The organism is Mucilaginibacter sp. (genome assembly GCF_964263795.1).
GTDB lineage: Bacteria > Bacteroidota > Bacteroidia > Sphingobacteriales > Sphingobacteriaceae > Mucilaginibacter.
Map to the genome: position 1 here is coordinate 1 of NZ_CAXVWK010000083.1, position 54891 is coordinate 54891.

Below are 54891 nucleotides of genomic sequence, written 5' to 3' on the forward strand. Positions count from 1 at the left end.
AATTGAAAAGAACTTGTCGAATTTATTTTTAGTTAAACAATACTCTTTCTCGTTATACTTCAAATAGCTATACGATTTAGAAAATAAATAAAACTGAAGGTAAATAAAACATGTTGTCACCAATATTAGTAAATCTATAAAAAGCATCTACAGCTAAATTTTTAATCTATGAAAACAGAACTCGACTTAACAAAAGGCGGAGCAAACATGGCCAGAAGGTCATTCCTGCGCTACGCCGGCACCGGGGCGGCAGCTATTGCCGTGATGGGAGCAGCATCTTGTAAAAAGGACCACACCGTAATTGTGGACGGTGCAGTAGATATCGGTAATGGCGACCTTGGTATCTTAAACTATGCTTACGCTTTAGAGCAATTAGAAGCTGCCTTTTATTTACAGGTAGTTGCTACGCCTTACAGTGGCATTTCTGCAGCAGAAACTGCATACCTTACAGACATTCGTGATCACGAAGTGTTACACCGCGACTTTTTTAAAGCGGCGTTAGGCACAAACGCTATCCAGAGTTTAACACCAGACTTTAGCACCATCAATTTTGGTGATAGAACAAGCGTATTGAATGCGGCTAAATTATTGGAAGATACCGGCGTTCAAGCTTATGACGGTGCGGGCTATTTAATTAAAGACGCTAACTACTTGCTTATAGCCGGTAAAATTGTGTCTGTTGAAGCAAGGCACGCAGCTTTGATAGGTAACCTGCTTGGAATAGGCAACTATGCCTCTACAGATCAGGTTGACCCATCTACAGGTTTAAACAAAGCAGCATCTATTGCCGAAGTATTAAGCGGTGCTAACAAGTTCCTGAAAACTAAAGTTACTGCACCAAGTTACAATTATCAACCATAATCATCTATCGCCATGAACATATTTAATATAATTGAAGAAATTGAGAAAGTTGATCCGGAAATACACGATAGGTTAAACCCCCGCCGTGCCGCTATCAAAAATATAACCAGCTTTGGCTCTAAAGTAGCCGTTGCTGCATTGCCTTTTGCTTTGGGTACCATGTTTAAAAAGGCCTACGGCCAAACCTCAACATCTGTTGTTGACGTTTTAAATTTCGCTTTAACATTAGAGCACCTGGAAGCAGGCTTTTATAACTTGGGTAACACCAGAGGTACATTTAACGCCTACAAATCTTACTTAACCCCTATTATTAATGATGAGAATCATCACGTTACGTTTTTACAGGGTGTTATTAAATCTTTAGGTGGTACCCCGGTAGCCCCGCCAACTGCAGATTATACTGGTGGTAACAATAAAGGCAATGGTCCGTTTAAAGATGTATTTACAAATGTGAATACTTATTTAGCCGTGGCCCAGGTGTTTGAAGATACCGGCGTACGTGCTTACAAAGGTCAGGCAGGTAACCTATTAGGTAACCAGGTGGTATTAACCGCTGCATTATCTATCCACGCTGCAGAAGCGCGCCATGCATCAGCATTACGTTATTTGCGTAATTCTATTGCAACAGGTGTAACTGCTGCACCAACTATTAAGCCTTACGTTGTTAGTACAACAACTTTAGGTAATGATACCGGTGTTGCAGCAGTTAATGGTAACTACGCAGGTGAAGAAAACGTAACCCAGGGTGGCGTTAACCTGGTAACTGCCTTAGGCGTTTCTCCAGCTGTTGCTACAGCTTCGTTTGATGAAGCTTTAACTAAAGACCAGGTACTAGCTTTGCTGGTTGGTTCTTTTATCGTTCAATAGTTACAAACAACTACACATAAAAAAGGCGATCCTGATTCAGGATCGCCTTTTTTGTTAAGCAGAATATTGAACCTACTATGTTTTATCTCCACTGGACATTCAAGCGGAGCTAGATATCCTTAAGGCCTTACAGGGCGCGGTGGCTGCTGTTGTTGCCTTTGCTGTTCCTGCTGTTGTTGCCTTTGCTGTTCCTGCTGTTGTTGCCTTTGCTGTTCCTGCTGCTGGCGTTGCTGTTGCTGTTGAGCCTGCTGCTGGCGCTGTTGGTCTTGCGCTTGCTGCTGTTGTTGAGCTTGTTGTTGCCTTTGTTGATCCATTTGCTGACGTTGCTGCTGCTGAGCCTGTTGTTGCTGCTGCACTTGCTGTTGGCGTTGTTGATCGGCCTGTTGCTGCCGTTGCTGGTCGCGCATTTGCTGCGCTTGTTGCCTTTGCTGCTCACGTGCCTGCCGCTGCTGTTCAATGGCTTGCTGGTTCATTTGCTGGGCACCTATCTGTTGTTGTTGCTGCTCACGTGCCTGGCGTTGCTGCTCACGCTGCTGCTGCATTTGTTGGCGCTGCTGATCGTTGACCTGTCCTTGTTGCTGTTGTTGGCGTGCCTGGCGTTGCTGCTCGCGTTGTTGCTGCATTTGCTGGCGTTGCTCATCAGTCATCTGGCCTTGTTGTTGCTGTTGGCGTGCCTGGCGTTGCTGCTCGCGTTGTTGCTGTATTTGCTGGCGCTGCTCGTCGGTCATTTGACCTTGTTGTTGCTGCTGGCGTGCCTGGCGTTGCTGCTCGCGCTGTTGCTGCATTTGCTGGCGTTGCTCGTCGGTCATTTGACCTTGTTGTTGCTGCTGGCGTGCCTGGCGTGCCTGGCGTTGCTGCTGCATTTGCTGGCGCTGCTCATCGGTCATTTGACCTTGTTGTTGCTGCTGGCGTGCCTGGCGTTGCTGTTGCCGTTGGTCTGCGGAGTTTATATCAGCCGGGCTGGTTACACGTCCATTATTATTAAATTCCGGGCGGGTAGGGCGGTTGTTATTTTGTGATGGGTTAGCTACGCCGACTCTATTAACGCGCACATAATTGCTGTTTGGATTGTTAGAACGTGCTTCGTTAGCCAAACGCGACGCGTTCTCCCTGTTATATCCTCCGCGGCGATTGTCGCCACCACCGATACGCTGATCGGGGTTTTGGCGCCTGTAAGCTGCACCATCTATTATCCTGGCAGGGCGCGAATCGTTACCACGGCGTACTCCGGGGCGATAAATGTTAATATTGTTGTTATTTACTGTTATAGCACCCGGGCGGTTCACATTGTTTATATTGTAAACGCGTACGGGCCTTTTACTATACCGTTCAATATCGGCACGGCCGGGGCCGGCAATATAAGTGTGGTTGTTACGCACATAGGTATTACGTATTATAGTGGTACGGCTATATATATTACGGACACGGGTTACCGGCACACAATAGTTATAGATATTAGGCTGGTTAATATAGGCGTAAGGAGCAAAAGACCAATATATGTCTGGTGCAGCGTAATCATACCCAAATGATGCATCAACGGTTACCTGCGGCTCCAGCGGCGCCCAGCCATAATAGCCATCGCCGTTTCTCCAACTTACCCAGGCAGGGGCCCATTCGTTTCCCGGCACCCATTCCCATCCATAATAATTATCATAATGCCACCGGCCGTAGTGGAATGCAGCCCAACCCCATTCATAATCTGAGGCCCAGGTGTTACCATACTCGGTAAGTACCCAATGGCCATTGGTTACGTAAGGCCTAAAGTCACCGTCTACATCGGGTACCCAAACGTTGCCGTAGGTCGGGTCGTTTACCCAGGTACCATAATCAGAAAGTTCGTCGTAAAATTCCTGGTCAGATATATATTGCCCTTCCTGCTGGGCGGCTACTCTGGATGGGGCGCATGACAGTGTCACTACAGCTATTAAAGCAAAGCCCCAGAGTTTTTGTATTAATTTCATAGGTGGTTTATATCGGTATCTATTATAGACAGTGCTAACAGCAAATCGTTTAAACAATTAACTATAAAATACTTTATATTGTAGAGCAATAAACAAACCGGCATAAAATTTAGCAGATGGGTATACCGCTGCCTGATTTTTTTGAATAATTTTGATCGTTATTTTAATCTACAATTATGAGCACTGTAAACATCCCGCGCCTTGATCTAAACACTTACATTAACGGCTCGGCCGACGAACGTAAAGCTTTCTCTGACAGCATTGGCCAGGCATTTAATGAAACCGGTTTTGTAACTATTACCAATCATGGATTAAGTAAGGATTTGATAGATGATCTTTACCTGCAGGTAAAAAAGCTTTTTGCTTTACCACAGGATGTTAAAGACAAGTATGAAATACCCGACCTGGCCGGGCAACGCGGCTATACCGGTAAAAATAAGGAAACAGCTAAAGGTTTTAAGGTACCAGATTTAAAGGAATTTTGGCAAATAGGCCAAACTGTTACCGGCGATGTGCCTGAAAAAGATGCGTACCCTGAAAATATTGCGGTTGACGAATTGCCGGAATTTAACACCACAACTTTAGAGGTTTACAAAAAATTAGAAGCAGCCGGCAAGTACCTACTGCGCGCCATTGCGGTTTACCTGGGGTTGAATGAAAATTATTTTGATGATAAGGTGGAGAACGGCAATTCCATTCTGCGCACTTTACACTACTTTCCGATAACTGACCCGGATGCGTTACCTGATGATGCAGTACGCGCAGGGGCGCACGAGGATATTAATTTAATAACGTTATTGATAGGCGCCAGCGCCGATGGTTTGGAACTACTCACACGCGATAATACCTGGTTCCCGGTGACTGCCTTTGGTGAAGATCTGGTAGTTAATGTTGGCGATATGCTGCAGCGTTTAACCAATAACAAGTTAAAATCCACAACGCATAGGGTAATTAACCCGCCGCGCGAGCAAATGAAGAACTCCCGCTTTTCTGTACCGTTTTTCTTGCACCCAAAATCCGATATGGACCTTACCAGCTTGCCATCGACCATTGACGACAGCCACCCCAAGCTTTATACAGACATTACCGCAGGTGAATATTTGGATGAACGTTTAAGAGAGATAGGACTAAAGAAATAAACAAACAACAAAGCCGGCCATGAGCCGGCTTTGTTGTTATAAGTGATCTTAATATTTTATCCTAATCTAAAACTACCTTTTGATGCTGATAAGGAATCTCAATATCAGAGAACCCTTTTTCCTTTAATTTTTCGGCAAAGTGTTGTTGAACTTCATACTCGCCGTGTACCAGGAAAAGTTTTTTAACCAGTTTAGGATCCTGGCAGGCTAAGAAGTGTAGCAGGTCTTCGTAATCGCCATGGGCACTCATGCTTTTAATAGACTGTACCTCGGCATTTACCTGGTACTGGTCACCAAAAATATGAACTTCCTTTTCTCCGCGGGCAAGGCGGCCGCCTAACGAATTGGGTTCGGCGTAGCCTACCATCAGAATGGTGTTTTTTTGTTGGCCAACATTGTTTTTGATATGATGTTTAACGCGTCCGGCTTCGGCCATTCCTGATGAAGAAATGATTACGCAAGGCCTTACATCATCGTTTAGTGCAATCGATTCGGCAGTAGACTGTACAAATTTTAATCCCTTAAAACCAAACGGATCAGCATCAATTTTAAGGACCTCTTTTACGTCCTTATTATAAACTTCGGGATGGTCCCTAAGCACCTGGGTTGCCTTTTCAGATAACGGGCTATCTACATAATAAGGTACATCAGGTAATATGCCTTTAAGTTCGAGTGAATTTAATGCGTAAAGCAATTCTTGTGTGCGGCCAACGCTAAATGCCGGAATGATCACCTTGCCCATTTTTACCTCGCAGGTATTTTTGATGATGTCTAACAAAGCGTCTTGAATAGGGCCTATATCTTTATGCAGCGAATCCCCATAAGTAGATTCCAGTAATATGTAATCGGCCTGTGGGAAAGTTTGCGGGTTTTTTAACAACAAGTCGCCGTAACGGCCTACATCACCGCTAAACGTGATATAGGTGCTCTTACCATTTTCATCCGCACGGATATGTACAGCAGCACTTCCAAGTACGTGGCCTGCATCCGTAAATTTGAACTTAAGGGTTGGGGTGATATGATATTCCTGGTTATAATCAACAATCCTAAAAAGGCTTAAAGCGGAAATGGCATCTTCTTCGCTATAAAGTGCCTCCAACTGCGGCTGGCCTTTTTTTGCGCGGTGTTTATTATCATATTCAAGGTCCTGTGTTTGTATCTTCGCAGAATCCATGAGTAAGATCCGTGCAAGGTCCATAGTAGGCGCGGTACAAAAGATCTGCCCTTCAAAACCCTCTTTAACTAATCTGGGGATTAACCCGCAATGATCTATATGTGCGTGGGAAAGAATAAGATAGTCGAGTTTTTTAGGATTAAAGCCAAAATGTTCGTTCATGTCTTCGGTTTGTTCGCCTAATCCCTGGAACATTCCGCAATCTAATAAAACGCTGGTGCCATCCTGCATCCGCAGCAGGTGTTTGCTGCCGGTAACGTTTCGTGCAGCGCCGTGAAAAGTTATTTCCATTTAGTAATTGGTTGTGAAGAAGAACCAAATAGACAAATAAAAGTTTAATTAAAAAATAAACTAAACATTTAGTTGTTAATGTCGTTTACAACTTATAACTTAGTTAAACATTTTAAATAATTCATTCCCCTTATGGAAATTAAAGAATTAACACGCGCAGAAGAGCAAATTATGCAGGTGCTTTGGCAGTTGCAAAAGGGCTTTGTAAAAGATGTGTTGGATGTACTGCCCGAACCTAAGCCGGCCTACAACACGGTATCAACCATTATCAGGATACTGGAAACTAAAGGCTTTGTTGGCCATAGTGCCTTCGGTAAAAGTCATGAGTATCACCCTATTATCAGCAAAGAGCAGTATAAGAATTTTGCCGCAGACAAATTACTGACCGGCTACTTCGATAATTCGGTGAACCGGATGCTATCCTTTTTCGTGAAGAAAGAAAAGATAAACCTGAAAGAGGCCGACGACATTATGAAACTGATTGAAAAACTTAAAGATAAATAGTTATGATCTGGTGGAATTATCTGTTGCTTGTGAACATTTACCTGGTATTGTTTTTCGGGTTCTATGCTTTATTGCTCCGCCGGGAAACCTTTTTTCAGCTTAACCGCATCTATTTGGTGGGAAGCGCGCTGCTATCGTTTATTATTCCCCTAATACAAGCGCAGTGGGTTAAGGAACTTTTCATTACCCGACAGGTGCAGGAAACCATTTACAGTGCCACCACACCAGATATGTTAGTGGCGTTTGCGCCATTAAAAGATAACCCGGTTACCGTTGGCGAAATCATTACACTGTTATATGCCGCCGGAATTGTAATGCTGTCCATAAGGCTTGTATGGCAGCTGTTCGAGGTGAAGAAGTTGATCAGCCAACCTTCTAAAGGAGCCTACTCGTTTTTTAAGTCGGTAAAAATACAGGATGATGTTGCTACTAATGAAGTAATAACCCGTCATGAAGAAGTACACGTCAGGCAATGGCATTCTGCAGATGTTTTGATCATCGAAGCTATAATGATTGTTAATTGGTTTAACCCGGTTGTTTACCTGTACCGCTTTGCAGTTAAACATATTCATGAATTTATTGCCGACAGGCAGGCTTTGGCGGCCGGCACCGATAAAGCAGATTACGCCCTGCTACTGCTTAGCCAAACCTTTAATTCGCCTGTGCATAGTTTGGTTAACCCGTTTTTTAATCACAGTTTATTAAAACAGCGTATTATGATGTTACAAAAAAATAAATCGCAGCGTATAAAGCTGGCGAAGTATGGTTTATCGGCACCATTGTTTATATTAATGCTGATATTATCCTCGGCAACAATAAGCAATAGCAAAGCTGTAATCACAATTAACTACCATGCTGAAGAGGTATTTCTAAAACCGGCTGCATCAGTAGTCGCTGCTCACAAAATTGTGGAAGAAAATTTATCGCGGGAGACCACCAACATAAAAACAACGGTGGTTACTTTGCCGCCTTTGGTTAATGCGGTAAATGTTAATGATACCGGGAGTTACCAAAAGCAGGTATTTACTGCTGTTGAGCATGCACCGACTTTTGTTGGTGGCGATAAAGCTTTAGGAGAGTTCCTTGCAAAAAACATTCATTACCCTAAAGAAGCCAGGGAAAAAAATATCCAGGGCCGTGTTATTGCCACTTTTGTTGTGGAGCCTAACGGAGCACTGACAAATGTGCAAGTGCTGCGCGGTATAGGATACGGTGCTGATGAAGAAACCATAAGGGTACTAAAAATGTCGCCCAAATGGAAACCTGGCGTACAAAACCGTCGCAAAGTAAGAGTGCAATACAGCATACCGGTAAAGTTCAGCCTTTCAACTGATGATGTAGCCGTCATTAAACCGCAAGGTAAGAATCCGCCGCCACCTCCTGCACCTGCTGTAGTGCAATCCAGCGGTAAAAAAAATACGGTATTAAGCGCCTTTGAGCAATCACCACAATTCCCGGGAGGTGATCATGAATTTGTTATGTATTTAGCCAAAAACATTCGTTACCCTAAAAAGGCCCGTGAAAATAACACCCAAGGAAGAGTGATTGTGTCATTTATAGTAGAAACCGATGGCTCACTTACCAATTTGAAAGTTGTAAGAGGTGTTGGTGATGGTACAGATGAAGAAGCAGTAAGAGTATTAAAGGCCTCGCCAAAATGGATAGCCGGCACTCAAAATGGACAAAAGGTACGTGTAAATTATGTGGTGCCGATCAATTTTGCTTTAGCAAGGGATAACAAAATGGGAGCGATAAAATCGCAGCAAAGTGACAATATTAAACAACAAGTTACACAAAATAGTATAATAAAGGAGTCTTCGGCAAGCAATGATCTTGCTATTAACAACCCGCTTTATATTGTCGACGGCAAAGAAATTAGTGATTTAAGCACTATCAGTCCAAATGACATCAAAAGTGTATCGGTATTAAAGGACCGTAACAGTGTGGAAAAGTACGGCGCTAAAGGAATTAACGGCGTAGTAATTGTCGACCTTAAAAAATCTAAAGTCAAATAATGAGTCAAAGTAATTGCAAAAAAAGCCCTGACTAGAATCTATCTAGTCGGGGCTTTGTTAATTTATGATTCTTCAGCTTTTAATTCGGCGTCCTGACGCTCGCGCAGGTTGCGCATGACTTTCGTAAACCCGCGATGCTGCTCCTCCTCGTCAAATAACGGAAAAACCAACCCGCTGCCCCAAAAACGCGTACCATCTTTGCAAACATGGTAGCGCTCGTCAATCGCTCTACCGTTCTCTATAGCGTTAACCAATTCTTTCTCCGGTTCTCCGGTAGCCACATCCTCCTGAGTAAAAAAAATGCTGGCGTTTTGGCCAATTACTTCACTATCCTTATAGCCTAGCACATGCTCTGCCCCTGTGTTCCAACTGTTTACGTCGCCGTTTTTATCGGTGGTAAAAACTGCATAATCTTCCAGGCTATCCAACACCTGCCTGAAAAAGTCCTCGCTCATTCTAAAGTAGCTGTCATCGAAAATATCTTCACTTGTAATGGTTTCATTACGTGTTTCATATTCTACAACTATTGTTGTATCGCTAACCTTGTTACAGGCCAGAAGCATGGGTTCCCGCGTAATTTTGTAGTAAGTATCATAGCCTGCCGGCAAATTAGCCAGATCAGGTTTTTCCCTTACCGGCTTCAATACTATGGTTACATCCAAAGTGGCGTCTGCATCAGTATCTGCTAACATGAAAGTGTAACCCTTTTCTATCAAATCGCCAAGGAGTTGCGGCGTAAACGGGATTTGCATGCGTGAGGCAATTGTTTGGTTATATAAAGCAGCCCGTAAGGGCCGCTTTATGAATAAATTAAACGGCGGTTGGCCTGCGTATTACACCAAGTAAAAAAGCAATTACTGCAATTACAAGTAGGATATGTATAAGGCTGCCAACTGCTGTGAAAAATACGCCGATAGCCCAACCAATAATAAGTATTACGGCAATTATATAAAGTAGTGAGTTCATGATAAATATTTTAGTGTTTTTATAGATAGATATATAATATTCGAACAGCCAAAAAAGTTTTAGCAAATTAATCCATGTTGGCAAATTAAGAAACCGTGAACCACATATACCATCAAAGTATCATGCTTCTATCAGTAAATTGTTAAATAAAAAAGCCCCCATTCTGTAAAGAACGGAGGCTTAAAAATTTGCGCTTTTCTTATTGCAATTTTAACCATTTTGCCCTTACAGTTAATTGCTGCGGAGTAGTGTTTGGCAATTCCTCGATCTTGTTTTTCTGACGTGGATTGCGAAGTAAGGCAACAGGGATAATCATCGCCTGGCCATCGCGGCTTATGGTTACCTTGATCTGGTCGCCAACTTTTTTACCATTCATAATAGTAGTTGCATCCGTAACCGGTGTGCCGTCTATCGAAACAATTTCATCGCCAACATTTATCCCCTGTACCCACGCAGCGCTATTGCGTAAAACAGAAGTAACAATTTTTTTAGGACCGTTGTTGCTGATGGTGGCACCAATGGTAGGGTCGTTGCTTGCGGCGGCATCATCTGTAAGTTTATAGCCGGCATAGCCAAGATATTTATCATAGTCGATAGCTGCTAAACCATTGATATACTTCGCATAAAAATCATCCAGTTTTTTTCCGGCGAATTTTTCAAATCCAGCCTTAAATTCTGCATCGGTATAACCGCGTTTCAAGCCTTTGTAATAAGTGTTATACATGTATTTCATCACATCATCTAAAGATGACTTTCCATTGGTAGAATTGATGATCTCCAGATCAAGCAGCATACCGATTACGGCACCTTTATCATAATAGGAGATACCGGTGTTTACCGAATTTTCATTAGGGCGGTAAGATTTGATCCAGGCATCAAAACTTGATTCGGCCAGTGGCTGTACTTTAGTACCCGGGGTATTTTCAACAGTATTGATATCGGCTGCCATATCCGCTAAAAAGCCCTCGGCAGGGGTAAGGTCAGCATGGCGAAGTATCAAATTTTGATAATAAGCGGTAAAGCCTTCTGCTATCCAAAGGTTAGTAGTGTAGTTCTCGTTCTCATAATCAAACGGACCTAACACGATAGGACGCAGTCGTTTCACATTCCACAGGTGAAAATGCTCATGAGCCACCAAACCTAAAAACCCACGGTAGCCGCGTTCATTAGCATAGGCATCGCGCGAGGCGCCTAAAACTGTAGAGCTTAAATGTTCTAACCCGCCACCGTTACGAAGCTTGTTGTGTACAATAAAGGTGTAATGTTTGTTAGGGTTCTCGCCAAATACAGCAGCTTCTGCTTCAATAATTTTGGCCATATCAACTTTCAGGCGCTCTTTGTCATAATTGCCGCCACCATACATGGCCACTTCATAATGTACACCCTTAACGTTAAAGTCAAACACATCCTGCGTGCCAACTTCAATAGGCGAATCGTATAGAATGTCGAAGTTAGGCGCGGTTAGGGTAAATGTGTCACCACCCACTTTTTCTAAACTGGTTGATACTTTGTTCCAGTCTTTGTACGGCACTATCTTAATGGTCGACGGGCTATTAAGCATGCCTTTGGGCCATAAGAATACGCCTGATGTTGACAGGAAAGCGTGCGATGCATCGATAAAGCTGGTACGTACCGATAGTTCGAATGCATATAATTTATATTTAACAGTAACGCTGTTAACGCCTATGGTGTTAATCTTCCAGGTGTTTTTATTTAGTTTAGGTGCAGCTACTGCTTTACCGTTTGCCGTAGCCGTAAGCGATTCGATATTTTTAGCAAACTCTCTAACCAGGTATGATCCGGGAGTCCACACCGGCATTTTAAGTTCAAGCGAAGGCTGGGCAAGGCCACTAACAGTCATTTCAATTTCTGCATAATGCGCCTGTGCCTCGGGAAAGGTTACCGTGTACGATATTTTTGCAGGGGCAGCCGCGCTGCCGGGAGTAGCGTTCATAAATAACAGAATTAAATTAGCCAGTACGATGAGTTGAAATTTTTTCATGCGGCAAGTTATAAATTTTTATGTTTTTTAATATGTTGGTTAAAAACACCAGTGTTGTAAAATGGTTGATACATGCAATCAATTTTAACCGTAAGGGGTTAGTTTTGCGGGTATTACCGTAATGCTTCATCAGCCCCCGATGCATTAAAGCGGCAATATAAGCTGGCTTACAGGCGGAGACGCGACAGATAATTTGCTTAACCGCTTGTGTCTGCAGGGTATCGTAACTGTAAATTATATGCAGGCAAATATTTAATTTAGGAACCTGAACCAATACACGAACCACCATACTAATGAAAACCAAATACATTATATATACTTTACTTGCCTTGCTTATAGCGTTTTTGCTGTACAATAAATTTTTTAGCAAAAAGGCCAAACAAAACAGTGCTGCAACTGCCGGTAAGGGTAAGAAAAAGAATGGCCCGGTATCTGTAAATATAATGGTGGTGAAAGATACGTCTGTACGTAACCAGATAGACATCACCGGGTCGATAGACGCTAATGAACGGGTTAACCTGATCAGCCAGACAGCCGGTAACATTACAGGGATATTTTTCACAGAAGGAAGTAAGGTTGCCAAGGGGCAGCTGTTGGTAAAGGTTTATAACCAGGACCTGCAATCGTCTTTACAGCAGGTGCAGGCCCAAATGGTACTGGCGCGCGACATCAATAACCGCAACAAGATATTATTGGAAAAAGAAGCGGTAAGTAAAGAAGAATATGAAACATCGCAATCGTCATTAGCCGCAATGCAGGCGCAGGCAGGTGTTATTCGTGCACAGATTGCCCGTACCGAGATCCGCGCACCGTTTTCGGGTACTATCGGTTTGCGCAATGTAAGCCCGGGTGGTTATTTATCCCCATCAACTTCAATTGCCACGTTAGTAAATATCGATCCTGCAAAACTTACCTTTTCGGTACCGGAACGCTACCTGCCGATCATTGATAAGGGGAGCAAAGTTACCTTTACTGTTGAAAGCTCTCGCGATAACTTTAATGCTACTGTTTACGCGATAGAACCGGCTTTAGATGCCAATTCACGAACTATTACAGTGCGCGCGAAAGCACCAAACCCTAAGGGGGTTTTAACTGCCGGTGCGTTCGCCAAAATTAATCTAACACTGGATCAGATCCCGAAAACGATCATGGTACCAACCGAATGTGTAATCCCTGATTTGAAAAGCAGTAAAGTTTACATTTATAAAAATGGCGTAGCGGTTGCTAAAAATGTTAAAACAGATCTGCGTACTGATACTAAGATACAAATTGTTGATGGGCTTAAAGCCGGCGACAGTGTTGTTGTATCAGGTTTGATTCAAATTCGCCCTAAATCGCCATTAAAGATTCTTAAAGTTATTAAATAGCAGCATGAGTTTATCGTCGGTAAGTATAAAGAGGCCTGTGCTGGCAACAGTGTTATCTGTTGTAATTGTTGTCTTTGGTATAATTGGATACAAGTTTTTAGGTGTTAGGGACTTTCCATCAGTCGATCCGCCAATTATTTCTGTATCTACCAGTTATTCGGGTGCTAACTCAGATGTAATTGAATCGCAGATAACTGAGCCTTTGGAGAAAGCGATAAATGGTGTCCCGGGAATCCGTAACATATCGTCAACCAGTTCGGTAGGATCAAGTAACATCACAGTTGAATTTGATTTGGATGCCGATCTGGAAACCGCCGCGAATGACGTACGCGATAAGGTATCACAGGCACAGCGCCAGTTACCGCAGGATATCAACGCACCACCAGTAGTTACCAAAGCTGATGCCAGCGCCGACCAGATCATCACCGTTTTGGTAAGCAGTAATACCCGTAACATTACCCAGGTAGATGATTACGCCGAAAACGTATTGCTGGAGGGCCTGCAAACCATACCGGGGGTAAGTACCATCAACGTGCAAGGGCAACGCCAGTACGCCATGCGCCTTTGGATAGATCCTAATAAACTTTCGTCGTTAGGTTTAACGGCTACTGATATTGGTGCCGCACTGGCCCGCGAGAATGTGGAGTTGCCGGCCGGTAAAATTGAAGGTAACAATACCGAAATTACCATCCGCGCCTTAGGAAAATTAACTACCGAAAAAGACTTTAATAACCTTATTATCCGTGCAGACAGCAACCGGGTGATTAGACTGAATGATATTGGCTACGCCGTTTTAGGATCTGCAAATGAGCAGACCGCGCTAAAAGAATCTGGCATACCGATGGTAGGCCTGGCCATAGTGCCGCAACCCGGTGCCAACTATGTGCAGATAGCCAAAGATTTTTACGCCCGTTTAGAGCAGATCAAAAAAGACCTGCCGCCAGACATTACCGTTAAAGTTGCTTTGGATAACACTCGTTTCATCAATAACTCCATCACCGAGGTAAAGGAAACACTGCTTATATCCTTTGTGCTGGTGGTGATCATCATTTATCTCTTCTTCCGTGACTGGCTTATCGCTTTCCGTCCGCTGATAGATATCCCGGTATCGCTGATAGGTGCTTTCTTTATCATGTACGTGTTCGGGTTTTCTATCAACATCCTAACCCTGCTGGGCATTGTGCTCGCAACCGGTTTGGTGGTAGATGATGGTATTGTGGTTACAGAGAATATCTATAAAAAGGTAGAGGCCGGTATGGCTATCCGTAAAGCAGCATTTGAAGGTTCGGCCGAGATCTTCTTCGCGGTAGTTTCTACTTCTGTTACGCTGGCCGCTGTATTTTTGCCTATCATCTTTTTGCAGGGCTTTACCGGCAGGCTGTTTCGTGAGTTTGCGGTCGTCGTCGCCGGCGCTGTATTGATCTCTGCTTTCGTTTCGCTTTCGTTAACACCCATGCTTAACGTTAAGCTGATCCGCAAGAACCAAAAGAAATCGAAATTCTATGAAATGACCGAACCTTTCTTTGTAAACATGACCAATGGTTACAGCGAAACGCTGATTAATTTCATGAAAAAGAAGTGGGTTTCATTTGTAATATTAGCCGCTTCGCTGGTAGTAACCGGCATCCTTGTTAAGGTTACCCCATCTGAACTGGCCCCCCTTGATGACCGTAGTTTGCTGCGTTACACCGTAACCGGGTCTGAGGGTGCTACCTATGAGTACATGACCAATTATATGGATAAGGTTGCCGGCCTGATAGCCGATTCGATACCCGAAGCGAGTGTCAACCTCGAGATCGTCTCCCCGTCATTTGGTGGCGGTGGATCTGCTAATTCGGGCTTTGGCCGCGTTGGTTTGGTAGCGCCGGATGAGCGCGGGCGTACCCAGCAGGAACTTGCCGACTGGCTAAATAAAAAACTAACCAAAATGCCAGATGCACGTGCCATTGTAGTGCAGGAGCAAACCATAAGCGGTGGTGGTAGTGGTGCACGTACCTCATTACCTGTGCAGTTTGTAATTCAAAACCAGGATTTTGAGAAGATACGGAAAGTATTGCCGGAGTTTTTTGCCGAGGTCTCAAAAAGCCCTGTATTCCAGGGATCGGATGTTAACCTTAAGTTTACCAAGCCCGAATTAAGGGTTACTACTGACCGTGACCGCGCCCGTGACCTGGGTGTATCGGTTGATGATATAGCCCAAACACTGCAGCTTTATTATAGTGCGGGCCGATTGGATTACTTCCTGATCAATGGTAAGCAATACCAGGTCATAGCCCAGGTAGACCGCGCCAATCGCGATCAGCCGCTCGATCTGAAATCTGTTTACGTGCGCAGCACCCGCGGCAACCTGGTACAGTTGGATAACGTGGTAAAAGTTGCCGAAAGTGCCAGTCCTCCGTCTATTTATCACTTTAACAGATATAAGTCTGCCACAGTACAGGCTGGCCTTGCGCCCGGCCAAACTGTTGGGGATGGTATCAAAGAGATGGAGCGGATAAAAGCTACCTTGTTAGATGATACCTTCAGTACGGCATTGAGCGGCCCGTCCCGTGATTACGCCGAAGGTTCATCAAACATATTATTTGCCTTTGCCTTTGCCTTGCTGCTCATCTACCTGGTGCTTGCAGCACAATTTGAAAGTTTTGTGGATCCGTTTATTGTGATGTTAACTGTTCCGCTCGCTATATCCGGGGCATTTATATCGCTGTGGTTGTTTGACCAGACGCTGAACATTTTCTCTGAGATCGGTATCATTACGCTGATAGGGTTGGTTACCAAGAACGGGATCCTAATTGTAGAATTTGCCAACCAGCGAATGGAGCACGGTATCAGCAAATATGAAGCTGTTGTAGAGGCTGCTACAGCACGTTTACGCCCCATCCTGATGACCAGTTTAGCCGTTGTATTGGGCTCGGTACCTATTGCCCTTGCATTAGGTGCAGGTGCTAAAAGCCGTGTATCGTTAGGTATCGTAATCATTGGCGGCATGTTATTCTCTTTGGTGTTAACACTTTATGTGATCCCAACCATGTACATGGTATTTGCATCTAAAACCCGCCGCGATCCTGATCATGAGCCGGAAGAAGAAGCTCAAACTAAATCGCCTTTGTTAATTGAAAAACTTTAAGCAATATGAAATTTAATAAAATACTTTGCTTGATTTTTTGCGCCGCAGCTTTAACAACGGGTGTACGTGCGCAGAACGCGCCTTTGCTCACTTTAAAAGATGCTGTAGAAATAGCACTGGCTAATAATTATAACATTAAGCTGTCTCAAAATAATAAAACTATTGCCGGCAATAATGTGACTATAGGTAATGCAGGGTTTTTGCCCGTTGTTACCGGCGATGCCGCCACCACAAACGGAATACAAACTACCCGGCAAACCCGTACCGATGGTACGGTAAATAATATTAATAACGCCCATAACTCTAACAATAACTACGGCGTTAACCTTAACTGGACCATATTTGACGGCTTTAATATGTTTGCCAATTATGATCAGCTAAAGCAGCTTGATAAATTAGGCGCAATCCGTTTGCAGGATACCATTCAAACAACGGTTGCTAACGTAATCAACACGTATTATAACCTGATCAGCCAAAACCAACAGATCAAAGCCCTGGTTGGAGCTATCGAGATCTCGCGCACGCAATTGCGCTACTCAAACGATAAGTTTAACGTAGGCCGGGTATCTAAACTGGATGTTTACAACGCGCAGGTGGCGTTAAACACCGATACAGCATCGTTGATCACACAAGTCCAGCAGTTCCGTACTACCAAGATCCAGCTTAATCAACTACTGGTTCGCGATCTTCAGACAGATTTTTCCGTCGGCGATACAATTATGATAGATGACAAACTGATCCTGGGCGATATACTTGGTAAGGCACAATCGCAAAACCCGGATATTTTGGCTGCGCAAATTAACCGCCGCCTTGCCGAGATCAATCTTAGGCAGATAAAATCTACCCGTTACCCTCAAATAGGGGTAACATCTGGCTATGTGTTTACTAATAGCAGCACTCCTGCCGGCTTTACGTTGCGCCAAAATAACAAAGGGTTTAATTACGGGCTAACAGCTACTATTAATATTTTCGACGGGTTAAACCAATGGCGGCGCGAGCGCAATGCAAAACTGCAGATCAATAACGCTGAACTGCAGGCCAAACAAACCCGCCTAAATGTGGAAGCCGATATCAATAATTTTTACGTGGCTTACCTTGCCGGGCTCGATCTGATCAGGTTTAGCCAGTCGAATGTAGAGCTTACCCGCAAAACACTGGCAATATCATTAGAAAAGTATAAGATAGGTAATATCACACCTTTAGAGATCCGTACGGCGCAGCGTGATTATCTTAACGCGCAATCTGTTTTCTTTTCGGCGCAATACCAATCTAAAATGGCAGAGGTTACGTTAAAACAAATAACTAACAGTATAAATATTCAATAAGAATATTTAATATTGTTAATATTTTAAAAAATGCCTGTTCGCTACAAAACCTGCTTGCTGATAGATGACAATTACATAGATAATTTTGTCACGCGCAAGATTTTGGAAAGTGGCAAATTTGCAGAGGATATTGTAGTGCACCAATCGCCTACAGATGCTATTGAAGCCCTGCGCGATGGCAGCGTAAAACCTGATGTGATATTTTTGGATATTCGCATGCCGCAGATGACCGGCTTTGAGTTTTTGCTGGAGTTTGAGACTATTGAATGGGAAGGTAAAGAGAAAGTGAAAATATTTATGCTTTCATCATCACTTGACCCTACCGATATGAGTAATTCACTTAATAATAAATACGTTGCACAGTTTGTGCATAAACCCCTCACGCACGAAGCGCTTGAGGAACTTTGTACATGATTTTAGTAGCAGATAGCGGATCATCCAAAACAGACTGGCTGCTTGAGATAGCAGGCGAAGAACCCAAAGCATTCAGGTGCGTAGGGTTAAACCCATACTTCCTTACCGAGAAAGAGATCGTTAAAATTTTACAGGAACAGATCCCCGAGCTGATAGCTTATGCCGGACAGATAGATGAGATCTACTTCTTTGGTGCGGGATGCTCAAGCCCGGACAGGCATGAGATCATTTCTAACGCGCTCAGCACATTTTTTACCCGGTCATATATCAGTGTGGACAGCGATCTTTTGGCTTCGGCATATGCCACTTGCGGGCGCGAAAAAGGTTTTTGCTGTATATTAGGCACCGGCTCAAATATATCTTTTTTTGACGGTGAAGATATTCACGACGGGCAACACGGGCTTGGCTATGTATTAGGAGATAAAGGGGCTGGTACCGCAATCGGTAAGATTCTGGTCACTGATTTTTTATATGGGCGGATGCCGTTAGATATCAGTATGAAGTTTAATAATGCTTATCAACTGAATAAGGAGATCGTTATTAAAAATGTGTACCAGATGCCCAGGGCAAATTCATACCTGGCGTCATTCTCCAAATTTTTAAGCGATATCAGGCAAACTGACTATGCCCAACACCTGCTTAGAGTGATATTTCAGGAGTTTATAGATACTAATGTAAAATCCTATCCTCAGTTTAACAAATTCAAGTGCCACTTTGTAGGATCTGTCGCATACGTTTTCTCCGCCGAACTGAACACTATTTGTAAAGAAAACGATGTGCATGTAGGCAAGATCATCCGCCAGCCTATTAACGATCTGCTGGAGTTTATGATCAAACGTAATCAATAACTTTATTTCTTACGCCTTTTTATAACCAGGAACACAATGCCGAAAATAGCTAAGGCACTGCCGGTTTTAGGCAAATAATCGCCGTGGGCGGAGTAAAAGGTAACTTCGGTATTAAGATTAATATCCTGCTTCAGCGCCGCTCTTACCCACCATTTACTTTGTTGCACCACATCGCCCCGTTGATTAATGAATGCCGAAATGCCGGTGTTAGCCGATCGGCATACCCATCTGCGTGTCTCGATAGCCCGCAGTTTGGCATAATCCATATGCTGATCCTTACCGGAGGTGTTTTCCCACCAGCCATCATTGGTTATAATAGCAATAAACTGTGCACCGTTATCGACAGCCTTTGCTACCCAGCCCCCCCAAAGTGAGTCGTAGCAAATTACAGGCGCAGCGCCTATTCCGCTTTGCGAATAAAACACTCCCGGCTGGTCCTGAACGGTGTAAGCCCCGGTTGCACCCCCTAAATGCTCAAATACGGGTTTCAGGAAGAATAACGCATTACCGAATGGCAAAGATTCTGCCCCCGGCACCAGCCGCGATTTATGGTAAAACTGCACTTTCTGCGAGTTTTCGATATTAATTGCTGAGCTATAGTGATCCCAGAAGCCCCCATTTGGCATTGGAGAAGCCGTCTTATTTACGCGGGTATTATAAGTACGGTAGGTTTCGCCGCCCGTTATAACATTTCCGTTTTTGTATTTATTTAAAAACTGTTTCACCTGCGCGTAATGAGTACTGGTAAGGATATGGTCTTCATCAATAAAATCATCAATCGCGGTTTCCGGCCAGATAAAGAATTCTGTGTTGGTTTGGCCAATCGAATCTGACAAAGTGGTAAGGGTTTTAATCTGCTGGTATACCGGGATAATACCTTTGTCGTAAGGGTCTACATTCGGTTGAACCACTACCACGTTGGATGGGTTGACCACCTCTTTATAATTATAATAGCGGTATAAAGAAAAACCAAGCGGCAAAACAAATATAAGCAGGACAGCGGCTATCAATTTAATACGCGATTTGCTGTTTTGTGTTTCTCGCAATCCTATATATAACAAAAACAGAAGGATGTTGATAACCCACACCCAAATAGTGCCGCCGTATACGCCGGTATATTCATACCATTGGATCCACTGATGTGATACCGCGAACCCGTTACCCAGCGTCATCCAGGGGAAGTTAAGGTCCCAGCTTTGGTGCAAGTATTCATAACCTAGCCAAAAGCAAACCAGTGCAACAAGGCTCAGTGCACGGTTGGTAATTAACCGCATCCGATAATATAACCAGCAAGCTGTAGCCATTAACAGCGGGCCGAGCGCGTAAGGTATCAGCGTGATAGGGGCCGCTACAACAGGGCCAATGGTTTTCAAAGAATTATAAACCCAGTAGATGCAGAGTACATTCCACACAAAGAAGCCAATGAAGGTAGTGTTAAAGATCTTTTTACCCTTTCCGCCGGTTGTCGACCCGATGATGTTTTCCATTGCCAGCAGCATAGGTACAAAACCTAAAAAAAGTAAAAAGGTAGTATACGGCGTTGGTGGCCAAGCAATCCAAAGCACCAGGCCGGATAAGATAGATAAGGGAATATTTTTTTTCATTTTGTATTGTAAAACTTACTACGTCATTCCGAGGAACGATTGATTGTCATTGCGAGCGATAGCGCGGCAATCTCGTAGCCAATGCATTAACGTTTGGTTTCAATCATACCAACCATCGCTCAAATCATTCCAAGCTGGATTTTCGTTTATTACTAAATTTATCTTTTTTTGCCGTGAACCCGCTTAACTGTTTTTCACGATCAATGGCATCCTGTATCCATTGAAATTGCTCAAAATATACCAATTTATTACAATCGTATTTTGCAGAAAACCCTTTATACGTTTTTTGTTTATGTTGTAAAATGCGCCCTGATAAATCACTTGTAACTCCTATAAAATACAGTGTTGACTTTATTGGTAATGATATAAATAGCAAATTCATTTATCTGCATAATGTTTAATTTGCATAAGAGGAGATTGCCACGCTATCGCTCGCAATGACATATTTACTTTGACAAAACTTAGTCCTCATCATCATCCGCATACTTCCGCTTTTTTTTATCACCTTCGGCAGGGGGGGCACCGGCTACGCACATTACAAACTCACCTTTTAAGGGGTGCGTCTCAAAATACGCCTTTACCTCGGTTACAGTACCGCGCACGGTTTCTTCAAACATCTTAGTCAGCTCACGCGATACAGATAACTGCCTGTCGGCACCAAAATAAATAGCCATTTCATCCAGCGTTTTCAATAAACGGTGTGGCGATTCATAAAGTATCAGCGTACGTTCTTCTGTAGCCAACTGTTTGTAACGGGTTTGCCGGCCTTTTTTAAGCGGTAAAAAGCCTTCAAAACAAAATTTATCTGTGGGGAAACCGGAGTTAACCAATGCGGGCACAAAAGCTGTTGCGCCCGGCAGGCACTCCACCGCGATATTAAATTTTAACGCCTTACGTACCAGGAAAAAACCCGGATCAGATATGGCAGGCGTACCCGCGTCAGAGATCAATGCAATGTTTTGGCCCATCAGTAAAAACTTGATGATCTCGTTGCTGCTTTGGTGCTCATTATGCTGATGGTGTGCAAAAACCTTATTCTGAATTTCGAAATGCTTTAGCATCGGTGCAGATGTACGTGTGTCCTCAGCAAGTATCAGGTCGGCCTCTTTCAAGATCCGTATCGCTCTAAAGGTCATATCTTCCAGGTTACCAATGGGTGTGGGTACCAAATATAGTTTGCCGGGCGTAGTTGGGTTCATGGTTTTGGTAGATAGTAAATGGATGATAACCGATAGTAATGCACATTTGCTGCAGCTAAATATCTACCTACTATCGGGTATGGTCTATCTACTTATTTATATCTTTGCCTAAAAATTATAATAATGCTGCAAGTTAGTTATATCCGTGATAACAGGGAACAGGTTTTAGAACGTTTGGCTGTAAAAAATTTTAAACAGCCGGAATTGGTGGATGAGGTAATTGGACTGGACGAAAAACGCCGCCAGACTCAAAACCAACTGGATACTGTATCATCGCAAGCTAACGCCGCTGCCAAACAGATTGGCGAGCTAATGCGCACCGGAAAAAAGGACGAGGCTGAAGCTATTAAAGGTAATACCGGCAAATGGAAAGAAGAAGGTAAGCAGTTGGCTGAGCAATTAGCTGCGCTGGAAGAAGAGCTGCAGGAAAAGCTTGTGCTGTTGCCCAATCTGCCGCACTCATCAGTACCCAAAGGTTTAACACCGGAGGACAATGAAGTGGTGCTGGAGAACGGCAGCATTCCGGAGTTGCCGACCAATGCGCTACCGCATTGGGAACTGGCTGCTAAGTACAATTTGATAGATTTTGAACTGGGTGTTAAAATAACCGGTGCAGGTTTTCCTGTGTATAAAAACAAAGGCGCCAAACTACAGCGTGCGCTTATTAATTTCTTTATTGATGAAGCAGAAAAAGCGGGTTACAGCGAAGTAAGCGTTCCCCTGATGGTGAACGAAGCCTCAGGTTTTGGCACCAGCCAGCTGCCGGATAAAGAAGGCCAGATGTATTATGTAGGAATAGACAACCTTTACCTAATCCCCACTGCCGAAGTGCCGATTACCAACCTTTATCGCGACGTGATTTTAAAGGCTAATGAACTTCCGGTTAAAAATTGCGGGCATACGCCTTGTTTCCGCCGCGAGGCAGGCTCTTATGGCGCGCACGTACGTGGTTTAAACCGTTTGCACCAGTTTGATAAGGTCGAAATTGTACAGGTAGTGCACCCGGATAACTCTTACGAGGTGTTAGAGGGCATGAGCGCGCATGTACAAAGCTTGCTGCAAAAGCTTGGTTTGCCATACCGTGTGTTACGTCTTTGCGGCGGCGACATGGGTTTTGGCAGTGCCCTTACCTATGATATGGAAACCTGGAGCGCTGCGCAGGGCCGCTGGTTAGAAGTATCATCCGTATCCAACTTTGAGACCTTCCAGAGTAACCGCTTAAAATTGCGTTTCCGTAATGCCGAGGGTAAAACACAATTAGCTCACACGCTTAATGGCAGTGCATTGGCTTTACCACGAATAGTAGCTACGCTGTTAGAAAATAATCAAACGGATAAAGGTATTAAGGTACCGGAGTGTTTAGTGCCCTATACTAAGTTTGAGTGGATTGATTAGTGTAAGAATCATAACCGCTTGTCATCTTAAAAGGTAGTGAGAAATCCACTTACTTTGCTTAGCTGAAAATTGCATATTGAAAAAGATTTCTCCTCGCTGTCGTTCGTTCGAAATGACATTTGCACTTTTTAGTTATAAGCGTCTGACCACCAGCAAGTAGCTTAGAAAGACACACAATCATATTTCTGGATATAAATAACAAGAGCGGCGATTGCCGCTCTTGTTATTTATAGGTGGTTACATCCCCTTTTGTATCGCCTCATAAATAGCATCCTGGATCCTTGGGCGGATGTTGAGGCTGCCTAATTTACTGCCCACAGTTGGATTGACACGGTTTGACAGGAATACATAAACCAGGTTATACTTAGGATCAACCCAGATACATGTGCCGGTATAACCCGTATGTCCGTAAGTTTGATCGGATGCCAGTTTTGACGGATAGTGCCTATCAGCAATAGGGTCCCAGCGGTCAAAACCTAAACCACGGCGACTTACTGCAGACTGCTTAGCTGTAAACAAGTCGACCGTTTCAGGCTTGATGTATTGTACGCCTCCATATAAACCCCGGTTTAGCATCATTTGGTAAAGTATGGCAAGATCGTTCGCTGTGGCAAACAAGCCCGCGTGGCCGGCAACACCGCCCATTAGGGCTGCGGTTGGGTCATGAACATACCCAATTAACAATGAATGACGATCCGTTTGGTCGTTTTCTGTTGGTATGATGCGATCTGCAGGGAAACGGTATAAAGGTAAAAAACCTGCTGTTTGCATCCCCAGTGGATTATAAAAATTCTTTTGTGCGGATATATTTAGCGGAGTTGCGCTGAGTGTCTCGATGATTTGCTGCGTCATGATCAGGCCAACATCACTATAAACATATTGGCCTCGTGTTTTAACGGGCGACTTCAAAACATCCGGCCACATCACATCCTCGAAATAATTTTTCCTTAAAAAGTAACCGTTATTTACTTTGGTTGGATAGGCAACTGATGAATCAGCTGCATGATCAGAAGGCTTGATCTTACCAAAGGTTTGAATATCCGGGATCAAACCCGCCTGGTGTTCTAATATCTCGCGAACAGTTAAGTTTGCTTTATTAGTTTTGCGGGTGGATGATAAATAAGTCCCTGCTGTTGAGTCAAGTATCAGTTTACCCTGGTCATACAGCTGCATAGTTTCCATAGTAGCTGCCGATACTTTGGTCATAGATGCGATATCAAATATGTCGGTGATCTTATCGGGCTGCAGGTTATCGTAAGTATGATATCCGTAAGCTTTGTTAAAGATCACCTTGCCATCTTTAGCAACCAAAACCACGCAGCCCGGAGTCGCTCTTTCGCGTATTGCCTCGCGGGCGATATCGTCTATGGCTTTTAAGTTATCGGCGTTGATGCCTGCGTCTTCGGGCACAGAATAAGCCAAACGGATCTTAGTGGTAGTAAAGCCACTGCCCGATCTGTATTTTGGCGTAAACGTTTTAATTAATCGTTGGGTAATGGGCTGCCCGCCAAATACCACCTGAGCTACATATAATGCCGATACCGGCGTTACCCTTGCCGACCAGATGATAGGCGCGGTAACATCATTAAGCTTGGCCAAAGATGAACCATTGCCCCAGTAAGCGATTACCATATTCTTCATCTTTTGATTAGCAGCGATGAAGTTTATGATCTGCGGATTAGTTAGGTCTATATCATTTACCTGTACCACAAGCGTGTTGTAAAATTTGGTATCCATTGCTAGCATGTCCAGGGTTTTCACGCCCAGGTAATCGTTACCGGTAAAAGAGGTCACTTTTGTGTATTTGTTTAGCAAGCTGTCAAAAGCTATAGCATAAGTGTTACCAAAACGAATGCTGGCTACCCTGGTGGTCTCTAAACTTTGCAGTGGTACAATCTTGTTCTCATTGTTTAACAACACCGTAGTTTGCTCTACCGAACGCTCTTCCTGCACATAAGCTTTTCCGGTAAAGGGAGGTTGCTGTGCACATGCCGAATTAAAAAGAACTATACCTGTTAGCAGGATAAAAAATAAATTCCTGCTATTTTTTCTCATAAACCTTAACACCATTTATAAACGTTTTTAGTACTTTAACATTAGGCAGCTCACCGCCTTTAACTTTCATTATATCCTTGTCAAGGATAATAAAATCGGCGTATTTGCCAACTTCTATGCTACCCTTTTCCTTCTCTTCAAAATTCGCTTTTGCTGCCCAGGTGGTCATGCCCCTTAAAGCCTCTATCCGGTTCAAAGCGTTCTCCATCTGGAACCCTGATGATGGAGATCCCTTCAGGTCCTTACGTTCGGTGGCTGCATAGAACGTATACATCGGGTTAATATTTTCTACCGGGAAATCTGTACCTAGTGGAAGCCATCCATTTTGCTGCATTAATTGTTTGTAGGCATAACCCGTTTTTAACCGGGCTGCACCAAGGCGTTTAGCCGCCCAAACCATATCAGATGTGGCATGTGTGGGCTGTACCGACGGGATGATATTGTTATCACCAAAAAGTTTTAAATCCTCCGGCGCTACTATCTGTGCGTGTTCTATACGCCAGCGCTTGTTGTTTTTGCCTTTTAGGTTTTCGGCATAAATTTTAAGTATGGTGCGGTTGGCAGAGTCGCCAATGGCATGCGTGCACATCTGGAAACCTTTTGCCGCTATCTTTTTTGCAACCTCTTCAAAATGTGCTTTGCTGCTTAGTAAGAAACCGTTCCATTTAGCCGAATCTGCATAGGGCTTTAACAGGCAGGCCCCGCGCGAGCCCAGGGCGCCATCGGCATATACTTTAAAAGCCCTTACATTTAACCCCGGCGTTTTATAAGCGCCCCGTTTAAACAAATATTCGTAGTTCTCTTCCTGGTCGGCCAGCATTACATACATCCGCATTTTAAGATCACCTTTGTGCTGCAGGGCGGCAATAGTGCTCACCATGGTATAAGGTAACCCGCAATCATCAACAGTGGTTAAACCAACGGCAAAACAATTGCGCTGCGCATCAAGCAAGGCATTTTGAGTAACCTGCTCGGTTGGTGAAGGGATCTTACGGGTAACAATACCCACGGCATTATCTACCAAAATGCCTGTTAATTTGCCTTTAACAGTTTCTATAGTACCGCCGATGATGGTTTGACCGGGTTTAACACCTGCAATATTCAATGCTGCCTGGTTGGCAATAGCAGCATGGCCGTCTATCCGGCTCAGTATCACAGGTCGTACCGGGAATAATGAGTCTAGTTTAGCTTTGTTAGGAAAGTTTTTGTTGGCCCAAACGTTCTGGTCCCATCCGTTGCCAATGATCCAGCCTTCCGTATGAAGGCGGGAGTACGAGTTAACGGTGTCCAGCACAGCCTGCCAGCTTTTAGCGCCGGTAAGCTTAACTTCCTGCAAGCCAAGGCCGTATTCATAAAAGTGAGCATGTGCATCAATAAACCCGGGATAAACGGCCTTACCACCGGCATCTACCACCTCGCGTGCCAGGTATTTTTTCTCCAGGGTATCAATATTACCAACAGCTGCAATCTTTCCTCCGCTTACCACAAAGGCGTTCGCGGTAGTAAAGGTGCTGTCTACCGTATACACCACGGCGTTTTTAACTAACAGGTCGGCATTGTATTCTTTTTGTTTGCATGCCGCTACCAGCAAAAACAGCACGGGCCATAATTTCTTCATATATCTTTAACAGGAGGATGTAAATAAATATAGCGTAAGTACTATATACAACTATGTAAACGTAAAGTTATGCAATCAAATAATTAATTTAGCATCGAAAAGAAAACCGCCTTTTGGCGAAGAAGGGAAATCAATTTAATGCCAGATATAATTCAGCTTTTACCGGATGCGGTAGCCAATCAAATAGCCGCCGGCGAGGTGGTACAACGGCCAGCATCCGCAGTAAAAGAATTGATAGAGAACGCGATAGATGCCGGTGCAGATAAAATTCAATTGATACTGAAAGACGCCGGAAAATCACTGATACAAGTAATTGATAACGGATGCGGCATGAGTGTTACTGATGCGCGCATGTGTTTTGAACGCCACGCTACCTCGAAGATCCGCAAGGCTGAAGACTTGTTTGCCATCCGGACGATGGGTTTCAGGGGCGAAGCAATGGCCTCTATTGCTGCCATTGCCCAGGTGGAATTAAAAACCCGCCGGCATGAAGACGAGTTAGGCACCTGCATTTGTATAGAGGGGAGCGAAGTGATCAAACAGGAAGCCTGTTCGGCTAACGTAGGCAGCGCTATATCCATAAAAAACCTGTTTTATAATACCCCTGCCCGGCGCAATTTTTTAAAAAGCAACCCGGTGGAGATGCGCCACATTATAGACGAATTTCAGCGGGTAGCACTGGCTAATCCGCAGGTGTTTTTAACGCTGCATCACGACGGGCAGGAGGTATATCATCTGCCGGCATCAGGTATTAAACAACGTATTGTGCACCTGTTTGGCAATAATTATAATCAGCGGCTGGTACCGGTAGAGGAGGATACTACCATTATTAACCTGCGTGGCTTTGTAGGCAAGCCCGAGTTTGCCCGTAAAACCCGGGGCGAGCAATTCTTTTTTGTGAACAACCGTTTTATTAAAGATGCTTACCTTAACCATGCAGTGCTTACGGCGTTTCAGGAGTTACTGCCCGATGAAACTTTCCCGCTGTACGTGCTTTTTATTGATATAGACCCAAGCAAGATCGATATCAACGTACATCCCACAAAAACCGAGATTAAATACCAGGACGAGAAGTCAATTTATGCCATCATCCGTTCGGCAGTTAAGCGCTCTTTAGGAAAATACAACATTACTCCTACGCTTGATTTTGACCAGGAAAATAGTATCGGTCACCTCATTACACCCAAACCGTTTGATGAGATCATACAGCCGTCGATCGCTTTCAACCCCGATTTTAACCCCTTTGCTAATGAGAAAAAAGCAGAGCGGGAAATCCCGTTCCTGAGAGATAATTCTGCCGGTAATCATCATCAAACCGCTATCCCGCGCAACTGGGATACCCTGTATGAGATTGCAAAAAAAGAGGAAATCCTGCAGCATGAAATGCACGAGCAGCAAAGTATGCCAGCGGTTGAAGAACAAGAAATAACCAAAAGCAGCGAGCGCCAGTTTTTCCAGGTGCATAACCGCTTCATCATGTCGCAGATCAAATCGGGGTTTATGCTCATCAGTCAGCAGGCGGCACACGAGCGCATTTTGTACGAGCGCTTTTTACTGCAATTGCAAAATCATTCGGGTACCAGTCAGCAAAGCTTATTCCCGCAGTCGGTTACACTAAACAGCGCCGATTTTGAGTTATTGAGAGAACTGTTGCCTGATATCCGGGCGCTTGGTTTCGACATCCGCGAGTTTGGCAAAAATACTGTTGTTGTTGAAGGCATTCCTGCAGATATTGGCAACGCTAATGAGCATGAGTTGCTGGAGCAGCTATTAGAGGGATTTAAAAACAACCTGACTATTTTAAAGTTAGATAAACGCGATAACCTTGCCCGTTCATTGGCACGTAACGCCGCTATCAAAACGGGGGTTAAGCTGTCATTAGAGGAAATGAACCAATTGGTAGACCAGCTTTTTGCCTGCCAAATGCCAAATTTAGCTTTAAACGGCAAGCCTGTTATTACTACCTTTACCATGGCCGAATTAGCGGAACGATTTGAAAAATAGCGTAACAGCTTAACTATATACTCATAACTAAACAATGCAATCACCATTTGCCAACATGCCGCCGGTTGTAAAAAACCTGCTTATTATTAATATCATTTTCTTTATAGCTACGTATGCGCTGGCACAGGTAATTGACTTAAGGTTGTATCTGGCTGCTTATTATCCGCTATCGCCAATGTTTAAGCCATGGCAAATCATAACCTATATGTTTATGCATGGCGGTTTCACGCACATCCTCTTTAACATGTTCGCGCTCGTGTCTTTCGGGCCAATGCTGGAAGCCACGCTGGGGTCTAAAAGGTTTTTTAATTACTACTTCATCACCGGTATAGGCGCTTATGTGCTTTATATGATAGTTCAGGCTATCCAGATCCATGCTATTGCAGGGGCGTTCACCATTCCTCATCCGGAATTGGAAGCATCTTATTTTAATTATGGAAGTCAGGAAAACGCGCAAGCTTTGTATGGGTTTTTCAACGCCCCAATGTTGGGTGCTTCAGGGGCTATATTTGGCATACTGGTTGGCTTCGCCATGCTATATCCTAATCTGGAAATGATGATCATGTTTATCCCCGTACCTATTAAGGCAAAATACGTGGTTATCGGCTACATCGCTATTGAATTATTTTCGGGGATTGGCCGTTTCTCTGGCGATTCGGTAGCGCATTTTGCACACCTGGGTGGCGCGCTGTTCGGCTTTATCTTATTAAAGATCTGGCGTGTGCAAAAGCCAAACAATTTTTATGAGTAGATGGTAGTTATTGTTATATAATTTTCTGTGAAAATGAGTACCCTGTGGCAAAATATTCAGTATAAGATCCAGCAGTCGGGCAGTAAAATAAGCCTGCTGATCGGCATCAATGTGATCGTTTTTTTATTGATCAATGCCACGGCTATTGTCGAGCAGCTTTTTAGCGGGTTTGGTAATAGCGCCATTTTGTATTTTACAAACGATTATCTGCTTTTGCCGGCATCATTGCCCAAATTGCTCACCCGATTCTGGACACCCATTACCTATATGTTTATGCATGCGGGTATATTCCATATCCTGTTTAACATGCTTTGGCTGTATTGGATGGGGCAGATCTTTGAAGAATATCTGGGTAACAAGCGTACAATCGGCCTCTATATCTTTGGTGGCCTGGCCGGTGGTTTGTTATTTGTAGCCTGCTATAATCTGTTGCCGGCTTTTACGAATGTTAACGCCGCGGCAACCAGCACCATTGTTGGCGCATCGGCAAGTGTAATGGCGGTTATAATAGCTACTGCAACACTGTTACCTAATTATACCATTTCCCTCATATTAATTGGTCCGGTAAAGCTAAAGTGGATAGCGGTGTTTTACATAATTATTGATTTTTTAGGCATAGCAGGCGCTAATGCCGGCGGCGAAATTGCCCACCTGGGCGGCGCGCTGATGGGTTTTATTTACATTAAACAAGTACAGCGCGGCAACGATTTTATATTAGCAATAGATAAGCTATTTAAAAAGCCGAAGCCTAAAATGACGGTTGTTGCCAATACTACCGCACAAAAAAGATCACATGATTTACCCCGCCAGGACGAGATTGACCGTATATTAGATAAAATTTCGGGCTCGGGGTATGATAGCCTGAGTAAACAGGAAAAAGAGACACTGTTTAGAGCAAGCAACCATAGTGATGGCTAAAAAAAAGGGGTTAAGCTTTTTTAATAAATTACTTTTTTACTTCAATTGCCTGCTTTGCCTGGCCCTTTTGTTAAGTTACCTTGCCGGGTACATCGACCCGCGTAAAGTTTGGATCATTGCTTTTTTTGGATTGGCCTATCCGCCGCTGTTGCTTTTTACAGCAATTATGGGTGCGTACTGGCTATTGCGAAAAAGCTGGTATGCGTTGTTATCCGTCGTTACCATTGCCGCAGGCTATAATGTTTTGGCTAATAACATCGGGTTTAAATTACCTGCAGATAGCGACCCGTCGCTAAACAAAAATGTAGTCACCCTGATGACCTATAATGTGCATAATTTTAAACCTTACGGCTCACCCAATACGCCGGCCTCAAGGCACCAGTTTTTAGAATTGATAAAAGATCAAAGCCCGGATGTTATTGGCATGCAGGAGTTTTACACGCGCAGACGTGGCCAGTACCAGATGATAGATTCGCTAAAGCAGATATTGAACAGTAAAGAATATTATTACGAGCCGTTCGAGTCTGTACCCGATGAATCTATGGGGATAGCCATTTTTAGTAAATATAAAATACTTGACCACGGCTGGATAGATTTTAAAACCAATACAGGTAACCAATGCCTTTGGGTAGATATTGATAAGAATGGTGCTAAATTCCGGTTATACAGCATTCATTTACAATCAATCCATTTTGAGCCGGAAGACTACCGGTACCTGGGTAAGTTGTCAAACCAGGGTAAAACAGATATGAACGCTACCAAACGGGTAGGAAGTAAATTAAAAAGTGCTTTTGCCAAACGTGCCGAACAGGTTTTTATGGTTAAAGATCACGCTAAAAACTGCCCTTACCCTTATGTGATAGCCGGCGATTTTAATGACACCCCCGCATCATTTGCGTTTACACAAATGAGCAAAGGGTTAAAAAATGCCTTTCGTGAAAAAGGCAGCGGACTGGGACGGACTTACAACGGAGATTTTCCAAATTACCAGATCGATTTTGTAATGGTTAGCCCGCAGATTGGTGTTAACGATTACCGGATCATCGAAAAGAAACTATCAGATCATTACCCTCTTAAAACCGAATTGGTATTAAATTAACCCAGCAAATGAAAGTTTGGCTTACCGGATCATCAGGGCAATTAGGATCGGCCACAGTAAAGCACTTAAGGCAACACGGCCATCATGTGCACGGGGTTGATGTAGTTGCTGCTGATACTACTGACGAACTTTTAGATATCAAAGATAAAGCTGCAGTTGAGTTGTCGGCCCTTGGGTTTGATGCCATCATTCATACTGCCGCCATTCATGGTAAGCATTATGAACTGAACTACCCGCGCGAGGCATTTATTGATACCAACATCTGCGGCACACTTAATCTGCTCAATACCTGCGTAAAAAACGGAATCAGCAAATTCCTTTATACCAGCACTACTTCTATCTACGGTAACGCCATGGTAGATGCAGGCAGGGCAGTTTGGGTAGACGAAAATTTAATTGAACAACCGCGCGACATCTACGATATTACAAAGCAAACTGCCGAGCAGCTGTGTAAGGATTTCTTTTATAAAGAAGGTTTGCAGGCTTCTGTTTACCGTGTTGGCCGCTTTTTGCCCGAAGATGATAACCTGCGCACCAACCATCGCCTTTATCGTGGGTTGGATGAGCGCGACGGTGCTGAAGCTTTACGCTTAGCGCTTGATGCTCCGTTCACCGATTTCGAGATCTTCAATATCTCGAGCGGATCGCCGTTTAAACAGGAGGACCTGGAAGTGCTGAAATATTCGCCTGTTCAGGCTATCCTTAAATACTATCCGCAAGCCGAAGCAATTTACCGGGCAAAAGGCTGGTCGTTCCCTGCAAGTATTGACAGGGTGTATGTGTCTGACAAGGCTGGGCGATGTTTGGGCTATCAACCGCAGTACACGTTTGAACACCTGCTGCAACAATAGTCACATAAACGTAGCCATTAATAATCCTGTCGGCTTCAAATCAAAAAAATTGTAAGTTTGCGCACATGGAACAAAAATTATTTGTTTACAACACTTTAACACGTAAAAAAGAAGAGTTTAAGCCGCTGAATGCCCCTCATGTGGGCATGTATGTTTGCGGCCCTACCGTATATAGCGATGTTCATTTAGGCAATTGCCGCACTTTTATTTCATTCGACCTGATATTCCGTTACCTGCTGCATTTGGGGTACAAGGTACGCTACGTACGTAATATTACAGATGCTGGCCACCTGGAGGGCGACAGCGATGAGGGAGAAGATAAAGTATCTAAAAAAGCCAAAATTGCCCAGCTGGAGCCTATGGAAATTGTGCAGAAATATACGGTTGATTTCCACAATGTAATGCAAATATTTAATGCCCTGCCACCTAGTATCGAGCCTACGGCTACAGGGCACATTATTGAGCAGATTGAGTTGGTTAAAGACATCCTGGCCCAAGGGTATGCCTACGAAGAGAACGGCTCGGTATATTTTGATGTAGAAAAATATAATCAAACACAGGATTATGGCATTTTAAACGGCCGCAAGCTGGAGGATATGCTGAACAATACCCGCAGTTTGGGCGGCCAGCACGAAAAACACGGCAAGCTTGATTTTGCACTTTGGATAAAAGCCAAGCCCGAGCATTTAATGAAATGGCCATCACCATGGGGTGTGGGCTTCCCTGGCTGGCACCTGGAATGCTCGGCCATGAGCAATAAGTATTTGGGCCAGCAGTTTGATATTCACGGCGGCGGTATCGACTTGATGCCTACCCACCACACTAATGAAATTGCGCAAAGCGTAGCTTGCTGCGGTAAAAACCCTGCGTCTTACTGGCTGCATACCAATATGCTGACAACTAACGGGCAAAAAATGTCCAAATCCTTAGGGAATAGCTTTTTGCCGCATGAATTGTTTTTGGGATCGCACCCCTTGTTAAAGAAAGGATATGGCCCTATGGTGGTACGGTTCTTTTTTATGCAGGCAAGCTATCGCAGCACCGTCGATTTCAGTAACGAAGCGATAGAAGCTGCCGAGATCTTTTACAAAAAACTGGCCGAGTCTGCCAAAAAATTGGCATCATTAGAACAAAATACACTTGTTGCTGTTGAAGCGGAAACCGATTTGGCTATAAACGAATTTTGTGAGGACTGCTATCGCGGCATGAACGACAATTTTAATTCGCCAAAAACGTTAGAGGCATTAAGCAACCTGTCCAAATGGGTTAATTCATTTGCTGCGGGCACCCGTAACTCGGGCGAGATATCGACGCAAACGTTTGAACGGATGAAGAAAACCTACAACGATTTCTTCTTTGATGTTTTAGGTTTAAAACAAGATAAGGCCGAAAGCGGCGATACCGGACAGTTGATGGAATTGATTGTTAAGCTGCGCAATGAAGCTAAGGCTAATAAAGACTATGCTACATCTGATAAGATCCGCGAAGGACTTAAACAGGCAGGTTTCCAGCTGAATGACAACAAACAGGGAACTACCGACTGGGTTAAAATTTAAAACAACAAGTACAACGGGCGCAGGGCATGCCCGCCATACCTTTATATAAACTGATAAATGCCTGCTAAATCTATTGCATCACATATGAAAAAATTAATAGCCGCCGCCGTAATCCTATCGGCAGGTTTTGTAAACATTGTATCGGCACAAACCGCTGCCACCACCGCAACACCTGTTACTGTAAGTAAAGTAGTTTCCGCAGAAGAAGATTTTAACAAGTTAGTTGAGCGTAAAGGTATTAAACAAGGCTTTTTGTCTGTTGCTGATATTGAAGGTATTGTATTTAAACCGCAGGCTATTAAAATAGCCGAGTTTTACGGTAGCATTGACAAACAACCAGGTAAGTTGGTATCGCAGCCAAAATTTGCAAGGATATCTGCCAACGGCGATCTGGGTTTTACGGCAGGACCTTATATTTATCAAAATGGCAAGACTGAGGATGATAAAGTATATGGCGATTATCTGTCAGTTTGGCGCCTGGATGCTTCAGATAATAAATTTAAACTGCTGATCAACCTGGGTATCCAGCATCCGGAGGCTGAGCAGGAAACGCCAACCGACTTTAAAGAACCTGACCTGACCAAGCAAAAAGCCGCAAGTAAAGATCCTTTTAACGGAAAAAATGTTATCCTTAACACCGATAAGGTGCTTAATCATTCTTTAGAGTTATCAACACAGGCCGCTTATAAAGAATTTTTAAGCCCCGAAGCACGTTACTATTTTCCCGGATTTCAGCCTATCACCGGGCCGGATAAAGCGTTAAAATTCCTGGCGAATGAAGGTATCTCTATCTCCGCCGAAACTGCTAACGCCGGCCGATCTACCAGCGCCGATCTTGCTTACAGCTATGGTAAGGCCCGTATCAAAAAAGGCAACATCGTAAATAATTACAATTATGTACGCATCTGGGAAATTGATGCCAGCCATAAATGGAACATCCTTTTAGAAATTTTCTCGACAGTTGAGAACTAATAGCATATTCAACAAAAAGAAAAGGCCGCAATTTGCGGCCTTTTCTTTTTAGTATCAATTTGGATACGAGTTATCGCTCGTCGGTATTATTTAAATTTAAAAGAGTTGCTCAATAATTGCATTCGCAGAGAGCCCTTCGGCTTCAGCGTGATAACTGCGTACGATGCGATGGCTTAAAATAGGTTTTGCAACTGCCTGCACATCTTCGATATCCGGCGAGTATTTTCCGTTTAATACGGCGTGGCATTTAGCGCCCAGTATCAGGAACTGTGATGCACGGGGGCCGGCACCCCAGCTAAGTAAACGTTTAACCTGAGGTGTGGCGAATTCGCTGTCCGGGCGCGTTTTAGATACCAGCTTAACGGCATATTCTAAAACATTATCCGCTACAGGGATATTTCTTACTAATTGCTGAAAGTAAATGATCTGTTCAGCATTAAGCTGCTTATCAATGCTTACCTTATTGGTACTGGTGGTGTTTTTAACCACCTGCAGTTCTTCTTTAAAGGATGGATAGTTCAACGCTACGTTAAACATAAAACGGTCTAACTGTGCCTCGGGCAGCGGGTAAGTGCCTTCCTGCTCAATAGGGTTTTGGGTAGCCAGTACAAAAAACGGCTGCGACAATTTGTGTGTAACGCCGGCGGCGGTAACCGCTTTCTCCTGCATGGCCTCTAAAAGCGCAGCCTGTGTTTTTGGCGGAGTACGGTTTATTTCATCGGCCAGGATGATGTTAGAGAACACCGGCCCCGGTATGAACTTAAAATTGCGGTCCTCACCCAAAATTTCCGAGCCGATAATATCAGACGGCATCAGGTCAGGCGTAAATTGGATGCGTTTAAAATCCAGATCGAGTACCTGCGCAACGGTTTGTACCAGCAGCGTTTTAGCTAAGCCCGGCACACCAACCAGCAGGCAATGCCCGTTGCTAAAAATAGAGATCAGTACAAACTTAACCACCTCGTCCTGGCCAATAATAACTTTGCCAATTTCGGCACGTATTTGTTGGTAAGCCTGTTTCAGCGCATCAGCAGCCTCTACGTCCGAGCGGTGTTGCATATATAACTTATTGTGGATTAACCTGTGCGGTGGTTGGCGTAGTTACCCAGCCTTTTAACGGCGGGCACTGCTGATACTCGGGGTCAATTTTAATAAAGGTTTCTTTACGGCGTTTTTCAAACCACTGGCTAACGGTACGGTTCAGTTTATCGGCCATGGCATCGTCGCGCAGCTTAGCAAAATCCTGCTCCAGGCTGGCTTTGTGAGCATCCGTTACAGATTTAAGGTAAAGGATCTTAAAGCTTTTTTTGCCTGTGCGCGAATCTGTAAACAGTTGCGGTGCAGATAAACCGCCCACTTTCATGGTATCGGTAATCAGAGCAACTTGCGGGTCAAGCTTGTCTGTAGGGATGTGTGTGGTACGGGTTTGCTCGTTATCAAGGTTAAGCAACATACCGCCATTATACTTGGTTTCGTTTTCGTCAGAAAATACGGATGCCGCGTTAGAAAAATCGAATTTTTTCATGCCTTTCATCACGGTGTAAACGCTATCGGCAGTTTTTTTAGCGCGATCTAAGCTTTGCTCGGTAATTGCAGGTACTACCAGGATGTGGCGTGCGTGTACCTGCTCTCCGCGGCGCTCTATAACCTGCAAAAAGTGGAAACCATGTTCGGTCTCAAATACAGGCGAGATCTCACCGGCTTTAAGTTTAAAGGCATTGGCTGTGAATTCTTTCACCATGGTTTGGCGGTCAAAAAAGCCCAGGTCGCCACCCTCTACTGCAGATCCCGGATCTTGTGAATAAGAACGGGCGATATTACCAAAGTCCTCACCCTTTTTAACACGTGCCCTTAGCTCTTCAGCTTTTTCTTTATAAAACTGTTTTTCGTCCTTGTTCAACTTAGGGGTAAAAACAATCTCGCCAACCTCTACCTCTTTGTTATATGAACTTAGACTGTCTTTTTTTGCTTCAAAATAATTTTTAACGTCCTGCGGGGTAGTGTTTACTTTTTCGGTGATCTTTTGGCGCATACGCTGAGCGATCAGCCCTTCCCTGATATCCGGGCGAAGCTCATCTTTGTACTGAATAACAGAACGGCCCAAAAAAGACTCCAGCTTATCCTGCCCACCGGCACGTGCCATAAACTGGCGCATCCGTCGCTCAATATCCGCGTCCACCTCTTCGTCCTTAACGGTAACACTATCAATAATGGCTTGCTGGGCCAGTAGTTTTTGTGTAAGCTTATTTTGTAAGATGACGCATTTAAATGCCGGATTTGGCTGTTGGCCGCTAACCAGGTATTGCGCGTATTCTAATTCAATATCAGATTGCAGTATAACACTTGCGCCAACAACGGCGGCTATTTTATCAATAGTACGTTTTTCCTGCGCGTGAGCTACAGACAGGATCAGCAAAATATTTAGAAGGGATAGTCCTAATTTTTTCATGAATTACTTAAATAATAACACGGGTGCTTAGTCCGTTAAGGTGCAAATTTCGGTAAAATTTATTAAAAATAATGTATAATTAAGCCGTTGTGCGAATATGCTGATAATGCTTCGGCCGGTTTACTTACTTTTGGTTAAAAAATGTTAAATATGAAAGTGGACAACCCGCAGGCCTTCCGTTTTATTATGCAGGATGAACTTTACCTGCTGGATAAGGACAAAGGGGTTAACCCTGTTCAGCCGGTTCAAACAGATGTCGCCAATGCTGACGAACCTGCTGAAGCGGAAGCTACACCTGAGCCGGTAACCGAAGTTGCTCCGACTGTTGTTGATCCTGTTGCCCAATCAGTTTTAGAAACGCCGAAGCCGGTGTTTAATTATCTGGGGAATAACAATAAACGCTTTTTAATACTGACCAATTACCCGGTCGAGCAGTTTATGGCTGATGCGCACCTTGCCGCTTTAGAAAGCATACTAAAGCGTAAAGAACTGGCCCTGGAGGATGTAGTGATACTAAATACTTACAGTTATCCAACCGCGGCGATTAAGGAGCTGCATGGGCATTTTAAGCCGGAAAAGATACTGATACTGGGCGCAGCCGCAATTCCATCAGGCTTAAAGCAGCCTGGCTTAAACCAGCCTATCCGGACCAGCACCATCGCCATACTTTACAGCTTTAGCTTTGACGAGATGATGACCAGTAACGAAAACAAAAAGGCTTTTTGGGAACAAATGAAAAATTTATAACATGCAGCAATTGGTATTTGCCACTAATAATAAACACAAGCTGGAAGAAGTTGCCGCTAAATTAAATGGCGCTATAAAACTGCTTAGCCTGGATGACATTCATTGCCACGATGATATTGAAGAGACCGGCAAAACATTCGCTGATAATGCATCCATTAAAAGCAGGCACATTTATTTTAAGTACCACGTTAACTGCTTTGGCGATGATAGCGGGCTGGAAGTAGAGGCTTTGAATAACGAGCCGGGGATATATTCGGCAAGGTATGCCGGTACCCACGGCAACCACCAGGCAAACATCGATAAGGTGCTTACCGGGCTAAAAGGGAAGCTTAACCGTAAAGCAAGGTTCCGCACAGTAATATCACTGATGTGGGAAGGGAAGGAATGTTTTTTTGAGGGAACGGTTAACGGCATCATTCGCCATGAACTGAGCGGAACTGACGGCTTTGGCTATGATCCCATCTTTGAGCCGGAGGGTTATAACATAACCTTTGCAGAAATGGGTATGGACGAAAAGAACGCCATCAGCCACCGCGGCCGGGCAATGGAGCAACTCATCGCATTTCTGAATAATCTGGACTAACTTTAAGAGATCTACAGTTCTTTTCTTGGTGCAACTACAGGTTGCGGTTTAATGGTTGCCGAGTCCTTTTTCAGCGGAAGCATTCTTGCCGGTTTCACAATTGCCGAATCCTTATTTGCCGGATCGCTTAAGCTGGATTTTAAAGCTATTGAGTCAGTTTTGGCGCCAGCTGAAAAGCCGGTGCCGGGCCGCTTGATGCGCGTACTATCGCCCGCTGCCTTTACCTGTGGTGACAAAGGCCGTTTTGATGGTGCCGGCTTAGCAGGCGGCGGGTTACGCTTGCGATTGTAAGATGGCAGTATCGACTCCTTGGATATCGGCCGTTCTTTCGGTTTCCATTTAAATGATTTCAGGATCCGTTCTTCCTCTGTAAATTTACCTAATCCCGCATACCGGTGATCCGGCTGGATCAGGAAAGTGATGTTGGATGCCGAGTTATTTTTAAACCTGATGCGCATCCGGCTGCTTAACGAGCGCTGCATCTCTTTAACCGCCAGGCTATCCCTTACAAAATAAATACTTTCCGCATTACCCGTAACATACATGCGGTCCAGTTTATCATTGCGGAAATATCCTTTCATACGCTTACCGGCTACCTGGTTAAAATGCAGGGAATCTTTTTTTTCAACGTTCACGATCAAAGCAGACGGGAACATGTCCAGGTTATCCAGCTTTTTATTATGCATTTGCATATAAATGGTATCGCCGGACAGCTGGGAGCCTTGTGTCCAGATGATCGGGTTTACATAGCAGCGCATGGTGGAGTCGCTATAGCTATAAAACATCGAATCGGCCTTAGCCTGCAGATCCGATTTGAATAACTTAGCATTATGATGGGCTATTACAATCCGTATCCGGGCGGTATCAGCCAGGGCCTTCATGTTGTACGGTTTTATCTCCGGCTCGTTATCGGCAGGGTCAGGCTCTGTGCGGCGCTGCGGCTTTGCTTTTACAGCAACAGGCTTAGGTTTACCAAATATATCTTTATGATACATTGTGCTGTCTGTGCTAAACGTGGTAAACGCTGCTGTTAATAGTTTGGATGTCTTAGCGTTGGCTACCGGTTTTTTTACCCGTGTTGTCGTATCCCGGATGCGCGAAAGGCGGAGTTTCTCCAGCATCAGCTTGTAATTCTTAAACGTCATTATCTGCGTTTCCAGCGTATCGGCAGATAGGTATACAGAATCTGTTTTGGTTTTTGGCTTCGGCGTAATTGTTGCCAGCGAATCCGTTATTTTTTTAGGCCGCGTAAGGGCCGGCGCTTTTACGGGCATGGTACCGGCAGGCGGCCGGATCTGTATGGAGGTATCCCTTGGCAAATTCTTAAGCTGCGGCATATTGAGCGCCTTTGCCTGGGCAATAACCGATGCCTGCACTTTTACCACAGTATCTTTAGGCAGTTTATTAAGCTGCGGCTTAGATAGTGACGATACCGATACGCTCCCAACCGTTGGCAAATTAACAGATACCGGTTTACCTTTTACCGTAGCGGGAAGCCTGGCCGCAGTAGTTTTGCTTTTGGCAACAGAGTCGGCCCGCTGGGCGCTATCGGCTTTGGCAGTAGTATCGCGTTCCTCGGTAACAATGATCACCCTCGGGTCAATGGTCACCACCGTTTTTTCATCGGTTTTGTAGTAGGTGATCAGGTCGCCAGTCATGGTTATCTTTTGTTCGGAATCTGTAAATATTACATGCCGCACACCTCGCCCAAAGCCTTTCAACTTATCATAAAACAAACTATCGCCCTTTAAACGCTTGCTGCCCGATTTGTAAACATTCCGTTTGCCGAAAAACGCCTGCTCAGTAATGGTATTGTACAATCCGTTCTCGGTATAAAGCGTGTCTTTTTTATCCTTTGTATCGTAAATATTGCTGGGGCCCAAAAAATAGGCTATACGCGTTGCAGTGCTATAACGGAGCGTATCTGTTTTAATGAGCGCATCCGGCGTAACCAGGTTCACATTGTATCTGAAGTACGCATCCCGCGACCGTGCAAAGTAATAGCCATTTTTACTGGTGAGCACATTGTCCTTACTGATCAGTTTACCGCCGTCAAGGTAAGTGCCTATGCGGGTAGCGGTGTTGTAGGTAAGGTAATTGGTAGTTAAAATGGCGTCTTTATCAATCATCCGCACATTGTTGGTAAGGATGGCAGTTTTGTTATTGCCATTATAATTCAGCTTGTCGGCATAAATATTCAGGGTATCCCCCTGGGTAATGTGCACGTTGCCAAAGGCGTCAAAGGAGTTTCTCTGCGGGTAAAAGTAGGCACTATCTGATGTCATGATCGAGTAGTCCTGCTTAAAAGTGCCCTGGTAAACCTTGATAAAATCTTCGGTGCCCTGCTTTACATAGTCGGACCGGGTGGAACGCTGCAGTATCACTACCGATTTTTTCTGCGCCATCGCCGCAAATGTTATCAGTACCAGGAAAATGCTCAACACGTATTTTATCACGATGGCAAAATTAGTTTTTTGCGGGGGTTATTAAATTAATAATTTTGGCTTATGCTTCCTGTAAAACAGTTTGTTGAATTTATTGAAAAAAAAAAATTATTTACCGCCGGTACCCAAATACTGGCAGCTGTTAGCGGGGGCATGGATTCGGTTTTAATGGTGCATCTTTTAAAGGCGGCCGGGTTTAATTTTGGCATTGCACATTGTAACTTTAGGCTGCGCGGCAACGATGCCCTGACCGACCAGGAATTTACCCGCAACCTTGCACAGCAGCTTGATGTAAATTTCCATACCACCAATTTCGATACCCGCGAATATGCTGCAACCCAACAGGTATCTATCCAGATGGCCGCCCGCGATTTGCGTTACCAATGGTTTAATCATCTGTGTGTTACAGCCGGTTACCAGGTAATTTCGCTTGCACACCATCAAAACGATGCGATCGAAACAATATTGTTAAACCTTACACGCGGTACCGGGATAGCCGGCATGCACGGTATTTTACCGGCAAATGGCAACCTGGTGCGGCCCATGTTGTTCATGTCGCGTGCGCAGATAGCAGATTTAGTGAGGCAGGAAGGCTTAGCCTATGTTGAAGATAGTTCTAATGCATCCGTCAAATATGCCCGTAATAAGATTCGCCATCAGGTGGTGCCGATATTGAAAGAACTTAACCCGTCGCTGGAGGTTACGTTCGAGCAAAACCTTCAAAACTTCAGGGAATTGGAGGAGTTACTTCATCTGCAGGTAGCACAGTTGAAAGGAACCATTTTAACGCATCACGGTGATGAGGTGCATATCGCCCTTGACGATATCAGGCAGCTGCGGCCGCAACGGCTGTTATTGTACGGCCTTTTGCAACCTTACGGATTTACAGATACCCTTATAAATGATCTGATCAGTGCGCTGGATAAGCATCCGGGGAGGTTGATCGAAAACACTGCCTACAGCCTGGTTGTGGACAGGGATAGAGTGATCATCAGCAAAAGAAAACAACAGGGGGATGGCAATGTGCAGGTCAATGTCGGATCAACAGATATAGACGTGACTTATAGCCAATACCGGTTGACGTTGCTGCATGACAATAGCCCGCTGATCGTTAAGGGTAACCCGCTGTCGGTATCTGTAGACGCGGACTTGCTGAGTTATCCCTTAACAGTAAGGGCCTGGCAGCAGGGTGATTTTTTTTACCCGCTGGGGATGAAGACAAGGCAAAAGCTCAGCGATTTTTTTGTGCATCAAAAGATACCGGTTAACCGTAAAAACGATATCCCAATGCTGGTAAATGGCAACGGCGATATTGTTTGGATAGCAGGCTACCGGCTAAACGAGCGCTATAAAGTAACAGAGAACACTAAAAAAGTTACTATATTCGAATTGATAAAATTATGAGCGAAAAAACCGTTTACGTAGAAAAGCAGTATCTGGGCCGGGAGTTTATACCTATTACCATTCGCCTGGTTTTGGCACTATTTTGCTTTGCCGCTTACTTTTTTACGGACGAACGCGAACGCAACGGCGACCTGCTGGCGATAGTAGGTTTCGTGATCATTATCATCTCTATCATCCTCGGGTTTTTACTTCATTTTAAAACATTAGTGGCAAACAAGAGCGTCACCTTAGACGGGCTTTGGACCACCCGCCGCGTTAAGATTGACCTGAACAGCATTGTAAAAGCAGAGAAGGGTACGTACAGCCGCTATTGGTTCAATAACCCGGTTTATAACCTGCACACTAAAGGAACCATCCGGTTTTACACTGCGGGGAACGATGCCATCCACCTGACTGATCGAGACGGGCTGCTTTACATCATCGGTTCGCAGCATGTGAATGAGCTTTTGCGCGCGATACAGGAAGAGATGAAAAAGTGAACAAAGGTTAACAAAGGTTTACACTTTTCCGAAAATAAATTGCTAACCTATTGTCTGTCAATAATTTGTGAAAAACGAGGGTTAACATGAATTTTGGTTTTCCGGGCCTTATTCCCAACGATAATTTTTAACGGTTCTAAACGACGCTCTTCCGCAAAACGCCAATAATTAGTGCGTTTTATAACTCGCCAAATCTGAATAGATAGCCCTGAACGAGCTGCGCAAACCAAAAGTGATCACTGCAGAGCGATCTGTAAAAGCGCTGTTTTTTTCATTGCGAAAAATGCCGCCTAATTCTAACCTTAAATTATATCGTGGATTAAGCAGATAAGCTACTTTGCCCTGCAAATAAACCATATTGGTGGTTAACCCCTGGCCAATATAGTTGCCGAAAGGGGTAGCAGGGTCGCGGTAGGATAAAAAGATATCCTTGCCGTAATTTTTATTGTCGGTGTCTAAACCGTAGTGGCCGTAGTCAAGTTCGCCGGAGAAATCAAAGCGTTTGTAAGAATAATTCAACAGGCCTAAAAATTCGCGGAAGTTAGCACCCCAGGGATGGGCAAGGGGCTCGCTGTTAGCCGAATAACTAAGTATTGACGAACGCTCGGAATAAGTGAATGGCTTTACGTTGTTGGTTTCGGCCAGGTAATTTAAGCGGGGTATGCCAAAAAGGTTGGCGCCGCGCAAACCAAACTGAAAGCCGTATTTGTTACGGAAACTGCCGGAGTTTGAAAAGAAATTTTTGGCCTCAAATTCATCCAGTGAAAATTGCCCGTAAGCGGTGATCCCGTCTGTAAGCTTGTACTTACCTGTAATGCCTATCAGCGCGTTGTCAGGCGAGCCGTTAGATGCCTCTACCGGGCGCAGGAAGATCACCGGGTTGATATAGGAAAGGTCGAACCCGCGCTTGTGGCCATTGTCGTCTGTATCGCCCCAGATCACCGAATCGAAGAACCCGAATGAAAGGCGGTTACTTACGTTCCAGTCCAGGTAGTGGAATACCCCCCATTTTTTCCGGTCCACAAATTGGTCGCTGGTTGATGCCGGGTCGGCAAAGTAGCCCCACATGGCCATGTACTTAACATTACCCAAATTAGCGGTAAGTTTCAGGAATGGATAGGGCGTAGCATAATCTGATAACACCAGTGAGCGATAGCCGTCCCCGATGAAGGTTTTGTCACGACCGGCGGTAATATTGATGTATTTGTTTGGCGTGTAAGACGCTACTGCCGTAATGTACGACCAATTGTAGCCTGCCGGATCGGCATCCCAAACGCGGGCATATGCCTGCCCCGGTACAATACCTGTTTGGTTGATGTAAGTAGCAATATAATCAAGCGGCTTACCGCCGTTTAAATACCCGGCTGCGTAGTAGGTAAATTTTTTACCAACCGAACCGCCAAACTGCAGCCCCAGCGATGTTAAGTAAGTGCTTTTCTTATGATTAAAATCGCGCCCTATGTTAAAATCGGGGAGCAGGTCGGTATAAAAGGTAGAGTTGGTGCCGTTAACTTCGATCTGGTGGCCGTTGAACAGCTTGTAAAAGCTGCTGCCCTTAGCCATGCCGCTGCCATAGTTCATGATGGAATCATAACGGGAGCGCAGCAGCGAATCATCGGCAAAATAAGGCTTTAAAGCGCTGTGGAAACGTGTTTTGGTGGAGTAAACGTCGGTATTAAGCTTCTGATAAAAATCGTAAGAGTACGACTGGTAAACAGATTGCGACCAGGCCGCAGCCGAGGTGAACAGTAAAGCTATGCCGGTTAAAAGTTTCTTCATATTATCGTTCGGGGCCAGCAGCGCTACGCCTTATTCAAAATAGTTAAGTGTTTTAAAGCCCCCTTTTTTAAGGTGCTCATCCTTACGGGCCAGCGTAAGATCGGCATGTACCATATCTTTGATCAGCGCCTGCAGGTCGTAACGTGGTTGCCAGTTTAGTTTTGCATTCGCCTTTGACGGATCGCCTATCAGTAATTCCACCTCAGTTGGCCTGAAATAAGCCGGATCGACCTTAACAACGGTTTGGCCGAACCTCAAAGCATCTGCATTAAGCCCCAGCTCCAGCATCCGCTGCTCGTCCATATCTATAATAACGCCTTTTTCGTTTTCGTTTTTTCCGCTGAATTCCACCTCTATGCCCAGCTCTAAAAATGCCAGGCGCACAAAATCCCGTACGGTTGTAGTTATACCGGTAGCAATCACAAAGTCCTCCGGTTTATCCTGCTGCAGCATTAGCCACATGGCCTCTACGTAATCTTTGGCGTGGCCCCAATCGCGCTGGGCGGAAAGGTTGCCCAGGTAAAGTACATTTTGCAACCCCAGGGAAATTTTGGTTACTGCCCGGCTAATTTTGCGGGTAACAAATGTTTCGCCGCGGATGGGGCTCTCATGATTAAACAGGATGCCGTTGCAGGCGTACATGCCGTAAGCCTCGCGGTAGTTTACAATTATCCAATAACCGTACATTTTAGCTACCGCATACGGCGACCGCGGGTAAAAGGGCGTTGTTTCGCTTTGCGGTACTTCCTGCACCAAACCATAAAGCTCGGATGTGGATGCCTGGTAAATGCGGGTCTTTTGTGTTAAGCCTAACAACCGGATGGCCTCCAGGATGCGCAGTACGCCAATCCCGTCGGCATTGGCGGTGTACTCGGGCGTGTCGAAGCTTACCTTTACGTGGCTTTGTGCGCCGAGGTTATAAATCTCATCGGGTTGTGTTTCCTGTATCAGGCGGATCAGGTTGGTAGATTCGGACAGGTCGCCGTAATGCAGGTGCAACTTTACGCCGGCTTCATGCGGGTCATGGTAAAGATGGTCAATCCTATCGGTATTAAATGAAGATGAGCGCCGTTTAACGCCGTGTACCTCATAGCCTTTTTTAAGCAAAAATTCTGCTAAGTATGCACCGTCCTGGCCGGTTATGCCTGTAATTAATGCTGTCTTCATTTATGCAAAAAGGTACATTAAACTGCAGTTAAATGCAGTAGCCCGTTTAAAATGCAATAATATTCAATTAAAAGCAAAATAAAGCACAATGTTAAATGCGCCTGTTAAATGCCGGCCACCGTGTCTTCCAGTTCGCGGTACCACTCTTCGCCATACTTGCGGATGAGCGGCCCTTTCAAAAATTCATGCACGCTAACTTTCAGCTCATCGCCAAAACTGCAGGCGGGGCTGCAAATGCTCCACCGGTCGTAATTTAAAACATCAAATTCCGGATAAGCCGTAACCCGGATAGGGTACAAGTGGCACGAGATAGGTTTTTGCCAGTTTACCGCACCCTCTTCATAAGCCTTTTCAATGGCACATTTAGTGATACCGTTTCCCCAGGTAACATAGGCGCACTCTTTATTCACATCTACGCATGGGGTAGTATAGTCGCCTTCAAAGTCGGTAACGTGTGTACCTTCTCGTTCAATGGTAGCAATCCCCTTGGCAGTCATATACGGTTTAACTTTGGGGTAGATCTCTGCCAGTATCTCCAGTTCGTCGTGGTTAAGCGGCGCGCCCGAATCACCTTCCATACAGCAGGCGCCTTTGCATTTGCTCAGGTTACAAACAAAATTCTCTTTTATCACATCCTCGTGCAGCAGCACGGCCCCAACTTCAATCATCTTTATTTTATTTTTTAACAGGGTTTAAAGGATATTTTAATCCTTTAGCGGCCGATAGGTCCATCACCAGGCTACCCACAACCAGCTCTACATGCGCTTTAATAGGGATGCGGTTGCCATCATCGGTAACCCAAAGATACAGCATACTATTTTTACGGAAGATACGCCCCGGTATAATGGTAGGGTTAAATTTTAAACAGTTAAAGGTGCCCAGCGCACATTTAACCTTTTCGCGCCCGGCAAAGGTAATGGTCATGGAGTGGATACCATCTTCCAGAAAATATCTTAATTCCAGTTTTTCGCCAACCTTCAGGTGCGATACATTCAAATTACGGGCAAAGTAATAAGCCGATAAAAAATCAAACACATTGCCCGTAAAAGGATATGTGCCTTTATCTGCCGTTATTTTATTTGTTTTGTGATCAAACGTTACTTTATCGCTGTGCTTGTAACTGGCCTCATGCCTGTCTTCCTGGTAGTAATACGGCAGCAGGGTTTTAGGGTCGATAAAAGTTTCGTAGCGGTTGCGTACTTTGTAGAATACATCAAAAGTACCGGCGGTTTTGGCATCGGCGGTGATATGCAGCGCCGGCTTGCCATCAAATTTCTGGGTGCTGTTCTCGGTTTTAATAACCGCTTCTGCAGCGGTAAAAAAGCCGTATTTAAGTTTATACGTGATCTGCTCGCCCGCCTGAAAGGCTACCTGATCTGTCTTTTCGGCCTGGCTATATGCCTTGCCTAATCCAAACAGCAGTAAAAGGGCTAATAAGTATTTATTCATTCAATTGATTTACAACGCATAGACCACGCAAAACCCCGTCAGTTTAATCTTTGCGTTTATAAATAGGCACGGTAGAGCAGGGCTCGCCAAACATCAGGCTTTTAGCCACCGGGGTTAATTTTTTTGTAAGCTCCACATAGGCAGATACGGGAACAGGCACATCGCCGCAACCTTTTATTACCAGGCGCTGATCGCGGTAGTGCTCCACATCCATCCGGCTTATTTCTTTAACAAACAAAACCGTCTCTAACACCTCTGCATCGCCAAAAACTACTTCGCGGGCATAAGGGGCAAGGCGGTTGGCCAGCAGCATGTAGGCCCAGGCCGGCACAATGGCATCGGCACTGCAGTAAACGGCTACATTTTTATCCTGGTATTGCGCCCAGTCGTGCCCTTTCACAAACTCCCTAAAATCTTTTTCGCGCAGCATTAAGCCGTGAAACAGGTTTTCTTTAATATCATAAAGCACACGCTCGCCGGGGGCGTAAAACAGTGCAGGGTCAAGGGTAACCAGGCCGCTTTGGGCTACCTTGTTAATTATATTTTCCTGTATTTCCATTTGGCGTAAAATAAAAAAATCCGGCAACAGCTATAACGCCATTGCCGGATGTAAAATTAGTTTAAATTTATCTTATAAGAACTTAGCCCTGTTATCTTTTACATTCCCCTTATCTTTCAGGGCATCAAGGATAGAACCTTCTGAACGCTGCAGCAGCGCCTGGCCAAGCTGTTGTTTCTCGCGCACAGCATTTGTAAGCTGGGCAGGGTTAACAAAGCTATCAACCGAATAAACATAGATACCCTGTGAACCTTCTACCGGTTTTGACAGCTTGTTTGGCTGCGAACCGAAGATAGCACCTACCAGTTTATACTCGGCAGCTGCACCAGGGATAACCGGGTTAGCAAATACAATGTTTTGTACCGGTACTACACGGCTTCCGGCTTTCTGGGCAACCTGATCGATGTTGGTTGCACCATTAAGCGCGCTGTTAAACTTAGCAGTAAGCTCTTTTGCCTTAATCATGTTTTTAACCGCAGGCTCAATTTGTTTTTTAACAGCATCTAAAGGTAAGGTACCTTTAGGCTTGATAGTAGTTAAACGTGCAACTACGTATTTATCGCCAACAGAAAATACCTGGTCAGAAAAGTCATTCTTCTCTGCCTTAAATGCCCATTTTACAATTTCACGTGCTGCATCCAGGCCCGGTACCGATGCTGCAGTACCGCTAACATCTTCGGCATTACGTACGGCAAGGTTTTGTTTTTTGGCTTGCTCATCAAAGTTATCTTTAGTTAACGAGCTCAGGAACGATTGTGCTTTGCTGTAAACAGCAGATTGCGTTTTGCTGCTTGCCTGTAAAGGTTTATCAACCACGGCAACCTTTACCACTTTTGATGAACCCTTCTGGCTTTCGATATTAACCAGGTGAACACCAAACTGGGTAGTAAATATTTTAATATCGCCCGGCTTGCCGGTAAATACCACATCATCAAACGCAGGGATCATGGCACCGCGGCCAAAGGTACCCAAGTCGCCGCCTTTTTCGCCCGATGCTTTATCGATAGAGTACATTTTAGCTAAATCGCCAAACGGTTTGCCGGCTTCTATCAGTTTCTTTAAAGAGTCTGCTTTGGCCAGGGCTTTATCCACACCGCCTTCGGTGGCCGGGTTTAATAAGATGTGGCGGGCCTTAACAGAGTCAGGGCCAACTTTAACATCAACCAGCTTAGCCATTTTGTAGCTGCCATTAGCAACATACGGGCCGTACACAAAACCTTTTTCGGCACTGAACATTACCGAATCTAAACGTGGCTCCAAAGCGCCTTTTTTAACAAAGGTTAACGGTGTTTTGGTTTCAGAATTGATCTGTACAAAAAGCGAATCGTTAGTGGTGGTTTTTAATTCGCCAACTAATTTATCAACCTGCGTTTTAATAGCAACCGAATCTGCTTTAGATGGGGCAGCGTTAAAAGCTACGTAGTGAAAGCCACGCAACTCCTGCGCATTTTTAAACTCGTATTTATGGTCGTTATAGTAAGTATTGTAATCGTCGTCGATTAGTTTGATCTTGCTGTCCGGGATAGATGCATAATCAAGCGTTGCGTACTTAAAGTTAACCAGCTTGTTTTTTGAAAGGTAGTCGTCTTTAGCATCCAGCGAGTTTACATACAGTCCGTTAGTAACTAACGACATATATTTCTGAACTTTTTTAGCTTCAAAAAGCTGGGTCAAAAAGTCGTTCCATGCGGTGATCTGCGCAGGGTCAACTTTGCCGCTTTGCAGGTAAGCTAAAAACTGGTTCAACTTAGCTTTGTCGAACTGGCCGGTTTGCGGATCGGTAAACTGACGGGCAATTTGCGGATCGGGGTTTGCGCCCGATACCATGGCCTGGCTCTCTGCATCACCAACGGTGATACCTAATTTGTCAATTTCTTTTTTTAACAGCAGTTGGCTCAGGTAAGTGTTCCAGGTGGTTTCCTGTAAATAACTGCTGATCTGTGGTGTAATGTCCTGACCGGACTGTTGCCTGAACTGTTGTGTTGAGGCATCCAGCTTTTTACTGAAATCAGCATAGCTTATCGCCTGGCCATTTACTTCACCAATTTCTGTGGCGCTGTCTTTGAAAAAAGAGCTGCCCGATTTTAATACTTCACCCGCAATAAAGGCCAAAAGTGCTAATCCGATAAATCCTGCGAGAATCTTTCCCATTCGCTCCCGCAAAAAACCCATTATACCCATATAACTATCTAAATTTTATATTTCTCAAAAAGAGGCGCAAGATACAATTTTTACTAAAATTCTATAACACAAAATTTTGTGTAAAATTTGAGGCTTATTCAGCGATGCTGTTATCTACGTGGATAACGGCTGTAGCATTCTGAAAAACGGGGTGCATTAGCTTGTCGTCGCTTTCAAAACTGGTGCCGGTCATTTGGTCGCCGCCCACTTTGGTCATCAGTACATTTTTGGTAGAGTAGATCCTTTTTTTGTTCTGATCGTAGATCAGCTCTTCCGACCGGTAAACGGTACCTTCGGGGTTGGTAGCCACTACATTTTTATGGAATATGATCAGCTTTTGCGCTTCGCGCTGGATACCCGTATCGGCAACGATATTGCCAATGATCTTGATGTTGGCGTCATAAAAAACCACCTTAACGCCTTTAGGCATTACCATGATGGGGTTTTTGGCAGAGTCTTTTGAGGAGATTGATAACGGCGCGGTCAGTTTAAGTTTGACTATGGCCGAATCGCTGAAGATCATTTCGACACCCCTGGTAATACTGATGTCTTTTGTGGAGTCGGCAGCGGCAATCGCCCTTACCTTGTTCAGGTCGTTCTCGCACGAACCGAAAAGGAACAGGCACATGATAATCGCCGGTAAATAAGCTTTAAGATATTTTACCTGCCGCTCCATCGCTAAACTATTAATCAAACCTGTATTTCTGGAACCACTTATCGTTAAGTGTGAAAGAAAGATGAATGTTAACGTAATTTTCTTTTACCAGGCCGCTTACCAGTGTGCCGCGCTTGCCAACTTCGGCAGCAAGGTTGATCTTGTAGAAACTCAGGTTGGCGTTACCCGGTCTAAGCGGTAAGCCTAAACCAAATGTAGCCGCATACCTTTTAATGCTGGTGTTGTTGGCTACGATGTAGGTATTATCAATTATACCGCCCAAACGGTAATCTACCGATGCAAAGTAGCTGGATAATGAACCGATATTAGGGGTGTACTGCCCGCCAAAGTTAAACGTGCGGCTGTTTTGCAAGCCCTGGTTAATACCCGCAACAGATAGTTTAGACCAGTTGCCCATAGTGTAATCTGCACCGATCAAGTATTTACCATCGTACTGGTAAGATACCCCAAAACGGTTAATAACCGGCAGTTGTATCTTAGCCTTTGGATCTTGTCTGTTTATCAGTGTATCGGTGGCGATATCGGCATTACCTGCTGCATCTGTAAAGTAGCTGCTCACTACGTAACTGTTTTGCGTGGTTAACTTGGTACCTGCCGAACCGGAGTAGCCAAACACAAGGTGCTTACGCTCCGAAAAATCAAAAGAGTATTGTGCACCGTAATCATAGTTTAAGCCTTTAACGCTGTTGCTTTGCTCTACACGTGAGTTAAGGGTACTGAACAGTGAGGGGATCTCGGTAGATTGTGTTTGCTGTAAGTTACCAAACAGGTACGATGCGTTGGCACCGATTGTAAAATGCTTGCCGATGCCGAAACCATAACCTACATATAATTTGGTGATACCGCCGTTACCGCTATACAGGTAATTGATGGCATTAGTATCTGCAGGAAGGCCCGTGCCAAAATTTGGCAATACCTGCCTGTAGTTGTAACCTAATTCACTGTACGGGCGTAAGCCAAAGCCCAACGCCGAGCGTTTTGTAACCGGGAACGCAAACGCGATATGGCTTAATTTAAATGTGGAGTTGGTTTGATTGCCGAAACCTGTTTTACTTAAGGTATTGATCTGGCTGCTTAGGCCGATATCTATAGTGGTAAGTTTGATGTTTGCGTATGATGCAGGGTTTAACGGGTTAATGGTATTGAACCCGCCTACCGAGTTGGTAGCTACGCCTATACCACCCATTGCAATGTTTTGCGGTAGGGCAAGCGGCGTAATATCACCCAGGCCGTAACGTGAATAAGGCGAGCTGGTAGTGGCAGAATTTTGCGCATTTACACCAAATGCAGTAGCAGTAAGTACTATGAGAACGACGAACCTTATATATTTAATCATTATGCTTTTGTATAGCTGCGTTTAATCCTTTTAGAACCAGGTAAGGCTCAATTTTAATATAGGGGGCAAAGATGCTATTTTTTAACAGGGTATCAAAAAAAATACTGTCGCCCCCGCTTAGTATGATGTTGTACCCTTTTTGTGTTTTTATGTAGTTTTCAATGAACCCTTGCAGCTCATATTTTATCCCGTTTTGCACGCCCGAGCGGATGGCGGTTGTGGTATCATCGCCAAAGGCTGCGTTAAAATTTGCGTCGGCATTAACCAGCGGCAACGCCGCCGTGTAATAATTTACCGCTTTATAACGCATATTTAAACCCGGTGATATACTGCCGCCAAAATAATTTGCGCCGGCATCTATGTAATCATAAGTGATGCAGGTGCCGCCGCTTATCACCACGTTTGCCTTGCCCGGATACAAATAATTGGCGCCGATAACCCCGGCAAGCCTGTCGGTACCTAAGGTTGCCGGTGTTTTATAGTGATTATTGATCCCCGCGTTAAAGCTGCCCGTAAACTGTACAACCCGGTAGCGGCTGTTAAGCTGGTGCTGCCAATCGCTTTGTTCTTTTTTTACCGACGATACGATAGCCTTATTAACAGCTAGCCCGCCGGTAAAAGCATCGATATCTGTTATATCCGGTTGCGGATACTGCTCAACCTTCAGCAGGTCATCGCCATTAAACAGGGCGACTTTAGTGAAGGTGTTGCCAATATCAATAACCAGGTTTGTCATCAGGCGTTAGCCAGCGCTAATATCGATTCAAATATGGCCAGGCCATCCTGATTAGCCAGCAAAGCATCAGCAGCACGCTCGGGGTGTGGCATAAAACCAAACACGTTGCGGCCCTGGTTGGTAACACCGGCAATATTTTCAATTGATCCGTTAGGGTTGGCGTCATCGGTAATGTTACCGGCTACATCGCAATAGCGAAACAGCACCTGGTCATTATCGTTAATGGCCTTTAACACATCGGCATCGGCAAAATAATTACCCTCGCCGTGTGCAACAGGTATTTTTAACGCGCGTTGCGGATCGATCTGGCGGGTTACCAAACTGTTGGTTGTTTGCGCCTTCATGTGGATGTTGCGGCAAATAAATTTACGGTTGGTATTATGCAGTAGCGCACCCGGCAACAGGCCTGCTTCTGTCAGGATCTGGAACCCGTTGCAAACGCCGAGCACTTTACCGCCGCGGGCAGCAAACTGGATAACTTCTTGCATAATAGGTGAGAAACGGGCGATAGCGCCGGAGCGCAGGTAATCGCCAAAAGAAAAACCGCCCGGCAGTACAATGAATTCGGCACCTTGCAGGTCATGGTCTTTATGCCATAACCGCACTACCTGCTGACCCATTACATTTGCGAGAACGTGGATGATATCTTCATCACAGTTGGAGCCTGGAAATATTACTACGCCAAATTTCATGCTACAAAACTAATATAACCGCTCAAATTTGAACGAATGTAAAAGTTAAAAAGTGTTAAACTGAAAATATATGACGCTGATAAGCAGCAACAAATACAAACTTTCGTAAAACCACTTTACATTGGCATTGGCAAAATAGTAACTGCAAAACACAGATGCAGGCACCACACACAGCAAAAAGTGGTTAAGGTTGAATTCGGATTTTACGTAAAAGGAGAAGCCCGCTATTAAAAAGATAAAGAAAAGTAACTGGAACGACTTGCGTACCTGCACATAGCTTTTAAAATAATTTTGCTGCAGTTTAAAAAAATAAAGCACCAGGATGATCAGCACGGGCACCAGCACCAGGTAGTTGATGTACCTGATGTTTATACTGTTAGGGAATTTGGTAGCCAGCGGCGCCCATATGGTATAAAAACTGCCCAGGCGGTTGTTAAGGTAGTAGTACACCGCAAAGAAAAAGAATACCGTAAAGTATCCCAGTATGCCTGATACCCATTCGCGCCAGTTAAGCGGGCGAAAGATAATTAGCGCTATCCAGATTGACAGGAACAGGTAGATGTAGGGGAAGTAAACCAGCGAGCCGATGGCCACAATAATGCCCAGATCATAAGCGATGGATTTGCAATCGTCGCTTTTGTAAAAGCTGAACAATTTAAACAGCATCCATATCAGCAAAAAATTACAAATGAGCGGGGCGCTTAGCACCATAAAAGGCGTAAACAGTGCCGTAAGCGTAACGTACATCAGCCCGGGCAAAAAAGTGGGTTTGCCCAACAGGTTGTATAAGTTAACCAGGTAATTAAGCAGCACGGCCTGCCCAAGCACCAGCAGGCTGGCCAAAAAAACATTCATGGCAGGCGAAAACGCGTACTCGTAAGACACCGGTACCAACAGGCGGGCAAAAGGCTCAACAAAAATGAACTCCAGCCTGCCCGGGGCCTGTAATAAATAGCCGATGCGGGTAATGATCAGCAGCACCACCAGCCAGATAACGTTAAGCGGATTGTAAATCTTAAAAATGTTGATCATTTACCGGTAGGCTTTGCGGCAAATATAGTTTGATTGGCGGAAAGTAACAGTAAAAAGTTGGCGCGTTAATAGCCGTTCACAGTAGCCGATTTACACTAACCCAAATCTACCTGGCGTATTGCTTCACCAGCCTGTCTACAATCCCGGCGGTTTCATCGGGGAAGTTTACGTTGATGCGGGTATCATCAGCCAGCCACTTGTTAATGCGCTGCACAAAATCGCCATTGATAGTTTCAATGATGGTTACCCCTAATTTGGATGCGGCAAGGGCGTTGCATTGCTGCTCGTACTGGCC

Annotated in this window: 46 protein-coding genes and 1 pseudogene; 22 read left to right on the forward strand and 25 right to left on the reverse strand. The window is 44.5% G+C overall.

Features of this window, described 5'->3' with window-relative positions:
• Positions 1-168 precede the first annotated feature (168 nt).
• Together ACE5CV_RS13790 and ACE5CV_RS13795 are read left to right on the forward strand one after the other, a co-directional pair.
• Positions 169-861 (forward strand): ferritin-like domain-containing protein, encoded by a 693-nt coding sequence (locus ACE5CV_RS13790; RefSeq protein WP_374950765.1) that lies wholly within the window; start codon positions 169-171, stop codon positions 859-861.
• A 12-nt stretch (positions 862-873) separates the two neighbouring features.
• Positions 874-1728: a ferritin-like domain-containing protein gene (locus tag ACE5CV_RS13795; protein WP_374950766.1), complete on the forward strand. Its 855-nt coding sequence runs from the start codon at positions 874-876 to the stop codon at positions 1726-1728.
• A 119-nt stretch (positions 1729-1847) separates the two neighbouring features.
• Here the strand turns inward: ACE5CV_RS13795 and ACE5CV_RS13800 are convergent, their stop codons facing one another.
• A complete protein-coding gene (locus ACE5CV_RS13800; RefSeq protein WP_374950767.1) occupies positions 1848-3689 on the reverse strand; it encodes a DUF6600 domain-containing protein in 1842 nt (613 codons plus the stop codon).
• Positions 3690-3865: 176 nt separating this feature from the next.
• On the opposite strand from ACE5CV_RS13800, the gene ACE5CV_RS13805 reads away from it, so the two are divergent.
• Positions 3866-4828: an isopenicillin N synthase family dioxygenase gene (locus ACE5CV_RS13805; RefSeq protein ID WP_374950768.1), complete on the forward strand. Its 963-nt coding sequence runs from the start codon at positions 3866-3868 to the stop codon at positions 4826-4828.
• 61 nt (positions 4829-4889) lie between these two features.
• Here the strand turns inward: ACE5CV_RS13805 and ACE5CV_RS13810 are convergent, their stop codons facing one another.
• Complete coding sequence (locus ACE5CV_RS13810; protein WP_374950769.1) at positions 4890-6293, reverse strand: MBL fold metallo-hydrolase RNA specificity domain-containing protein; 1404 nt, start codon at positions 6291-6293, stop codon at positions 4890-4892.
• 132 nt (positions 6294-6425) lie between these two features.
• On the opposite strand from ACE5CV_RS13810, the gene ACE5CV_RS13815 reads away from it, so the two are divergent.
• Both ACE5CV_RS13815 and ACE5CV_RS13820 read left to right on the forward strand, forming a co-directional pair.
• On the forward strand, positions 6426-6797 hold the full coding sequence (locus tag ACE5CV_RS13815; protein ID WP_374950770.1) for a BlaI/MecI/CopY family transcriptional regulator: 372 nt from the start codon (positions 6426-6428) through the stop codon (positions 6795-6797).
• Between the two features lie 2 nt (positions 6798-6799).
• Positions 6800-8812, forward strand: coding sequence for a TonB family protein (locus tag ACE5CV_RS13820; protein WP_374950771.1), 2013 nt, complete (start codon positions 6800-6802; stop codon positions 8810-8812).
• A 62-nt stretch (positions 8813-8874) separates the two neighbouring features.
• Here ACE5CV_RS13820 and ACE5CV_RS13825 read toward each other — a convergent pair whose 3' ends face one another.
• The 3 genes from ACE5CV_RS13825 to ACE5CV_RS13835 all read right to left on the reverse strand — a co-directional run bounded on the left by ACE5CV_RS13825 (position 8875) and on the right by ACE5CV_RS13835 (position 11780).
• The gene (locus ACE5CV_RS13825; RefSeq protein ID WP_374950772.1) at positions 8875-9564 is read right to left on the reverse strand and encodes a PAS domain-containing protein; all 690 of its coding nucleotides are present in this window, start codon (positions 9562-9564) and stop codon (positions 8875-8877) included.
• A 58-nt stretch (positions 9565-9622) separates the two neighbouring features.
• Positions 9623-9778, reverse strand: coding sequence for a lmo0937 family membrane protein (locus tag ACE5CV_RS13830; protein ID WP_374950773.1), 156 nt, complete (start codon positions 9776-9778; stop codon positions 9623-9625).
• Between the two features lie 199 nt (positions 9779-9977).
• Positions 9978-11780 (reverse strand): M61 family metallopeptidase, encoded by a 1803-nt coding sequence (locus tag ACE5CV_RS13835; protein WP_374950774.1) that lies wholly within the window; start codon positions 11778-11780, stop codon positions 9978-9980.
• A 293-nt stretch (positions 11781-12073) separates the two neighbouring features.
• Between ACE5CV_RS13835 and ACE5CV_RS13840 the strand changes: the two genes are divergently transcribed.
• From ACE5CV_RS13840 to ACE5CV_RS13860, 5 genes are read left to right on the forward strand one after another with little or no spacing between them, the layout of a single operon-like run.
• Positions 12074-13147, forward strand: a complete 1074-nt coding sequence (locus tag ACE5CV_RS13840) for an efflux RND transporter periplasmic adaptor subunit (protein ID WP_374950775.1) — start codon at positions 12074-12076, stop codon at positions 13145-13147.
• 4 nt (positions 13148-13151) lie between these two features.
• Positions 13152-16274, forward strand: a complete 3123-nt coding sequence (locus tag ACE5CV_RS13845; RefSeq protein ID WP_374950776.1) for an efflux RND transporter permease subunit — start codon at positions 13152-13154, stop codon at positions 16272-16274.
• 5 nt (positions 16275-16279) lie between these two features.
• A complete protein-coding gene (locus ACE5CV_RS13850) occupies positions 16280-17599 on the forward strand; it encodes a TolC family protein (protein ID WP_374950777.1) in 1320 nt (439 codons plus the stop codon).
• 30 nt (positions 17600-17629) lie between these two features.
• Positions 17630-18013: a response regulator gene (locus tag ACE5CV_RS13855; protein WP_374950778.1), complete on the forward strand. Its 384-nt coding sequence runs from the start codon at positions 17630-17632 to the stop codon at positions 18011-18013.
• Entirely contained in the window at positions 18010-18861 is an 852-nt protein-coding gene (locus ACE5CV_RS13860; RefSeq protein ID WP_374950779.1) for an N-acetylglucosamine kinase, read from the forward strand. The genes ACE5CV_RS13855 and ACE5CV_RS13860 overlap by 4 nt, the downstream gene beginning before the upstream one ends.
• Positions 18862-18863: 2 nt before the next feature.
• Here ACE5CV_RS13860 and lnt read toward each other — a convergent pair whose 3' ends face one another.
• The 3 genes from lnt to rsmI form a co-directional block, all read right to left on the reverse strand.
• On the reverse strand, positions 18864-20465 hold the full coding sequence (gene lnt, locus ACE5CV_RS13865; RefSeq protein ID WP_374950780.1) for an apolipoprotein N-acyltransferase: 1602 nt from the start codon (positions 20463-20465) through the stop codon (positions 18864-18866).
• A gap of 124 nt (positions 20466-20589) precedes the next feature.
• Complete coding sequence (locus ACE5CV_RS13870) at positions 20590-20847, reverse strand: GIY-YIG nuclease family protein (RefSeq protein ID WP_374950781.1); 258 nt, start codon at positions 20845-20847, stop codon at positions 20590-20592.
• Positions 20848-20926: 79 nt separating this feature from the next.
• Positions 20927-21664, reverse strand: a complete 738-nt coding sequence (rsmI, locus tag ACE5CV_RS13875; protein WP_374950782.1) for a 16S rRNA (cytidine(1402)-2'-O)-methyltransferase — start codon at positions 21662-21664, stop codon at positions 20927-20929.
• A 123-nt stretch (positions 21665-21787) separates the two neighbouring features.
• On the opposite strand from rsmI, the gene serS reads away from it, so the two are divergent.
• A complete protein-coding gene (serS, locus tag ACE5CV_RS13880; protein ID WP_374950783.1) occupies positions 21788-23059 on the forward strand; it encodes a serine--tRNA ligase in 1272 nt (423 codons plus the stop codon).
• Between the two features lie 237 nt (positions 23060-23296).
• Here serS and ACE5CV_RS13885 read toward each other — a convergent pair whose 3' ends face one another.
• Entirely contained in the window at positions 23297-25114 is a 1818-nt protein-coding gene (locus ACE5CV_RS13885) for a serine hydrolase domain-containing protein (protein ID WP_374950784.1), read from the reverse strand.
• Entirely contained in the window at positions 25101-26732 is a 1632-nt protein-coding gene (locus ACE5CV_RS13890) for an amidohydrolase (RefSeq protein ID WP_374950785.1), read from the reverse strand. Before ACE5CV_RS13890 ends, ACE5CV_RS13885 begins: the two co-directional genes overlap by 14 nt.
• Positions 26733-26870: 138 nt before the next feature.
• Between ACE5CV_RS13890 and mutL the strand changes: the two genes are divergently transcribed.
• The 7 genes from mutL to ACE5CV_RS13925 all read left to right on the forward strand — a co-directional run bounded on the left by mutL (position 26871) and on the right by ACE5CV_RS13925 (position 34883).
• Positions 26871-28736 carry a DNA mismatch repair endonuclease MutL gene (mutL, locus tag ACE5CV_RS13895; RefSeq protein ID WP_374950786.1) on the forward strand — a complete coding sequence of 622 codons (1866 nt, stop codon included), beginning with the start codon at positions 26871-26873 and terminating at the stop codon, positions 28734-28736.
• A gap of 34 nt (positions 28737-28770) precedes the next feature.
• Positions 28771-29487 carry a rhomboid family intramembrane serine protease gene (locus ACE5CV_RS13900; protein ID WP_374950787.1) on the forward strand — a complete coding sequence of 239 codons (717 nt, stop codon included), beginning with the start codon at positions 28771-28773 and terminating at the stop codon, positions 29485-29487.
• Positions 29488-29520: 33 nt separating this feature from the next.
• On the forward strand, positions 29521-30405 hold the full coding sequence (locus tag ACE5CV_RS13905; RefSeq protein ID WP_374950788.1) for a rhomboid family intramembrane serine protease: 885 nt from the start codon (positions 29521-29523) through the stop codon (positions 30403-30405).
• Positions 30398-31504, forward strand: a complete 1107-nt coding sequence (locus ACE5CV_RS13910; RefSeq protein ID WP_374950789.1) for an endonuclease/exonuclease/phosphatase family protein — start codon at positions 30398-30400, stop codon at positions 31502-31504. Before ACE5CV_RS13905 ends, ACE5CV_RS13910 begins: the two co-directional genes overlap by 8 nt.
• Positions 31505-31512: 8 nt before the next feature.
• Positions 31513-32355, forward strand: a complete 843-nt coding sequence (locus tag ACE5CV_RS13915) for an NAD-dependent epimerase/dehydratase family protein (RefSeq protein WP_374950790.1) — start codon at positions 31513-31515, stop codon at positions 32353-32355.
• A 65-nt stretch (positions 32356-32420) separates the two neighbouring features.
• Positions 32421-33911 (forward strand): cysteine--tRNA ligase, encoded by a 1491-nt coding sequence (cysS, locus tag ACE5CV_RS13920; protein ID WP_374950791.1) that lies wholly within the window; start codon positions 32421-32423, stop codon positions 33909-33911.
• A gap of 84 nt (positions 33912-33995) precedes the next feature.
• Positions 33996-34883, forward strand: a complete 888-nt coding sequence (locus tag ACE5CV_RS13925) for a hypothetical protein (protein ID WP_374950792.1) — start codon at positions 33996-33998, stop codon at positions 34881-34883.
• Positions 34884-34979: 96 nt separating this feature from the next.
• Here the strand turns inward: ACE5CV_RS13925 and ACE5CV_RS13930 are convergent, their stop codons facing one another.
• Positions 34980-35942 (reverse strand): AAA family ATPase, encoded by a 963-nt coding sequence (locus ACE5CV_RS13930; RefSeq protein ID WP_374950793.1) that lies wholly within the window; start codon positions 35940-35942, stop codon positions 34980-34982.
• Positions 35943-35949: 7 nt separating this feature from the next.
• Positions 35950-37332, reverse strand: a complete 1383-nt coding sequence (locus ACE5CV_RS13935; RefSeq protein ID WP_374950794.1) for a peptidylprolyl isomerase — start codon at positions 37330-37332, stop codon at positions 35950-35952.
• Between the two features lie 150 nt (positions 37333-37482).
• Here ACE5CV_RS13935 and ACE5CV_RS13940 point away from each other — a divergent pair, with 150 nt between their 5' ends.
• Complete coding sequence (locus ACE5CV_RS13940) at positions 37483-38079, forward strand: hypothetical protein (protein ID WP_374950795.1); 597 nt, start codon at positions 37483-37485, stop codon at positions 38077-38079.
• Between the two features lies 1 nt (position 38080).
• Positions 38081-38662, forward strand: coding sequence for a non-canonical purine NTP diphosphatase (locus tag ACE5CV_RS13945; protein WP_374950796.1), 582 nt, complete (start codon positions 38081-38083; stop codon positions 38660-38662).
• Between the two features lie 11 nt (positions 38663-38673).
• Here the strand turns inward: ACE5CV_RS13945 and ACE5CV_RS13950 are convergent, their stop codons facing one another.
• Positions 38674-41118: an OstA-like protein gene (locus tag ACE5CV_RS13950; RefSeq protein ID WP_374950797.1), complete on the reverse strand. Its 2445-nt coding sequence runs from the start codon at positions 41116-41118 to the stop codon at positions 38674-38676.
• A gap of 51 nt (positions 41119-41169) precedes the next feature.
• On the opposite strand from ACE5CV_RS13950, the gene tilS reads away from it, so the two are divergent.
• Entirely contained in the window at positions 41170-42510 is a 1341-nt protein-coding gene (gene tilS / locus ACE5CV_RS13955; RefSeq protein ID WP_374950798.1) for a tRNA lysidine(34) synthetase TilS, read from the forward strand.
• On the forward strand, positions 42507-42989 hold the full coding sequence (locus ACE5CV_RS13960) for a hypothetical protein (protein ID WP_374950799.1): 483 nt from the start codon (positions 42507-42509) through the stop codon (positions 42987-42989). The genes tilS and ACE5CV_RS13960 overlap by 4 nt, the downstream gene beginning before the upstream one ends.
• A gap of 168 nt (positions 42990-43157) precedes the next feature.
• Here the strand turns inward: ACE5CV_RS13960 and ACE5CV_RS13965 are convergent, their stop codons facing one another.
• From ACE5CV_RS13965 to ACE5CV_RS14020, 12 genes and pseudogenes are all read right to left on the reverse strand, one after another.
• Complete coding sequence (locus ACE5CV_RS13965; protein ID WP_374950800.1) at positions 43158-44768, reverse strand: gliding motility protein RemB; 1611 nt, start codon at positions 44766-44768, stop codon at positions 43158-43160.
• Between the two features lie 30 nt (positions 44769-44798).
• Positions 44799-45935 carry a GDP-mannose 4,6-dehydratase gene (gene gmd, locus ACE5CV_RS13970; RefSeq protein ID WP_374950801.1) on the reverse strand — a complete coding sequence of 379 codons (1137 nt, stop codon included), beginning with the start codon at positions 45933-45935 and terminating at the stop codon, positions 44799-44801.
• Between the two features lie 104 nt (positions 45936-46039).
• Positions 46040-46603 carry a DUF3109 family protein gene (locus ACE5CV_RS13975; protein ID WP_374950802.1) on the reverse strand — a complete coding sequence of 188 codons (564 nt, stop codon included), beginning with the start codon at positions 46601-46603 and terminating at the stop codon, positions 46040-46042.
• Positions 46604-46610: 7 nt separating this feature from the next.
• Complete coding sequence (locus ACE5CV_RS13980) at positions 46611-47384, reverse strand: DUF3108 domain-containing protein (protein WP_374950803.1); 774 nt, start codon at positions 47382-47384, stop codon at positions 46611-46613.
• Between the two features lie 43 nt (positions 47385-47427).
• Positions 47428-47943, reverse strand: a complete 516-nt coding sequence (locus tag ACE5CV_RS13985; RefSeq protein ID WP_374950804.1) for a DUF2480 family protein — start codon at positions 47941-47943, stop codon at positions 47428-47430.
• Positions 47944-48015: 72 nt separating this feature from the next.
• A complete protein-coding gene (locus tag ACE5CV_RS13990) occupies positions 48016-50124 on the reverse strand; it encodes a SurA N-terminal domain-containing protein (RefSeq protein ID WP_374950805.1) in 2109 nt (702 codons plus the stop codon).
• A gap of 94 nt (positions 50125-50218) precedes the next feature.
• Entirely contained in the window at positions 50219-50800 is a 582-nt protein-coding gene (gene lptC / locus ACE5CV_RS13995) for an LPS export ABC transporter periplasmic protein LptC (protein WP_374950806.1), read from the reverse strand.
• Positions 50801-50810: 10 nt separating this feature from the next.
• The gene (locus tag ACE5CV_RS14000) at positions 50811-52136 is read right to left on the reverse strand and encodes a hypothetical protein (protein WP_374950807.1); all 1326 of its coding nucleotides are present in this window, start codon (positions 52134-52136) and stop codon (positions 50811-50813) included.
• Entirely contained in the window at positions 52129-52872 is a 744-nt protein-coding gene (locus tag ACE5CV_RS14005; RefSeq protein WP_374950808.1) for a type III pantothenate kinase, read from the reverse strand. The genes ACE5CV_RS14000 and ACE5CV_RS14005 overlap by 8 nt, the downstream gene beginning before the upstream one ends.
• Positions 52872-53564: a phosphoribosylformylglycinamidine synthase subunit PurQ gene (gene purQ, locus ACE5CV_RS14010; RefSeq protein ID WP_374950809.1), complete on the reverse strand. Its 693-nt coding sequence runs from the start codon at positions 53562-53564 to the stop codon at positions 52872-52874. Before purQ ends, ACE5CV_RS14005 begins: the two co-directional genes overlap by 1 nt.
• 45 nt (positions 53565-53609) lie before the next feature.
• On the reverse strand, positions 53610-54596 hold the full coding sequence (locus tag ACE5CV_RS14015; protein WP_374950810.1) for a DUF6427 family protein: 987 nt from the start codon (positions 54594-54596) through the stop codon (positions 53610-53612).
• 106 nt (positions 54597-54702) lie between these two features.
• Positions 54703-54891 (reverse strand): annotated as a pseudogene (locus ACE5CV_RS14020) (glycosyl transferase); the annotation flags it as partial.

What these genes read in the sequence shown, in the direction of transcription:
- ACE5CV_RS13790 (WP_374950765.1), top strand. Translation starts at nt 169, where the DNA reads ATGAAAACAGAACTCGACTTAACAAAAGGCGGAGCAAACATGGCCAGA.
- ACE5CV_RS13795 (WP_374950766.1), top strand. Translation starts at nt 874, where the DNA reads ATGAACATATTTAATATAATTGAAGAAATTGAGAAAGTTGATCCGGAA.
- ACE5CV_RS13800 (WP_374950767.1), bottom strand. Translation starts at nt 3,689, where the DNA reads ATGAAATTAATACAAAAACTCTGGGGCTTTGCTTTAATAGCTGTAGTG.
- ACE5CV_RS13805 (WP_374950768.1), top strand. Translation starts at nt 3,866, where the DNA reads ATGAGCACTGTAAACATCCCGCGCCTTGATCTAAACACTTACATTAAC.
- ACE5CV_RS13810 (WP_374950769.1), bottom strand. Translation starts at nt 6,293, where the DNA reads ATGGAAATAACTTTTCACGGCGCTGCACGAAACGTTACCGGCAGCAAA.
- ACE5CV_RS13815 (WP_374950770.1), top strand. Translation starts at nt 6,426, where the DNA reads ATGGAAATTAAAGAATTAACACGCGCAGAAGAGCAAATTATGCAGGTG.
- ACE5CV_RS13820 (WP_374950771.1), top strand. Translation starts at nt 6,800, where the DNA reads ATGATCTGGTGGAATTATCTGTTGCTTGTGAACATTTACCTGGTATTG.
- ACE5CV_RS13825 (WP_374950772.1), bottom strand. Translation starts at nt 9,564, where the DNA reads ATGCAAATCCCGTTTACGCCGCAACTCCTTGGCGATTTGATAGAAAAG.
- ACE5CV_RS13830 (WP_374950773.1), bottom strand. Translation starts at nt 9,778, where the DNA reads ATGAACTCACTACTTTATATAATTGCCGTAATACTTATTATTGGTTGG.
- ACE5CV_RS13835 (WP_374950774.1), bottom strand. Translation starts at nt 11,780, where the DNA reads ATGAAAAAATTTCAACTCATCGTACTGGCTAATTTAATTCTGTTATTT.
- ACE5CV_RS13840 (WP_374950775.1), top strand. Translation starts at nt 12,074, where the DNA reads ATGAAAACCAAATACATTATATATACTTTACTTGCCTTGCTTATAGCG.
- ACE5CV_RS13845 (WP_374950776.1), top strand. Translation starts at nt 13,152, where the DNA reads ATGAGTTTATCGTCGGTAAGTATAAAGAGGCCTGTGCTGGCAACAGTG.
- ACE5CV_RS13850 (WP_374950777.1), top strand. Translation starts at nt 16,280, where the DNA reads ATGAAATTTAATAAAATACTTTGCTTGATTTTTTGCGCCGCAGCTTTA.
- ACE5CV_RS13855 (WP_374950778.1), top strand. Translation starts at nt 17,630, where the DNA reads ATGCCTGTTCGCTACAAAACCTGCTTGCTGATAGATGACAATTACATA.
- ACE5CV_RS13860 (WP_374950779.1), top strand. Translation starts at nt 18,010, where the DNA reads ATGATTTTAGTAGCAGATAGCGGATCATCCAAAACAGACTGGCTGCTT.
- lnt (WP_374950780.1), bottom strand. Translation starts at nt 20,465, where the DNA reads ATGAAAAAAAATATTCCCTTATCTATCTTATCCGGCCTGGTGCTTTGG.
- ACE5CV_RS13870 (WP_374950781.1), bottom strand. Translation starts at nt 20,847, where the DNA reads ATGAATTTGCTATTTATATCATTACCAATAAAGTCAACACTGTATTTT.
- rsmI (WP_374950782.1), bottom strand. Translation starts at nt 21,664, where the DNA reads ATGAACCCAACTACGCCCGGCAAACTATATTTGGTACCCACACCCATT.
- serS (WP_374950783.1), top strand. Translation starts at nt 21,788, where the DNA reads ATGCTGCAAGTTAGTTATATCCGTGATAACAGGGAACAGGTTTTAGAA.
- ACE5CV_RS13885 (WP_374950784.1), bottom strand. Translation starts at nt 25,114, where the DNA reads ATGAGAAAAAATAGCAGGAATTTATTTTTTATCCTGCTAACAGGTATA.
- ACE5CV_RS13890 (WP_374950785.1), bottom strand. Translation starts at nt 26,732, where the DNA reads ATGAAGAAATTATGGCCCGTGCTGTTTTTGCTGGTAGCGGCATGCAAA.
- mutL (WP_374950786.1), top strand. Translation starts at nt 26,871, where the DNA reads ATGCCAGATATAATTCAGCTTTTACCGGATGCGGTAGCCAATCAAATA.
- ACE5CV_RS13900 (WP_374950787.1), top strand. Translation starts at nt 28,771, where the DNA reads ATGCAATCACCATTTGCCAACATGCCGCCGGTTGTAAAAAACCTGCTT.
- ACE5CV_RS13905 (WP_374950788.1), top strand. Translation starts at nt 29,521, where the DNA reads ATGAGTACCCTGTGGCAAAATATTCAGTATAAGATCCAGCAGTCGGGC.
- ACE5CV_RS13910 (WP_374950789.1), top strand. Translation starts at nt 30,398, where the DNA reads ATGGCTAAAAAAAAGGGGTTAAGCTTTTTTAATAAATTACTTTTTTAC.
- ACE5CV_RS13915 (WP_374950790.1), top strand. Translation starts at nt 31,513, where the DNA reads ATGAAAGTTTGGCTTACCGGATCATCAGGGCAATTAGGATCGGCCACA.
- cysS (WP_374950791.1), top strand. Translation starts at nt 32,421, where the DNA reads ATGGAACAAAAATTATTTGTTTACAACACTTTAACACGTAAAAAAGAA.
- ACE5CV_RS13925 (WP_374950792.1), top strand. Translation starts at nt 33,996, where the DNA reads ATGAAAAAATTAATAGCCGCCGCCGTAATCCTATCGGCAGGTTTTGTA.
- ACE5CV_RS13930 (WP_374950793.1), bottom strand. Translation starts at nt 35,942, where the DNA reads ATGCAACACCGCTCGGACGTAGAGGCTGCTGATGCGCTGAAACAGGCT.
- ACE5CV_RS13935 (WP_374950794.1), bottom strand. Translation starts at nt 37,332, where the DNA reads ATGAAAAAATTAGGACTATCCCTTCTAAATATTTTGCTGATCCTGTCT.
- ACE5CV_RS13940 (WP_374950795.1), top strand. Translation starts at nt 37,483, where the DNA reads ATGAAAGTGGACAACCCGCAGGCCTTCCGTTTTATTATGCAGGATGAA.
- ACE5CV_RS13945 (WP_374950796.1), top strand. Translation starts at nt 38,081, where the DNA reads ATGCAGCAATTGGTATTTGCCACTAATAATAAACACAAGCTGGAAGAA.
- tilS (WP_374950798.1), top strand. Translation starts at nt 41,170, where the DNA reads ATGCTTCCTGTAAAACAGTTTGTTGAATTTATTGAAAAAAAAAAATTA.
- ACE5CV_RS13960 (WP_374950799.1), top strand. Translation starts at nt 42,507, where the DNA reads ATGAGCGAAAAAACCGTTTACGTAGAAAAGCAGTATCTGGGCCGGGAG.
- ACE5CV_RS13965 (WP_374950800.1), bottom strand. Translation starts at nt 44,768, where the DNA reads ATGAAGAAACTTTTAACCGGCATAGCTTTACTGTTCACCTCGGCTGCG.
- gmd (WP_374950801.1), bottom strand. Translation starts at nt 45,935, where the DNA reads ATGAAGACAGCATTAATTACAGGCATAACCGGCCAGGACGGTGCATAC.
- ACE5CV_RS13975 (WP_374950802.1), bottom strand. Translation starts at nt 46,603, where the DNA reads ATGATTGAAGTTGGGGCCGTGCTGCTGCACGAGGATGTGATAAAAGAG.
- ACE5CV_RS13980 (WP_374950803.1), bottom strand. Translation starts at nt 47,384, where the DNA reads ATGAATAAATACTTATTAGCCCTTTTACTGCTGTTTGGATTAGGCAAG.
- ACE5CV_RS13985 (WP_374950804.1), bottom strand. Translation starts at nt 47,943, where the DNA reads ATGGAAATACAGGAAAATATAATTAACAAGGTAGCCCAAAGCGGCCTG.
- ACE5CV_RS13990 (WP_374950805.1), bottom strand. Translation starts at nt 50,124, where the DNA reads ATGGGTATAATGGGTTTTTTGCGGGAGCGAATGGGAAAGATTCTCGCA.
- lptC (WP_374950806.1), bottom strand. Translation starts at nt 50,800, where the DNA reads ATGGAGCGGCAGGTAAAATATCTTAAAGCTTATTTACCGGCGATTATC.
- ACE5CV_RS14000 (WP_374950807.1), bottom strand. Translation starts at nt 52,136, where the DNA reads ATGATTAAATATATAAGGTTCGTCGTTCTCATAGTACTTACTGCTACT.
- ACE5CV_RS14005 (WP_374950808.1), bottom strand. Translation starts at nt 52,872, where the DNA reads ATGACAAACCTGGTTATTGATATTGGCAACACCTTCACTAAAGTCGCC.
- purQ (WP_374950809.1), bottom strand. Translation starts at nt 53,564, where the DNA reads ATGAAATTTGGCGTAGTAATATTTCCAGGCTCCAACTGTGATGAAGAT.
- ACE5CV_RS14015 (WP_374950810.1), bottom strand. Translation starts at nt 54,596, where the DNA reads ATGATCAACATTTTTAAGATTTACAATCCGCTTAACGTTATCTGGCTG.